Below are 54262 nucleotides of genomic sequence, written 5' to 3'. Positions count from 1 at the left end.
AGACGAGATACAGGGCGTCCGAGGCGTGCTCGCGGAACAAGGCCAGCAGCACGGCCAGGGACAATCCCCAGGCGATCAGCGCGAGACCGCGCCTTCCGGCGATGGCCGCTCCCGTGGCACCCGCGAAACCGAGGAAGGGAAGGACCATCATTGGACAGCTCGCCGGTCGTCTGTCGTCCTGCGGCAAGGACCCGCTGACGCTTTCCCACACTAAGCAGACATCTCCTTTCGGGTGGCTTAAGAGGCGACCTCCCGGTCCGTCCTCGCGCGCAGCCGCCGCCAGGAGCAAGTGTGATCTCCCTTTCGCATCTCGTCATCTTCGTCGCCGTCTATGCGGTCGCCGTGGCCTCGCCCGGACCCGGCATCGCCGCCCTGGTGGCGCGCGTTCTCGCCAGCGGCACGCGCGGCATCGGTGCCTTCGTCGCGGGCTACATCGTCGGCGACCTGATGTGGTTCGCCGTGGCGGTGGGCGGCTTCGCGCTGATCGCGCAGACCCTGGGGCCGCTCCTCGTCGCCCTGAAATATGCCAGCGCGCTCTATCTCGCCTTCCTGGCCTACCGAGCCTGGACCTCCCGCGCCGGCGCGGTCGAAGCGCCTCCCCTGGGCGACAAGGGAGCCCTGCGCCTGTTCACGGCCGGCCTCGCCATCACCCTCGGCAACCCGAAGGTGATCCTGTTCTTCCTCGCCCTGCTGCCCACGGTGATCGACCTCGCGGAGGTCGATGCCCTTGGACTGGCCGAGCTCAGCGTCACCATCGTTCTGGTCCTCGGCTCCATTCTCTCCGGCTACGTCTTCGCGGCCGCAAGGGCTCGGCACGTGATGAGTTCCGCCAGGGCTCGGCAGCTGCTCAACCGTGGAGCCGGTGCGGTCATGGCCGGCGCCGCCGTCGCGATCGCCGCCCGCTGAACCGCCCGCCATCGAGGCCGGGGAGGCCGCCGGGCGATTGACCTCGCGGCTCGGGGCCGTCAAAGCCACCGTCCTGGCAACCGGCGGCCGTAACGACGGGGCCGCCGCGTCGACGATGCCGGGCGCGGCATCCGCCTGCCGCCCTCTCCTCACCGCGATGACGGGCCCTTCATGACCGACCGCCTCGACGAAGCTCGACGCGCCCTGAAGAAGACCTTCGGCTACGACGATTTCCGGCCCGGCCAGGACGAGGTGATCGGTGCCGTTCTCGACGGGACCGACGTGTTCGCGGTGATGCCGACGGGGTCGGGCAAGTCGATGACCTACCAGCTTCCCGCCCTGGTCGAATCCTCGCTCACCGTGGTGGTCTCGCCGCTGATCGCGCTGATGCACGATCAGGTCCAGCAGATGATCGGCTTCGGCGTCGAGGCGGCGACGCTTAACTCGTCGGTGGCCGAGGCGGCCTCCCGCGAGACCTGGCGCAAGATCCGCTCGGGCGACCTGCGCCTGCTCTTCGTCTCGCCCGAGCGACTGATGATGGAGGGGTTGATCGAGGCCCTGCGCGGGGCCGGCGTGCGGCGGCTCGCCGTGGACGAGGCCCATTGCGTCTCGCAATGGGGCCACGACTTCCGGCCCGAATACCGCGATCTCGCCCGCGCCCGCGAAGCGCTCGGCAACGTCCAGACCCTCGCGCTCACCGCCACCGCCGACAAGGCGACGCGGGCCGACATCACCGAACGGCTGTTCCCGGCCGGCCGCGACCTCAAGGCCTTCGTCCATTCCTTCGACCGGCCGAACATCCGCCTGACCTTCGCGCCGAAGGACAATCCGACGCGTCAGATCGAGCGCTTCCTCAAGCATCGGCGCTCGGAGAGCGGGATCATCTACTGCTCGTCGAGGAAGCGCACCGAGCAGCTCGCGGACGTCCTCGCCAAGGACGGTTTCAATGCCCTGCCCTACCATGCCGGCCTCGACCAGGGCACGCGGATGAAGAACCAGGACACGTTCCTGCAGGAGGACGGGGTGGTGATGACCGCCACGGTGGCGTTCGGCATGGGCATCAACAAACCCGACGTGCGCTTCGTCTGCCATGCCGACATGCCCTCCAACGTCGAGGGCTATTACCAGGAGATCGGCCGCGCCGGTCGCGACGGACTGCCGGCCGACACGCTCACCATCTACGGCCTCGACGACATGTCCCTGCGCCGGCGCCAGATCGACGAGAAGGACGTGCCCGACGAGCGCCGCCGGGTCGAGCGGCGCAAGCTCGAGGCGATGATCGCCCTGTGCGAGGGGGCCACCTGCCGGCGCCAGTCGCTGCTCGGTTACTTCGACGAGGCCAGCGAGCCGTGCGGCCGCTGCGATCTCTGCCGGAGCGGCATCTCCCTCATCGATGCCACCGTGCCGGCGCAGAAGCTGCTCTCGGCCATCGTCCGCACGGGCCAGAGGTTCGGCGCCGCCTATGTCTGCGACGTGGTCCACGGCAAGGAATCCGACCAGATCCGCCGCAACGGCCACGCTGCCCTGAAGACCTTCGGCGTCGGCGCCGACAAGCCATTGCCGGCATGGCGGGCGATGCTGCGCCAGCTCTTCGCCGCCGGCGCCGTCACGGAGAACGACGACGGTTTCGGCGGTCTCTCACTCACCGAGAAGGGCGAGGCCATCCTGTTCGGCCGCGAAGCGATCCAGATGCGGCCCGATCCCGAACCGAAACTCGCCGAGCCGCGCGACCGCAAGCGCGGCGGCGCGGCGCGCGAGGACGCGACGCTCGATCTCGATCCGGCGACGGAAGCTTTGTTCCAGCATCTCAGGGGCCTGCGCGCGACCATCGCCCGCACCGAGGGCATCGCGGCCTTCATGGTCTTCCCCGACCGGACCCTGATCGAGATGGCCAAGGCCAAGCCGGTCGACCTCTACGCCCTGCGCACGGTGCACGGCGTCGGCGAGCGCAAGCGCGACGCCTATGGAGACCGCTTCGTCGCGGCCATCGCCGAGTACCTGTCGCAAGGCTAGAGCCGCATCCCGAAAAGTCGGAACCGGGATTCGGGAGAAACGATGCCGTCAGCCGGCGATGCCTGATGCGGTTTCGCACTCGTGCGAAGCCCGCCCGATCGTGTAGGGACCGGATCCGGCGTTCCGCTCGCGGGCACGCCCAAGTCTCTTTGCCCCGCCTCACGGATACCCGCGCCATCGCTTCGGAAACGCCGGCCCCCGACATCCTGCCTCGCCAGATCTTCTACATGCCGGGTTTCGACCCGCGTGAGCCCGAGACCTATTGGGGCCTCTTCCGCCGGGAGAGCCGGCTGACCGCCGTCCGGCGCGGCATGGCGATCAGAGTGAGCGATCCGGCGCGGTCCGCGGACGGCCTGCGCCTCGATTGGCAGGTGGAGGCCGATGGCGCGCCGACGCGCTACACCCTGCTGCGCTGGGACGACATCGTCCGCGCCCGGTTTCCGCGTTCGACCCTGCGGCGTCTGGTCGAGGTGCCGGCTCTCTGGTGGCGGCTCTATCGCAGCGGCTACGTCAAACGCTTCCGCGCCGAGGCGAAGCGCTTCGCCCGCGTCATCGTCGGCGTCCACGCGATCTATGCCGCGCTGGTCGTAATCTCCCTCGTGCTGGCGGCACTTCCCGCCTGGCTCGGGCCGGCGCAATGGCGGCCCTGGAGCCTCGCGGCGATCCCCGTCCTCGCCTTTGCGATCCATCTCGGTCTGATGCGCCTGACGCGCGGCAAGCCGTTCTACGTCGCCCATCTCGTGGACGACACCGCCTTCACCTACGACCATGCCAGCGGCACCGAGACCCGCATGCGCGGCCGCCTCGACGCCTTCGCCGACGAGATCCGCGCTGCCGAGGGCAAGGCCTCCGAGATCGTCGTCATCGGACATTCCTCGTCGAGTTTCCTCGGCATCGAGGCCCTCGACCGGATCCTCGCGCGGGATCCGGATTTCGGTCGGCGCGGAACGCCGGTCTCGTTCGTGAGCATCGGCAGCGTGATCCCGTGGATCACCCTCGATTCGCCCGCCGCCGAGATGCGCGCGGCGCTCTCGCGGGTCGCGGCGGCTCCGCAGATCCGCTGGCTCGACGTCCGCGCGAAATGGGACTGGCTCTCGGTCCACGACCGCGACGTGCTCACCGCCTCGGGCGTGCCGTCGCCGCCGGATCACCGGCCTGTCGAGATCCATGTCCGCATCACCGACCTGATCGAGCGCAAGATCATCGCGCGGCGCAAGTGGAACCTGTTCCGCATGCATTTCCAGCTTCTGATGTCGAGCCTCGACCCGGACGCGTTCGACTACGTCGCCTTCGTCGCCGGCCCGGAGCCTGTCCACAGCATCATCGACCGGTGTCGCGGCACCGGCAGGCTGCCTGTGCGGAAATCGGCCGTGGGACGACTTTCGTCGAAGGCGCATGGCCGGACGCCGCTTTGACGTGTTGCCAGCACGGGCGCTTACACTCTAGAGCCGAGCCAACTTGGTTCACCTCGCGCAGGTCCCGTCCACAGGGGACTGTCCGAGACGCGCCTGAGCGGTCGAGAGGGCTCGCATGTTCCGCAACGATGTTCCGATCACCCCCGAGCTGGTGCGCCAGCACGGCCTGACGCCGGACGAGTACGAGCGCTTCCGTGGCCTCATCGACCGCGACCCGACGCTGACCGAACTCGGCATCGTCTCGGCGATGTGGAACGAGCACTGCTCCTACAAGTCGTCCCGCAAGCATCTGCGCGGGTTGCCGACGAAGGCACCGTGGGTGATCCAGGGGCCGGGCGAGAATGCCGGCATCATCGACATCGGCGACGGTCTGGCCTGCGTCTTCAAGATGGAGAGCCACAACCATCCGAGCTTCATCGAGCCCTATCAGGGCGCGGCGACCGGCGTGGGCGGCATCCTGCGCGACGTCTTCACCATGGGAGCCCGGCCGATCGCGGCGCTGAACGCGCTCCGCTTCGGCTCGCCGGACCATCCGCGCACGCGCCACCTCGTCTCGGGCGTCGTCGCCGGCATCGGCGGTTACGGCAATTCGTTCGGCGTTCCCACGGTGGGCGGCTCCGTCGGCTTCCATCCGCGCTACGACGGCAACATTCTCGTCAACGCCATGGCGGTGGGCCTCGCCCGCACCGACGGCATCTTCTACGCGGCGGCCACGGGCGTCGGAAACCCGATCGTCTATCTCGGCTCGAAGACCGGCCGCGACGGCATCCACGGCGCCAGCATGGCCTCGGCCGAATTCGACGACGCCTCCGAATCGAAGCGCCCCACGGTTCAGGTCGGCGACCCCTTCGCCGAGAAGCTGCTGCTGGAAGCCTGCCTCGAATTGATGAAGACGGGGGCCGTCATCGCGATCCAGGACATGGGCGCCGCCGGCCTCACCTGCTCGGCCGTCGAGATGGGAGCCAAGGGCGATCTCGGGGTGGAACTCCACATCGAGAAGGTGCCGGCCCGCGAAGCCAACATGAGCGCCTACGAGATGATGCTGTCGGAGAGCCAGGAGCGCATGCTCATGGTGCTCAAGCCGGGCATGGAGGCCGAAGCCGAAGCCATCTTCGTGAAGTGGGGCCTCGATTTCGCGATCATCGGGCACACCACCGACACGCTTCGCTTCGTGGTCAAGCATGACGGCGTCGTCATGGCCGACCTGCCGATCAAAGAACTCGGCGACGAGGCTCCGCTCTACGACCGGCCGCACATCGCCAACACGCACCAGCCGGTCATCGCCGCCGCCGACGTGCCTGCCCCCGTCGGCAATGCCGAGGCACTGAAGACCCTCGTCGGGTCGCCCGACCTGTCGTCCAAGCGCTGGGTGTACGAGCAGTACGACCACTTCATCGGCGGCAACACCGTGCAGAAACCCGGCGGAGACGCTGCCATCGTGCGCGTCGAGGACGGCCCCAAGGGCCTCGCCATGACCGCCGACGTGACGCCGCGCTATTGCGAGGCCGACCCGGTCCAGGGCGGTCGGCAGGCCGTGGCGGAAGCCTGGCGCAACATCACGGCGGTGGGCGGACGACCGCTCGCCATCACCGACAACCTGAACTTCGGCAATCCCGAGAAGCCCGAGGTGATGGGCCAGCTCGTCGGCTGCCTCAAGGGCATCGGCGAGGCCTGCCTCGCCCTCGACTTCCCCGTCGTCTCCGGCAACGTCTCGCTCTACAACGAGACCAACGGCGTCGGCATCCTGCCCACCCCCACCATCGGCGGCGTCGGCCTCCTCGATGACGTCACCAAGCACGCCACGATCTCGCTCAAGCGTGAGGGCGATATGCTCGTCCTCGTTGGCGAGACGGAAGGCTGGCTCGGCCAGTCGGTCTACCTGTCGGTGATCTCCGGCCGCGAAGACGGCGCCCCGCCGCCGGTCGACCTCGTGGTCGAGCGTCGCAATGGCGATTTCGTACGCAGCCTCATCGTCTCGGGCCTCGTCGACACCGTGCACGACCTCTCCGATGGCGGCCTCGCCGTTGCCCTGGCCGAGATGGCGATCGCCGGCGATCTCGGCGCGACCCTGCCGGAGGCGCCCGGGCATCTGCCCGCGCATGCCTACCTCTTCGGCGAGGATCAGGCCCGCTACCTGCTCAGCGTCGACCCGGAGAACGTGCCGGACCTGCTCTACAGTGCCAACGCGCAGGGGATTCCCGTCGCCGTCGTCGGCCTCACCGGATCGCGGGATTTGACCCTGCCGGGCGGCGAAATCATATCGGTGGCCGATCTGCGCGCTGCGCACGAGGGCTGGCTGCCGGCCTATATGGCGACCCGGCCGGCCGCGGCCTGAACTTCAAGCGAAAAGGATACGTCCGATGCCGATGGATGCGCGCGAGATCGAGGCCATGATCCGTGAGGCGCTGCCCGACGCCACGATCGAGATCAAGGATCTGGCCGGCGACGGCGACCATTACGCCGCCACGGTCATCTCGTCTGCCTTCAAGGGCAAGACGCGTGTGGCCCAGCACCAGCTCGTCTACGGCGCGCTTCAGGGGCGGATGGGGGGCGTGCTCCACGCTCTTGCGCTCACGACGGGCGTCCCGCAGGATTGAGGCCGATCAACAGGGCGTCCCGATGGACCAGCCGAGCCTCTACGACGACGACATCGTGACCTGGACCGAGCGTCAGGCGGCCGCTCTGCGCGAACTCGCGCGGCGTCCCGACCTGTCGAACATGCTGGATTGGGAGAACGTCGCCGAGGAGATCGAGAGCGTGGGGCGTTCGCAGGTCCAAGCGGTGGAAAGCCTGCTCACGCAGACCTTGGCGCATCTCCTGAAGCGTCTATCGGCACCCGGCATTCCTTCCGCCGAGCATTGGCGAAAGGAGATCGGGGCTTTCCAGATCGCCGCCATGGGCCGTTACGAACGCTCGATGCGACAGCGCATCAATTGGGACAAGGTCTGGAGCTCGTCCCGGGAACTCGCCAAGTTGGGGCTGGCCGCATACGGCGATATGCTGATCCCCAATTTGCCGTCTGAATGCCCTCTGGGACCGGACGATCTGCTGGTGAGCCCATTCGATATTGACGCGGCGCTGTTGAAGATCGCGGAATCGACGATCTTGAAATCGCCGGAAAAACACTGACCTCAGCCTGTAAGGCGCCGTCTTCCTATTCGAGAGGATTTTTCATGACCGACACCAACACCGCCATCAAGGCCGAGATCGAGTCCCAGGACGTGGTCGTGTTCATGAAGGGCACGCCGCAATTCCCCATGTGCGGCTTCTCCGGCCAGGTCGTGCAAATCCTCAATTACCTCGAAGTGCCGTTCAAGGGCGTGAACGTCCTCGACGACATGGCGATCCGCGACGGCATCAAGGCCTTCTCGAACTGGCCGACGATCCCGCAGATCTACGTGAAGGGCGAATTCGTCGGCGGCTGCGACATCACCCGCGAGATGTTCCAGTCGGGCGAATTGCAGCAGTTCCTCTCCGAGAAGGGCGTTCCCGTAAAGGCGGCCGCCGTCGCCTGAACCGGTATCTTCCCACCTTCGACGATCGATCTAGGGCGCGAGAGCGCCCTTTTTCGTGTCCGCATCGACAGAACGTGACGGAATGGCGGATGGCCGGGCGATATCGCCAACGGCCGTGAACCCACGTCGAATACCTTCGCGAATCACTCGCCATTCCTTCGGGCGTTCGCTCCCGAGACGCCGCGTTTCAGGGAGGTCGCGAATGCCCGATGGGGTCTAGGGCCGGGAGCTGGATTGGCGTGAATACTTAGTCGGACCGGCGTCAGAACCCGTGCGGGCGAGGTTCCGTGTGATTTGGCTCTTCTCGTGCCGGCGTGTTCCCATCATTCACCCGCACGCGTAGCCTCTCCCGTGCTCGCGATATTCGTGACTATTGCTAGGACGCAATTCCCTACCTTCAGGACAACGGCGATAACCCGCCTGAGAATTTTGTTGTCGACCGAGGATTAATGTCGGACCGCACTGAAGGCTCGCGGCTGGCGGCTGAGTAAATCTTGAGCAGCCGAAACTGTGCCCATTGCCGGGCAAACCTTTAATCGGGTGCCGTTTCGCACTGCGACAACTTCGTGGCGATGCAAAACCAAATTAAGCGTAAATAATCGGGGCGATCGGGAACTTGTTGCCGCAATCCCCATTATCTGCTTATACGCGCCCAACGACCCCTGCGAAATCCGCACGGCTCAAGGTCCGGTGACCGCAATGCCAGTGTTCGAATCCAAAAGTCTCGATGCCGAGTTCGAGGGCCAGGCTCTGCTCGCGGCGATCCTGTTTCCGACCCAGGAAGCGCAGGACCGCGCGTTGACTCATGGCCGCAACCGCGCCGCGCGCGCCTGCTCCATGGCTCACCCGATGACGATCGAACCGCGCTATCCAAGTTCGCTTCGCGATCCGGAAATCGAAGTGCAAGTCTCCTAACCCGCTTCTTCCCATTCGCGCCGTTGGCTCTACCAAGTCTGGGTCGTGATGAGCCCCTGTTTGGTCACGACGGCCCAGCCGCGTCCGCGCCGTTCGACCGAATCGACCTTGCCGACCCCCGGGATGGTGTCGCCCTGGCCAACCTCCACGAGGCGGTGCCTGCGGTCCTCGATCACCGCCACTCCGTTATAGACTTCCCGCACCGCCCAGCTCTCGATGACCGACGGTGTCGACAGCTTCGCCTTGTCGGCAAGGGATCCGGTTTCCGTCGGCTCGGGAGGAGTGGCCTTGGCGGCCTGCGGAGCCACGACCGGGGCGGCAGCGGCCGGTTGAGCGGCGCGCTTCTCCAATTGTGCCGTCAGAGCGGCGATCTTCGCCGTCTGGTCGCGCTCGGTCTGGTCCTGGCGGTCGGCCACGCTCGTGACCTTCGCCACGATGGCCTGCTCGGACTTCCCGATCCGGTCGTTGAGGGTGGCAGAACGATTCTTACCTTCGCTGCGAACCGCCTCGGTAGCGTCCTGCACCTGGGCCAGGACTTTTCCGAGCTTCTCGATATCGGCCTGAAGACGCGCGACATCCGAATGGCGGGTATCGAGCCGAGATTGGATCTGCGTCAGCGTCTCGGCTGAGCGGTCGGCCTTGGGTGAGGCGAGGCTCATGCCACCGGCGCCCAACGCGAGGCCGATGGCGAGCGCCGCTCCGGTGAGCCCGGCAAGGCGCGGATCGATGGCCGGCAGGCGCTTGCGGGCCGGCAGAACCGGCGCGGCCTTCGGCTTGGCGCCGCTCACCGCCTGCTTCAACAGCGCTTCCGGCGACCGATCGGACGATGCCGCTCCGATGACCTTATCCGCCATGACCCATGCTTCCCGTTTGACCCCGTCACCTTTGATTAAGGACGTTTGTTTACCGAAAGGTTACCGTGATGCCGATCAGGCCGGCATCGACCGATCGCGGCGGACAGGCTACCGAGATCCGACCGGGTGGAGTGGATCGGAGCGACGCGCATGTCGGGCAGGATGCTGTTTCACGGCTTGGCCATCGGCGTGACCTTGAGCGTGACCTTGGGCCTCATGCCTCGCGCGTCCGCGCTCGAACCGGTTCGGCCGGAGCCGCAATCGGCGGCAAAGCCGTGCCCCCGGCACGGCGCGGGCTTCATTCGCATCCCGGGGTCGGACACCTGTCTCCGCGTCGGCGGCCGGGCGACGACGGGCCTCGACATCCGCTCCCGCGAGGACGGCGCGGCCGCCCGGCCCATCGCCGGTGGCCGCCTCGCCGTGGATACCCGCACGGAATCGGATTACGGCCCGGTGCGGACCTATGTCCGGATCGACGCCGGCCGGCGCTGACGCGCTACAGGCTGCGCGACAGCACCAGGGGCTGGCTGCGTCCCGCCGCACCCCTGCCATAGGGCGAAGGCGGCTGCGAGGGACGGCCATACACCGTCGCCGTCCGCGATCGGTTCATGTCTTCGGCCAAGGATTTCACCAAGCTCTCGGATACGGTCCGCGCCGTCGCCAGGACGACCTGACTGGTCTGCACCACGTCGGCGAAACGCCGATGCGCGGCTTTCAGGCCCTCGATCGCCTCCGGGGCGAACCGTGCGAGAGCGATGGCGTTGGCTTTCGCCACCTCCAGGCCCTGCATGTAGGACGCCGCCAGGGCAGTCTTGCGCTCGGTCTGCGACAGGCCCTGACGCAGGCGTCCGGCGCGCACGTGGCCCCCTTCCTCGGTCAGGATCTCCTCCAAGGCCCGCATCGTCTGCAGGATGTGGGCGATCAGGGCGTCCGCGCCGGCCCGGTCGACGATGCGCGCGGGCTTGGTCTCAGTTGCGGGTTGCATTGCCGGCCTCCTGCATCTTCATCATCTCGCGGTAGACCTGATCGGAGATGCCGATCCCGCCGCTCTTCACCACCTGGCCCGCATATTCCTTGGTCAGCATCGAGCGGTAGACCGCGCCGCCGGTGCCGTTGTCGCCGAGCGGCCCGTCGGTGCCTTCGGAGGTGGCGAGGCGGTCGAGTGTCTGCTCCAGGAACATCGCCTCGAAATCGTTGGACGCCTTGCGCGCCTTGATCTCCGCGGGCGTCTTGCCGGTCGCCGAGGTCGCTGCCGCGACCTTGGTCGTCGCGGCCGTCGAGGCGGCCTTGGCCGTCTCCGTCTTCAGGCCGTTGCCGACGGACTTGGCGATATCGCCGACGAGGGCCTTGCCGACACCGATGGCGGCTTTGGCTGCAAGGGGTGCGAACAGCATGATCAAAGCCTCTCGGGCTGGAGGAGGAAGGGACGGTGTCGCATCACATCACCTCGATATCGGCCTGGAGGGCACCGGCGGCCTTGATGGCCTGAAGGATCGAGATCAGGTCGCGCGGGCCGACCCCCAGCGCGTTGAGGCCATCCACCAGCTCGCGCAGGGTCACGCCTTCCTTGACCAGAGCGAGCTTGTTGCCCTCGCCGGTATCGACCTTGACGCCGGTGCGCGGGACCACCGTGGTGACGCCGTTGGACAGCGGCGCCGGCTGGCTCACCTGCGGCTGCTCGGTGATAGTGACGGTGAGGTTGCCCTGGGCGATGGCCACCGTTGAGACCCGCACGTCGCGGCCCATGACGATGATGCCCGAGCGTTCGTCGACGATGACGCGGGCGGTCTGGTCCGGCTCGACCTTCAACTGCTCCACCTCGGTGACGAGACGGATCATGTTGCCGTTGTACTTGGCCGGGATCTGCAGCGTCACGGTGGCCGGGTCGGTGGGCTCGGCGGTGTCGGCGCCCATGAAATCGTTGATGGCCGAGGCGATGCGCTTCGACGTGGTGAAGTCCGGATTGCGCAGCGACAGGCGCAGGGTGCGCATGTCGTTCATCTTGAACGCCATCTCGCGCTCGATCATCGCGCCGTTGGGCACGCGGCCGTTGGTGGGGACGCCGCGGGTGATCTTGGCGGCGTCGCCCTCGGCCGAGAATCCGGCGATGGCGACCGAGCCCTGCGCCAGGGCGTAGACCTCGCCATCGGCACCCAGCAGGGGCGTGACGAGGAGCGTGCCGCCCTGAAGCGACTTGGCGTCACCCAGCGACGAGACGGTGATGTCGATGCGGTTTCCCTGCGTGGCGAAGGGCGGGAGGCTCGCGGTCACCATGACGGCGGCCAGATTCTGCGTGCGCATGGTGGCGCCGCGGGTGTTGACGCCGAGCCGCTCCAGCATCGCCTGCAGCGACTGCTTGGTGAAAGGGATGTTGTTGAGGGTGTCGCCGGTGCCGTTGAGGCCGACGACGATGCCGTAGCCCACGAGCTGGTTCTGGCGCACGCCCTCGATGCTCGCGAGGTCCTTCACCCGCGACAGAGCGAAAGCCTGTCCGTTCAGGGCGGAGACCAGCACCAGCATCGCGGCGAGGCAGCGCGCGAGAGGGCGGAATCGATGGGGCCGGGCGATCGCGGTTGGCATGATGCGCTTTGCTGGTCGGCGGGGCACGTCGTGTGACATGGACATGCCAGATGATCTGCCAGGACCATGCCAAATGCCGGCCTCATCCAACCGGTTGAATTTGAACGATATTTTTTAGAGCGGGGGATCGCCGAGGCCGGAACGCGACCTGCTTTCCCTGCCGACCCGGCAGGTTCTGCCCGGTCGTTTACGGACGGTTAACCACGGGGACCGGATTCTGATCTCCGGAACCGAACTTCGTGCCCATGCGCGGAGGGACGCCCTGACTTTCGGAGACGTCCCATGCGCGTCGATACCCGCCTCGCCTCTCACGCCCTGGTCGGCGCCTCGCCGGCGCTCCGCAAGGCGGAGACGTCCCAGGCCTTCCTGCTCGGCGGCGAGACGGCCGCCGCCACCTCCTCCGCCGCCTCCGCGCCAGCGACGTCGCTCGCCGGTCTCGACGCGATCCTGACGTTGCAGAGCCAGGAAGAGCAGCCGGGAGAGCGCCGCCGTCGCTTCGCCAAGCGCGGACACGACCTGCTCGACGGGCTCGACCGTCTCAAGGCCTCGCTGGTCATGGGCCGGGTCTCGACGCGAGAACTACAGGCCATCGCGAGCCGGCTCTCGGATCGTAGCGGAAGCAGCGGAGACCCGCGCCTCGACGGGCTCATCGCCGATATCGAGCTGCGCGCGGCGGTGGAACTCGCCAAGCTCTCGGCGGGCCAATCCGCCTGAGACCGGCCTCGTCCCGGCTCAGGTTTCCATCATCTCGCGGATGCGCCCTGCCAGGACTTCCACCGCAAACGGCTTGGTGATCATCTGCATGCCCGGATCGAGCTGGCCGTTGCCGAAGATGGCGTTCTCGGCATAGCCGGTGATGAACAGCACCTTGAGCGATGGACGGTACTCCCTCGCCTGATCCGCGAGCTGTCGGCCGTTGAGGCCGGGCAGGCCGACATCGGTCACGAGGAGATCGACGCGCTCCGGGGTGAGCAGGATCTGCAGCCCGGACAGGCCGTCGACCGCGGATATCGCGCGGTAGCCGAGATCCCCGAGCACATCGACGATGAGATCGCGCACCACGGCCTCGTCCTCGACCACCAGGACCGTCTCGCCGTCGCCGGCGCGCGAGACCTCGGCGCCGGATTCCACGGAAGCCGTCTCGGCCTGCGCGTCGGCGGTGCGAGGCAGGTATAGTTTCACCGCCGTGCCGTGCCCGACCTGCGAATCGATCTTGGCATGGCCGTCCGATTGCCGGGCGAATCCGTAGATCATCGACAGGCCGAGACCGGTCCCCTGCCCCAGCGGCTTGGTGGTGAAGAACGGGTCGAAGGCCCGCGCGATCACGTCCGCCGCCATGCCGGTGCCGGTATCCGAGACGGCGATGCAGATATAGGCGCCCGGCTCCACCCCCGGATGCAGCCTCGCATAAGCGCGATCGAGCTCGGTGTTGCAGGTCTCGATGCGGAGCCGGCCGCCGTCGGGCATGGCATCGCGCGCGTTGATCGCGAGGTTGAGGATCGCGTTCTCGAGCTGGTGCGGATCGCACAGGGTGGCGAAGAGCCCTTCGCCCATGACGATGTCGAGGGCGATCGTCTCGCCGATCGTCCGGCGCAGAAGATCCTCGAGGGACGCGATCAGCGCGTTGGCATCGACCGATTTCGGGTCGAGCGGCTGGCGCCGCGCGAAGGCGAGCAGACGGTGCGTCAGGGCGGCGGCCCGGTTGGCCGAGGACATCGCCGCCTTGGCGTAGCGCTCGATATTGTCCATCCGCCCCTGCGACAGGCGGGTCTGCATCAGGTCGAGGGAGCCGACGATACCGGTGAGCAGGTTGTTGAAATCGTGAGCGATGCCGCCGGTGAGCTGGCCCACCGCTTCCATCTTCTGCGCCTGGCGCAAGGCGTCCTCGGCGAGTTCGAGGGCCACCGCCTGTTCGCGCTCGGCCGTGGTGTTGCGGCCGCTGGCATAGACCCGTCCGTCCTCGAAGGCGCCGGTCCAGGCGAACCAGCGATAGCCGCCCTCGGCATGGCGCAGGCGACACTCGAAGGGCTCGGTGAGCGGTTCAACGACGATGGTCGCGAAGGTCGACGAGGTGGCGTCGCGGTCGTCGGGATGAGCGAGGTCCGCGAAGGACAGGCCCATGAGATCCTCGGGCCTCCAGCCGAGGAGCGTGGTCCAGGCGGTGTTGATCGCCGTGATGCGGCTGTCGGCCTCGGCGACCATGAGCAGGTCCTGGGACAGGCGCCAGGCCCGGTCGCGCTCCTGCGTCCGCTCCCGGACCTCCTGGGTCCGGATCTGGACCTGCTGTTCCAGCGTCTCGTTGAGGCGCCTCAATGCATCTTCCGCGAGGGCGCGGTCGGTGACGTCGTGTCCCTCGGCGAAGATGCCGATGACGCTCCCGTCCACCTCCGTGATCGGCTGATAGACGAGGTTGAGGACGCGTTCCTCGAGGCCGCCATCGCGTCCGGACTGGATGGTCACGAGCATGTTGCGGCCGACGAAGGGCCGGCCCGTCGTGTAGACCTCGTCGAGGATTTCGAAGAAGCCCTGTCCCGCGATCTCCGGCAACGCTTCGCGGACGCCCAATCCGATGAGGTCGCGATGGCCGACGAGTTGGAGATAGGCCTCGTTGGTGTACTCGAAGACATGCGACGGCCCGTGCAGGACGCACATGAAGCCGGGCGCATCCTGGAACAGCGTCCGCAGGCGGTCGCGCTCCGCCGTTCTCTGCCGCACTTCCGAGAGCAGGGCGTCGTTGGCCCGCCTCAGGGCTTCGGCTGCCTCCTGCCGCAGGCGCACCGCTTCCGCCAGCACGGCGTTGCGCTCGCGCTCGGCCTCATAGGCCGAGACGCTGGCGAGGCTCGACGAGACCTGTCCGGCGGTGAGCTTGAGGAAGCTGAGATAATCGGCGTCGAAAGGCCGGTGCGGATTGAGGCCGACCATGATCGTGCCGAGCGGCGCGCCGCCGCCCTGCCCGACGAGCGGCAGGATCACCGCCTTTGCCGGCGGCCTCGACCAATCGCCTGCCGGCCATTCGTCCGCCGGATCGAGATCGACGACCGTCTCGCGTCCGGTGCTGCCGAGCCACCATGCGAGGGGGCCGGCGGGATCGATCGTGTCCGGCAGCGCGGCATGGTCAGGGGAGATTCCCGTCGTCGAGGCGAGACGGGCGACGCTGTCCCCGTCGAAGAGGTAGATCGCGCTGAACGGCAGGTCGCGGCGATCCTCGCCGAGGCTGGCCTCCACCGCGCGCAGGACGTCGGACCGGTTCTCGGCACGCGCGAGACTTTCGGCCAGGAGCCGCAGGATACCGAGCCGCCGCTCGCTGATGACCCGGTCCGTCTCCTCGCTGACCGCACAGAACAGGCCGCCCACCGTCCCGTCATCGTCGATGACCGGGCTGTAGGAGAAGGTGTGGTAGGTCTCCTCGGGATAGCCGTTGCGCTCGAGGAGGAGGAGCAGCCCGCGATCCCACGTCGCCTCGCCGTCGTCGTAGACGGTACGGATGCGCGATTCGATGTCGTCCCAGATCTCGGCCCAGAGGATCTTCGTCGGCTTGGCGAGAGAGTCGGGGTGCTTGAGACCCAGCGTCGGACGATAGGCGTCGTTGTAGAAGAAGGCGATGTCCGGCCCCCAGCCGAGCCACATCTCGAACCGCGAGGTCAGTAGGATCCGCAGAGCCACCTTCAGCGCCTCGGGCCAGCCTTCCGGTGGGCCGAGCGGGGTTTGGCTCCAATCCTTGGCCCGCATCAAGGCCGCCATCTCGCTCCCACCGACGAAAACTTCCGAGTTTCCGGTCACGGGTTTCGGCAAGGATCGGCTCTCCGGCACTCTAAAGCCTCGGTTGCTGGGATGCATGTGATGCCGAGCTGTCGATACGGACACGCCCGGCCCGATGCTATAGGTCACGCCGCCGCCGCCGCCTACCGGCCGCGACCATCCGTCCGGCCCTCGGGCGGCAAGGTTTCGCCGGTCGTCGGACCCGCGTCGATCCGGCGGATCGCGTCGGTACGGCGCCGATGTCTCGTAATCCGGAATCGAATAGGTGGAACCGGCCCCGGCATTGCTTGGGAGGCCGGTGGCCCGGGACACGGTTCGCGGCGAGGAAACCTCCATGCATCCGTTGCGTGTTTGTCGCAACGTGGCGCGATCACGCCCTGGGACCGAGATGGATTCACACAGTGCGTTGTGGTGTGCGGCGCCCTCAAGTATAGGCACGCGAAACATCGCCGCGTACCGGCTGTGACGGACTTGCGAAGGGGCGAGGATGGCGACAGTCAAGATCGACGACGGTTATGTGCCGTCCGAGAACGAGCCGTTCATGAACGATCGGCAGCGTGAGTATTTCCGCCGTAAATTGGTGGGGTGGAAGGCCGATATCCTGCGTGAAGCGCAGGATACGCTGGTGGCACTTCAGACCGAGAACGAAAATCATCCCGATCTCGCCGACCGGGCATCGTCGGAAACCGACCGGGCTATCGAGCTGCGGGCCCGTGACCGCCAGCGCAAGCTCACCGGCAAGATCGACGCGGCGCTCGCCCGCCTCGAGGATCGCAGCTACGGATATTGCGAGGAGACCGGCGAGCCGATCTCGCTGAAGCGCCTCGATGCCCGCCCCATCGCCACTCTGTCGCTGGAAGCGCAGGAGCGCCACGAACGGCGCGAGCGTGTGTATCGCGACGAGTAACGCCGGTATCGGAGCGTTATAGAGCGGCCCTGTCCCGCTTCGCTGGAAACGTCAGCGACTGCGAAGAGCGCTCGCAAAGGTTTCGGCCAGGCAGGCTAAGCCGAAGACCCGTTATCAACTTGGCTTGGCATTGCTAAAGCCAAGCTGGAACCTTCGTCCTGATTTCACGATTCCTGATACGACTTTGTGTCGATCAAGGATTGAGCCATGGACAATGGGGTTTTGATTTTCGTACTCGCCATCGCGACGTTCGCCATCGTCATCGCGGTGGCGATGTGGCAGCGCGCCCGGGTGGCCAAGCTGAAGCACGACCCGGAACGCTCGGCCTTCGTCGACAACCACGGCACCGCGCCGCGCCCGAACCGGCCCGGCACCGAGCATTGATCCCCTCGTCCTGAGCCGGCTCAGAACGGCAGCAGAACGTCGACCAGCTGCTGGCCGTAGCGGGGCTGTTGCACGTCGGTGATCTGTCCGCGTCCGCCATAGGCGATGCGGGCCTGGGCGATCTTCGACGAGTCGATGGTGTTGTCCGATTCGATGTCTTCCGGCCGCACCACGCCGGCGACGATGAGTTCGCGCACCTCGAAATTGATGCGGATTTCCTGCTTGCCCTCCACCACGAGGTTTCCGTTGGGCAGGATCTGGTTGACGATGGCGGCGATGTTGGTCGTCACCGTCTCGTTGCGCTGAACCGAGCCGGCACCGTCGCTCGACGAGGTCGATGTCCCGGTGATCAGCTTGTCCGGGCTGATGCCGGCGGCGGCGATGGCGGCGCTGTTCTCGAGGCCGAAGGCGTTGGGCAGACCGAGACCTTCGGCATTGGAGCGCGACCGCTTCGTCTCGTTGTTCAGGTTGGCCTTGTCGGTCACGTTGACCTTCACCGTGACGAGGTCGCCGATACGGGCGGCGCGCTGGTCCTTGAAGAAGGCGCGCGACCCCGTCCGCCACAGGGAGTTCGGCGCGTAGGAGACCGGCTGGATATCCGGCATCGGCAGGCGCACCGGGCGGTAGCCGGGCTGCGAGGTCGGGTCCTCGATGGCCGAGAGCGGCGGGGTGGCACCGATCTGCGACAGGCGATCGACGGTGTTGCAGGCGCCGAGGCCCGAGCAGGCCATCAGGGCGGCGGCGAGCGCCAGGGGCTTGCGGGCGAGGCGGCGTGCCGAACCGTGGCTCAGGATATGGTTTTCCATGGGGACCAGCTTCTCTCGTCGGGATGGCCGAGCCGGATTCAGCGTCCGGTGTCGAACGTCGCGCTGGCCTGACGGCCGACGCTGGCGGGCGAACTCACCGAGACGCGGCCGGGGCCGATCACGGTGGCGGCGAGGATCTTCTTGGAGACGGGGTTGGTGACGGTGATCGCCGCGCCCAGCCGTCCGTTCTCGTTGGCCTGACCCCGCAGGGAGAGGTTGAGGCCAGGCGTGTCGAAGACGATGGTCACCGCCTCGCCGCGCTGGACGAGGTCCGCCGGTGCGATATCGCCGGACCGGAGAATGGCGCCGGCACTCAGGCTGCGCTGGGCGACCTGCCCCATCACGGCGACGGAACTGCCCTGGGCATCGGCCGGCGTCGTCTCGCGGGGACGCCGCTCGGTGGCGATGTCCTCGGCGCTCAAGGTGTCGCCTCGGTTGAGCGAGCGGGACAGGATCTGGACCTCGCGGATTTCCTGGACCTGCCCGGACACGCGCAGGGACGCCTGGCGCTCGCCCAGGGTGATGAGGGCGGCGACCCGCTTGAGGCGGGGATCGTAGGTGAGATCGAGGGCCGTCGCCTGACCGTCGAGATCGACCGGAGCCAGGAGGATCGTGTTCTCGCCATCGAGGCGGATCGCGAGGTTGCGCTGGTCGAGCCCGTAGGAGGTTTCGAGCACCCGCTTGATCGCGGCCTCGATCTCGGTCGGGCCGACGCGCCGGGCCGCGCGCTGCACGGAGACCTGCTGGCGGCCGCCGGTCTCGATCTCGCCGAGCCCAAGGGTCGCCAGGGCCTCGGCGATGCGGCGGGCCTGTATCGTGCCCGAGGCGCCGAGCGTCGGGGCGCGGAACAGCGGCCGTCTGGCGAGGTCGGCCGATGCACCTTCGACGAGGTCGCCCAGCGTCAGGATATCGCCGCGCGCGGTGACGTCGCCGCGCAGGCGCAGGCGCTGGCCGGCTTCCTCGGCGAGGACATGGACCGTCATGAAGCTCAGGGCCGCCAAAGCGAAGCCCACGCGCATGACGATGCCGGGCGTGAGCGTGGCGACGCGCTTCCGTCGAGCGGGGCGGATCTGTCTCAGGGCGTACATGGCAGGACGCTTTCGGAGGCGGGCTGATGCGGGAACGGGGGACGACGATGTCAGGCCGGAGGACGTGTCCGGTCGGTCAGCCGCGGAACATCTGCGAGGTGGTGGAGAGCATCTGGTCGGCGGCGGTGACGACCTTCGAGTTCATCTCGTAGGCGCGCTGCGCGGCGATCAGGGACGAGATCTCGTTGACGGCGTTGACGTTCGCCTCTTCGAGATAGCTCTGCTGCAGGTTGCCGAAGCCCTCCGAGCCGGGCAGGCCGTTGATGGCGGGGCCGGAGGCGGCGGTCTCGATGAACAGGTTGTCGCCGATGGATTCGAGACCGACCTTGTTGACGAAGCGGGCGAGCTGGAACTGGCCGAGGGTCTGCGGCGCGGTCTGGCCGGGAATGGTCGCCTGGACCGAGCCCTGCGCGCTGATCGTGACGCTGGTGGCATTGTTGGGAACCGTCAGGCCCGGATCGACGAGGTAGCCGTCGCGGGTGACGAGCTGCCCCTGTGCGGAGAGATCGAAGGACCCGTCTCGGGAATAGGCGATGCGGCCGTCGGGCATCGTCACCCGGAACAGGCCTTCGCCACGGATGGCGACGTCGTATTCCTTCTCCGTCGAGGTGAGCGTGCCCTGTGACATCGTCCGGGCGGTCGAGGTCGTCTTCACGCCCGAGCCGATGGCGAGGCCGGCGGGAAGCTGGGTGTTCTGGTCCGAGGTCGAGGAACCGGCCCGGCGCATGTTCTGGTAGAGCAGGTCCTGGAAATGGGCCTGCTGGCGCTTGTAGCCGGTGGTACGCAGGTTCGCGATGTTGTTCGAGATGACCTGGACGTTGAGTTCCTGGGCCGCCATGCCGGTGGCGGCTGCGTAGAGGGCGCGCATCGTCGGGGTTCCTTACGCGACGTCGGCGAGGCGGCGGATCGCCGTGCCCCGCAATTCATCCAGGCGCGAGATCACGCCCGAGACCATGGTGTAGGTGCGGTTCACGTCCATCAGCCGGGTCATCTCGATGACGGGCTTGACGTTGGAGCGCTCGAGCGCCCCGGATTCGAGCCGGCCGTTCAAGCCGGCGGCCACCGGAGCCGTTGTCGAGGCGTAGAGGTTGGCGCCCTCGTTGGTCAGCGATTGCGGATTGGCGAAGGTCACCATCCGGACGCGGCCGCGAATGCCGATATTGGTCGAGACCGTGCCGTCCGGCCCGATCGTGAGGCCGGTCTCCTGGGCGTTGATCTGGATCGGGCCGCCTTCGCCCTGGACGGGGTAGCCGTCGCTGTTGACGAGATTGCCCTGCGCGTCGGTCTCGAACGCGCCGTTGCGGGTGTAGCGGTCGCCGTTCGGCGTGCGGACCACGAGGAAGGCCTCGCCGCGCACGGCGACATGGAGCGGATTGCCGGTCTGCTCGATCGGCCCCTGGGCGAGGTCGAGGGCGGTGCCCTGGTCGATGACGTAGGAGACGCGCCGGTCCTGGCGCTGGAACGAGTCGGCGCTCGCCACCGGCATCAGGTATTCCTGGAAGCGGGTGTTGCGGCCCTTGAAGCCCGTGGTGGAGACGTTCGCCATGTTGTTGGCGATCACGTCGAGCTCACGCTGCAGGGCGACCTGACTGGAAACTCCGACAAACAGCGCGTTCTGCATGGATCGACAAGGCCTCGGTCTACGGCGACGTTAAGGATGTCCGCACGGGCCGTGCCATCGTCGAAAAATAGATAATTCCCTTATTAATCAGCGCCTTGTCTGAACCCATGCCTCGTCCGGACAGGATGCCGCCGCATCCTCGCGGCAGAAACCACCCGGCAGGATTTGCCGCCTTAACGACACGTTAACCGTGACCGCAGATATCTGGACGAACGGGGTCGCGGGCCATCACCGCCGCTCGCACCCTGGGACGAGATTCGAAGAGGGCGCTCCATGGCCAAGAAGCCCAAGAAGGCCCCCGCCGCCGAAGGGGAAGGCGCCGAGGGCGAAGCCCCGAAGGGCGGCAAGAAGAAGATCATCATCATCGGCGCGGCCGTGCTGCTGCTGGCCGGCGGCGGTGGCGGATACGTCATGATGAAGAAGAAGGCCGGCGACGGTCACGGCGATCCGGCCGCCGTCGAAATGAAGAAGCCTCTCGTCTTCCTCGACGTCCGCGAGATGACGATCAACCTCACCAACGAACCCGGTCAGGACAAGCCGCGCGTCGCCAAGGTCAAGGTCTCCCTCGAACTGAAGGACGCCAAGGTCGAGGGCGAGGTGAAGCCGCTGATGCCGCGGATCGAGGATACATTCCAGGTCTACATGCGTGAATTGCGCGCCAGCGACCTCGCCGGCTCGGCCGGGCTCTATCGCCTGCGCGAGGAACTGCTGCGGCGCGTCAACGTCGCGATCCATCCGGCACGGGCCGAGGCCGTGCTCTTCAAGGACGTGATCGTCCAGTAACCCCACTATCGGTGTCGAGACGGTCATGGCAGGTCCCGAAGACGAGCTCGAAGAGGACGATTGGGCAACCGCCCTGATCGAGCAGAACGCCGAAGGCGGCGAGACATCGCTGGCCGACGAATGGGGTGCCGCGCTCGCCGAGCAGGGCACGACCACGCATGCCAGCGACGTCGCCGCCGAATGGGCGACGATGATCGAGGACGGGGAGACCGACAATCTCCCCGAACTCGCCGGCAACGACCGCATCCTCAACCAGGACGAGATCGACGGCGTCCTCGGCTTCAGCCTTCGTGAATTGTCGGCCTCGGGCGCCGGCGGTGTCCGCGCCATCGTGGATTCTGGCGTCGTTCAGTACGAACGCCTGCCGATGCTGGAAATCGTCTTCGACCGGATGATCCGGTTGCTGTCGACGAGCCTGCGCAACTTCTTCCAGGACAACGTCGAGGTCACCCTCGACAACATCACCTCGGTCCGTTTCGGCGACTACCTCAACGCCATTCCGCTGCCGACCCTGCTCGGGGTCTTCCGCGCCGATGCCTGGGAGAATTCCGGCCTCGTCACGGTGGAATCGAACCTCGCCTACTCGACCATGGACCTGCTGCTCGGCGGCAAGCGCGGCGGCACCTCGACCCGCCTCGACGGGCGGCCGTTCACGACCATCGAGATGCAGCTGGTGCGGCGCCTCGTGGAGATCATCCTCTCCGATCTCGAACTCTCGTTCCAGCCGCTCTCGCCGGTGCGCTTCGCCATCGACCGGATCGAGACCAACCCGCGCTTCGCCACCATTACCCGGCCGGCCAACGCCGCCATCCTGATCAGCCTCAAGCTCGACATGGACGGGCGCGGCGGCCTGCTCCAGATCCTGTTCCCCTACGCCACGATCGAGCCGATCCGTGAACTGCTGATGCAGAGCTTCATGGGCGAGAAGCTCGGCCGCGACCATACCTGGGAGAGCCATCTCGCCACCGAGATCTGGCAGGCCGACGCGACCATGGAGGCCGTGCTCCACGAGATGATGCTGCCGCTGAAGAAGGTGCTGTCGCTGAAGGTCGGCGACACGCTGATGTTCGACACCAAGCCCACCGACCTGATCTCCGTGCGCTGCGGCGACTGGGCCCTGACGCAGGGGCGCATCGGCCGGGTCGACGACAACATCTCGGTGCAGCTCACGCGTCCGCTGCGGCGCTCGCGCACCACGCTCCAGGCCTTCGAGGCCTCCATGAACAACCGCAACGACGGGTGACCGCGCCATGAGCCTCCTCGTCACCCTCGCCGCCGACATCCTCGTCGCCGTCCTCCTCGTCGCCAGCATCGTCTCGTCGGTGCGCCTGAGCCGGCGCATCACCCGGATGAAGGCCGACGAGGCGGGCCTGCGCCAGACCATCGGCGACCTCGTCGTCGCGAGCTCGACCGCCGAGCGCGCGATCATCGGCCTGCGCGCCACCCTCGACGAGTGCGACCGGACCCTGGCCGACCGCCTCGGCACCGCCGAGCGCTACGCCGCCGACCTCTCCGCCCATGTCCAGGCCGGTGAGACCGTGATCGCCCGCATCTCGGCCATCGTGTCGCATGCGCAGCCGTCGCGGATCGCCGCCGTGCCCCTCGTCGAGATCCGCCCCTCAGAGGTTCGCCCCGGCCCGGCTCACACGGAGGATGCGCCGAAGGCCGGCGCATCGAGCCCCAACGGTGAGCGCCTCGGTGTCGCCGCCGCCGCCGCCCTCGCCATGTCCGAGCGCGCCCTCGGCCGCCTGCGGAGCCGCGCCGCGTGAAGATTCCGGGCCTCCTCGTCCACCTGAAACAGGCAGCCCTCTCTCAGACGGGCCTCGCCCGGACTGGCCATCCTCAGGCAGGCCATCCCCAGACACGCCATGCCCAAAAAGCTCCTGCAAAAGCGGGCTCCGGTCAGGCGCGTCCCTACAAGCTGCGCCTCATCGATGCGGTGACGCTGGCGGCCGTCGGGCTGCTCGTGCTCAAGCTCTCCGCGATCGTGATCGACGACATGCAACCGGAACCCGTCCCGGCTGCGGCGCAACTTCCGGAATTCGCGCGGGCTCTCGCCAAGGCGCGGAGCAACTACGAGATCCCGGACCCCGTGACGACCGGTTCGGTGACGCCGAAGGAGCCCGAGAAGCCCGCGCCCGAGCCGGAGCCCCCCGCTCCCAGGCCGCCGCCGCCCCCGGAGCCGATGCCGGCCAGCGAGCGGGCCATCCTCGAGAAGCTGGCCGCCCGGCGCGACGCCCTCAAGCAGCGGGACGACACCCTGAACCTGCGCGAGCAGATGCTCGGCACCGCCGAGCGCAAGCTCGAAGAGGGCGTGGACGACCTCAAGCGCAACGAGGACAAGACCGACGGGAGCGGCGCGCAGAAGGCCGAGGCGGAGAAGGCCGGCCTGAAGAACATCGTCACCATGTACGAGACGATGAAGCCCAAGGATGCCTCCCGCGTCTTCGACCGCCTCTCCCTCGACGTGCTGGTCCCCATCGTCCTGGCGATGAACCCGCGCAAGATGGCGGAGGTGCTGGCGTTGATGCAGTCGGAGCCGGCGGAGAAACTGACGGTGGCGCTCGCTAACCGGGCCCGCGGCCAGATGCCCGCGCAGCAGCCGGTCGTCCTGGGTCTCGGACCCAACGAATTGCCGGCGATCGACCAGGGCGGCCTCTCCGACAAGCGTCGCTGATCCGCAGCGGCCCGGATGACAAATCGGGCCGAATTGCCAGTGGGACACGGTGCGTGATCCGGCTGCGTGCATTGCGCTCGCCGAGCGGGAGGGCTAGGCGGCACGTCAGACCCCGTTCGAATGCCGGATACCCGCTTGATGCGCTGGAGACACGTGTTGCCCCTGGTCGGTGTGCTCTCGCTCGCCGCCACCTGCCACGCCTGGAATGGTGCCGCGGCGCAGGACGCCGCGCCGGAGCAGGATGCGCCCGCCGCCCCGGATGCCGCGCCGAAGCCGAAACCCAAGCCGAAACCGAAGCCCGCGCCCAAGCCCGCCGCACCCGTCGCCGCCGCGCCGGCCGCTGCCCCCGCCAAGGCGGCCTGGCCCGAGGGCGCCAGCGCCCTGAGCGAGACCTACGGCGATTGGAGCATCAACTGCTCCCGCGAGAATCAGGCGACGATCTGTTCGGTGGTGCAGGCCCAGGGGTCGAAGCGCGAGAACCGTCGTGAATTCGCGATCGAGTTGAAGGCCCCCGCCAACGACCGGACCGATGGGCTGATCCTGATGCCGTTCGGCTTCCAGATCGAGCCTGGCCTGAGCTTTAAGATCGACGAGGCGGTGCTGGGCAAGGGCGCTCCGTATTATGCCTGCAGCTCGGAAGGCTGCCTCGTCCCGGTGAGCCTGCCGACGCTCGCCACCGACGCGATGAAGACCGCCAAGAACCTGTTCATCCTCGCCCTGAAGCAGGACGCCACCGAACCGACGACCATCACCGTGCCGCTCAATGGCTTCGGTGCCGCCCTCGCCCGGGCAAGCGCCTTGTCGAACTGACGTCGAACAGTCAGGCGATGAGACAGACAGGTAGGAACACGCCATCCATGAAGCAGATCTTGCTCGCCTCGCTCCTGTTGGGGAGCCTGACGGCTCCGCTCGCCGCTCAACCTGCGCCGGACGCGCCTCCGCCGCCGGACACCAAGGAAGAGCGGCAGAAGAACACCGCCGCCAAGCTCGCCGGACTTCTCCAGTTCGTCTCGAATTCCTGCCCGGATGCCAAGCCGAATTACGAGACGTTCAAGACGGTGGTGCGGGGCCTCGGGATCGAACCGGACGCTCTGGCGGGCGGCGAACTGATCCTGCGGGTCAAGGCCTACGCCGACGTCTATTCCCAGGACGTCCCGGCCAATTGCGCCAAGGCGCTGACCAATTTTGGCGAGAACGGCAAGACCCTTCCCGGCCTCGTCGTGAAGAAGTGAGGGACGAGGGCTCCCGTCGGCCCTGAACCGGACCATGGCCGCAAGGCCATGGCGCTCACGGACGGGCGACGCTTTAGGGTTTCGACGTCGCGTTGATGGACGCATCCGGGCAGTCCGGCAGAACCGCCTTGCCGATGGCGTTGTTCGGATCGCAGGCGGGCACCGCCGGGGCCCCGCCATTCTCGGCCCTCTCGGTCCGAAGCAGCTCGAAATTCCACACGCCGACCCAGATCACGGCGAGGATCGCGGCGAGACCCAGGATCACCAACGGCATCAGGCGGCGCATCAGCGGGACTCCGTCTGCTGCACGGGAGAGATGTGCGCCGTGTCGCCGTGGCGCACGAACGCGAACAGGATTCCGACCGCGAGTATGGCCGCGACGGCGATGAGGACGGGGAAATAACGGTGCATCGGGCTTCCTAGCAGACGGGGGCGGGCTCGCAACGGATACGGTGCCGCTGGTTCGGCATCGCGACGGTTCGGCGGGACCAATTCCGGTATCGCCCCTCGACGGTCCATCGTCTGTCTTCCATGACCGGTTCCCACTTTTCGGGGTGACGATCTACGACCCCGCCACCAGGGCGACGCCTCCGATCATCAGCAGGCCACCGAAAATCCGCCAGATCGTCGCCGGGTGACGCTCGAAGCCGATCCAGCCGAAATGATCGAGCAGGATCGAGGTGACGACACCGGCGGTCACGAGCATCCCGAGGAATGGGGCCGCCCCGATCTCGCGGGCCACCAGCAGTTGCGCCAGGACGATGCCACCGCCGAGCACGCCGCCGAACCAGGCCCACCACGGCACCCCCAGCGCCTGGGCCGCCGTCGGCAGGGTGAGCTTGCCCGATGCGAGCCCCACCACGAGAATGCAGGTCGCCGTGCCCGCCGCCACGACGAGGCCGGCGCTCAGGGACCAGCCGAGGCTCTTCGCCAAAGCTCCGTTCTGTCCTGCCTGCACGGCGTTCGCGACGCCTGCGAGGAGGACGATGCCGTAGAGATACCACATCGACGCCCGGTCCCGTTGAATGGAACATTCATCTAGGGCGGCGACCGATCGCGGTGGTGCGACATCTGTGCGGTCGTCGTCTTATCGGGATGATCTGCATGCGGTGAAGCGTCTAACCCATACCCTCAGCCCCGAGGGGACTTCCCGACTTCGCCCCGTCCGGCTCGCGCCAGGCGGGGCTTTTGCTGTCCGGGCCCGCAACGATGCCGCATGGATACTTGATGACGCTCTTGCGTTGCATCAGCAACCGACAGGAGTATCCATGAAGACGTTGACGCTTACCCTTTGCGCAGCCGCACTGTCCTCCCTCGCCCTCGCGCAGATGACGACGGACGCCGATGCGCGCTCGCGCCATTCGAAGCGCGGACTCGGCACTCCCAGCATGTCGAACAATACCGGCGGCCGTCTCCGTCGCGGCGATTCGGCGGCGGGCGGAAATTCCAGCCAGCCGTCGCGCTCGTCCGGGGCAGGAAGCGCCGGGGGCGGCAGCGGCGGCAATGGCGGGTTGTAGATCGCAACCTCGGCCGGGAAGATTTCGTCTCCATGCATGCGGGTTGATTTCGCATCGCTCGCCGGGGCTGTGAACAAGCCGGGCGTCGATGTGGCATTTGTGGGATACCACATGCTAGGATGGTGTTATTCCTCCCAAGGAATGTCCTTCTGAAGACTCGCCTCGCCCGGTGAAAAACCGGTGCGGGGTTTTTTGTTCGGGTCCGGAGCAGCGATCCGGCGACACGCTCCCAATGCACTCTGACATCCGCCGGAATGGCCGCGAATTCTCGCGCGATCGCGCCGAAGACCGATTTTGAGACAGATCACTGGTGGGACGTTAGGCGCCCGTTAGCCTCGAAGGTGGAGAGTCGCGGATGGTGTAGCGTTCCGCGTCGGCCCCTTTCGGGCGCCCCGCGCAATCCGGTGTGGCGTAACCTGCGATGGGAATGGAGGCCGGAATCGCGACACGACGGCGCCGGCTCATGGCCGGTTTCGTCGCGACGTCGATCCTGGCAGGCGGTTTCGCCTGGGCGGATCGGGCCGAGGCGGCACGGATTCTCGCGATCAAGGGCAACCAGCTCGGGCGCTACGGCCGGATCGCCCTGACCTTCGATTCCGCAGTTCCGGTGAAGGCCAGGATTTCCGGCCTCGTCCTGCTCGTGACCTTTGGCGAGCGCAGCAATCCGGTGCCCGAGAAGATCACGGCGGACATGCCGGATTTCGTCTCGATGGTTCGCCGCGATCCCGATGGAACGGGCCTGCGCATCGCCCTGCAGAGGCCCTATCGCCTCAATGTCCAGACGGCCGGCGAGCACGTCTTCATCGATCTCCTGCCGGAGGATTGGCAGGGCCTTCCCCCTCCCCTGCCGCCCGAGATCGTGGCCGAACTCGTCCGCCGGACGCAGGTGGCGGAAGCGGCCATGCGCGCCGCCGCTCCGGTCGTCGAGCCGAAGCGGCTGCCCCTCGAACTCTCGCGCCTCCCGACCCTGACGCGGCTCAGCCTCAAGCTCGCACCGGAGACCGTCGCGCGTTTCAACGAGGCGGGACTGTCGACGCGGCTGACGATACCCGGTGCCTGGCGCATCGACGACATCGCGGCGCGCGGCCGGACCAAGCCGGTCATCGAGTCCCTGGCCGTCGAGAGCGATGCCGAGGGCGCGCATCTCACGGTGACGCCGGCCGCCGGCTACGAGATCCGCGCCGCGCGGGACGATGACGGCGTCACGCTCGATCTCGTCCGCAAGTCCTCACCCACGGATGCCAAGGCGGCCTCCATGGACCTGAAGGCCCAGGCGGCCGACATGCCTGTAAGGCCGGCCGGGGCGCCGGTCGGCGCGATGCCGCCGAAAGCCGCCGGTGCCGCTCCGGTCGCGCCGCAGAAGGTCGTCGTCCTGAGGCCGGCGGGACCCGGCCTCGCCTTCCCGTTCCAGCGCCAGCCTGCCGCGGCCTTGTTCGAGCGCGCCGGCCTCGCCACCCTGGTCTTCGAGACGCCCGACCCGGTCATCGTCCCGGCCGGCGATCCCGTGTTCGATTCCGTCAACGTGCCCCGGCGCCAGGGCGCTTTCGTCATCCTCAACTTCAAGGTCCCGAGCGACCGGCTTCTCGACCTCGTTCCCATGGGCGATGCCGATGCGCCCACCGGCTGGGAACTCGTCGCCGGCCAGAACCTGTCAGCCAGCGAGCCTCTCTCCGCCATCCGCAGCCCGGAAGCGAGCGGACGCATCGGCATCGGAATCCCCTTGCCGAATCCCGGCGGATCGACCTGGATCGAGCGCAATGGCGAGCGGATCGGCATCGTGACCGGCTACGGTCCGAAGCCGGCGGGAATCCCCAAGCGACAGGTCTTCGTCGATTTCGAGCTGCTGCCCAGCCGTCAGGGCGTCGCGGTTCTGGCCAAGGCCGACGATCTGCTGGTGCGCCCGGACATGGACGGCGTCTCCGTCGGCCGCGAGGGCGGCATGTCCGTCTCCGGCGTCGCCAAGCCCGCCGAGCCGGCACTGACCGCGGTGAGCGATCTCGCGATCGAGCGCCGGCCCTGGGACGCCGCGAGAAGCGGCGATATCGGCGAGAACCTGCGCGAGCAGCTGAACGCCGTGGTCGAGGCGCCCCGGCCGGCACGGGGACCGCTCCGCCTGAATCTGGCGAGAAGCATGCTCGCCAACGGGCTCGGCGTGGAAGCCCTGGGCGCGCTTCAGGTGGCGGCGAGCGAGGACCCGGTCATGGCCGGACAGCGCGAACTCGCGATCCTCACGGCCGTCGCGAATACCGAGATGGGCCGCTACGCCGATGCGCGGAAGGCCCTCGACAGCGAGTTCCTGCGGACCGACCCGGAAGCCCGTCTGTGGAAGGGCTATCTCGATGCCAAGGCTGGGCGCTGGCCCGCCGCCGATACCGCGTTCCGCGACACGGCGAGCGTCATCGAGCGTTATCCCGACGATCTCCAGGCGCTGTTGCGCACGGCGGCGGCGGAAGCCGCGATCGAGAACGGAGACTGGGCGGCGGCCGGCAAGCAGATCGTCGCGGCGCTGCCGCGCGCGGCGGTCCGCTCCGTGACCGACCGCTTGGCGCTGCTGCGCGCCCGCATCGACGAGGTGACGGGCCAGACCAGCGCCGCCCTCGATGCCTATCAGCGCCTGTCCGACACCGCCGAGCGCCCGATCGCCTCAGCGGCGACCCTGCGCGCCACGGTGCTCGCCCACGCGCTCGGCAAGATGCCGGTGGCCGACGCGATCGAGCGGCTCGAGACGCTTCTCCTCACCTGGCACGGCGACGAGGTCGAGCAGAGGACGGTCGCCGCGCTCGCCAAGCTGAACATGGAAGCGGGGCGCTGGCGGCAGGCTTTCGTGGCCTCGCGCAAGGCGGATGCCCTGGCGCCGGAATCGCCGATCAGCCGCGAACTTCACGACAGCGCCCAGGAACTCTTCGACGATCTCTATCTCAGCGAGAAGGGCGCCACGATGTCCGGCGTCGAGGCGCTGGCGCTCTATTTCGATTTCAAGGACTTCGCCCCGATCGGTCGCCGCGGCGACGAGATCGTGCGCCGGCTCGCCGACAAGCTCGTGGAACTCGACCTGCTCGATTCGGCCGGTGAATTGCTGCAGCACCAGGTGGATAAGCGGCTCACCGGCCCCGCTCGCGCCGGCGTCGCCGCGCGGCTGGCGACCATCCGGATGATGGACGAGAAACCGCTTCAGGCGCTGCAGGTCATCGACGCCACCTACCAGCCCGAACTCCCCGAGGATCTGCGCCGCGCCCGCGCCCTGATCCGGGCCCGCGCCCTCTCGGACCTGTCGCGCACCGATCTGGCACTGGAGACGATCGAGGCGGAGACGGGCGCCGATTCCGACCGCCTGCGCGCAGACATCCTCTGGACCGGCCGCCGCTGGCGCGAGGCCGGCGAGGCGCACGAGGCCATGGTCGGCGAGGCGTGGCGGATGCGCAAACCCCTCGACGATGCGATGCGGTCCGACGTCGTCCGCGCCGCCATCGCCTACGGCCTGGCCGGCGAAACCCTCGGGCTCGAACGCCTGAGGGCGAAGTTCGCCGAGCCGATGGCGGAGAGCGTGGATGCCCGCACCTTCGCCCTCCTCACCCAGCCGAACGCGGTGCGAAGCCAGGCCTTCCGCGAGATCGCCCAAAAGGCCACCAAGGCGGAGACGCTGCAGGCCTTCCTGAAGGAATACCGCAAGCGCTACCCGGACGCCTCGGTGCCGCAACCGGTGCGGCAGGAGGGTCCGCAGGCCGAGGCGAAGGGCAACGAGACGTCACCCTCGCCCAGGGGCTGATGCCTCAGCGCCGGAACGCGACCGGACCGTTCATGCCCGGCCAGTCGGAATAGCCGGTGGCACCGCCGCCATACCAATAGGCCTTGGGCGCTTCGGCGAGCGGCGCGCCTTCGCGGAGGCGATCGACGAGGTCGGGATTGGCGATGTAGGGCCGGCCGAAGCTGAACAGGTCCGCCCTACCCTCGGCGAGGTCCTTCTCGGCGAGTTCGAGCGTGTACTGGTTGTTGCCGATATAGGCGCCCTTGAACCGCTTGCGGATCTGGCCGAAATCGACCTCGTCCGGCACGTCGCGGGTCTGCTGCGTCACCCCCTCGATCGTGTGGACGTAGAGCAGGTCGAAGCCGTTCAGGGCGTCGACATAGGCCCCGAAGGTCGCCTTCGGATCGCTGTCGAGGGCGGTCTTGCCCGGCTCCGTGGTCGCGGGCGAGAGGCGGATGCCGACGCGCCCGCCGCCGCCCCAGACCTCGGTCACCGCCTTTACCACGGCGAGGGGGAAGCGCAGGCGATTCTCGATCGAGCCGCCATACTGGTCGGTGCGGTGGTTGGTGGAATCGCGCACGAATTGTTCGAGCAGATAATTGTTGGCCGAATGGATCTCGACGCCGTCGAACCCTGCGCGCTTGGCGTTCTCGGCGGCCCGGCGGTAATCCTCGACGATGCCCGGGATCTCGTCGGTCTCCAGGGCGCGCGGCGTCTCATGCGGCTTCATACCGGATTTGGTGAAGGCCATGCCCTCCGGCTTCAGGGCCGAGGGTGCCACCGGCGACTGGCCGTTCGGCTGAACGTCGGGATGCGAGATACGGCCGGTATGCCAGAGCTGGAGGAAGATGCGACCGTCGCTGGCATGGACCGCGGCGGTGACGGCCTTCCAGCTTTCCACCTGCGCGTCGGTCCAGATGCCGGGCGTCAGCGCATAGCCGACGGCCTGGGGCGAGATGTTCGTCGCCTCGGTGATGATGAGGCCGGCATTGGCGCGCTGCGCGTAGTAATCGACCGCGAAATCCGGCGGGACGCCCGCGTCCGACGAGCGGCTCCGAGTCAGCGGGGCCATCACGACGCGGTTCTTGAGGGTGAGGTCGCCGAGGGTGAAGGGTTCGAGGATCGGGCTCATGAGGCGGCAATGTCCTTTGGAGAAAGCGTCATCGGACGGCGATGCCGCCCCCCGATGCTCACCTCGCCCGTCAGGCCCGACCCCTCCCGACGCCGCGTCCCGTGGGACGCGAGCACGACGGAAGAAGGCCCGGCGGGGCGGGAGAGGTGCGATGAGCGGGAAATTCCGCTCCGCATCGCCTTGTTCCCCGGCCGGACCGAGCCCTCGCGACGCAGCGACGCGCTCAATATCCGCGCGCGGCGATGGATTCCGACCAGTTCACCGCACGGCGGGCCATGCTGATATGCTGGCGCTCGTACATCCGGCCCTCGACCTTGATCGCGCCGCGCTTGGCGTTCTCGGGCTTGTCGAACGCATCGATGACCAGGGTGGCGCGGCGCACCTCCTCCTCGGTGGGAGCGAAGGAGGTGTTGGCCGGCTCGAGCTGGTTGGGGTGGATCAGGGTCTTGCCGTCGAAGCCGAGGTCGCGCGCCTGCCGGCACTCGGTGCGGCAGCCCTCGACATCGCCGATGTCGTTCCACACGCCGTCGAGGATGGTGAGGCCCTCGGCACGGGCGGCGGCCAGGGTGAACATCATCCAGGGCAGCATCGGCACGCGGCCGGGCACGAGCTGGGCCCAGGTGTCCTTGGCGAGATCGTTGGTCCCGAGGACGAAGCAGGTGAGCCGGGTGCGCCGGTCGCGCCGGGCCTTGGCGATCTCCTGGATGTTGAGGATCGCGGCCGGCGTCTCGATCATCGCCCAGACGTCGATGCTCTCCGGCGCGTCGAGGGCTTCGAGATGGTTGGCGATGCTCTCCAGCACCGCCGGCGAGGACACTTTCGGCATCAGGATGGCGTCGGGACAGGCCTGGATCGCCGCCTTCAGATCGGCCTCGCCCCAGGGGGTCTGCGGAGCGTTGACGCGGATCACCAGCTCCCGGCTGCCATACCCGCCACCTTTCACCGCGGCACAGACCTGATCTCGCGCGAGTTCCTTCTCATCCGGCCCGACCGCATCTTCGAGGTCGAGGATGAGAGCATCGGCCTGCAGCGTCTTCGCCTTGTCGAGGGCCCTCTGGTTCGAGCCGGGCATGTAGAGAACGCTGCGGCGCAGGCGGAGATCGGACATTGACGCATTCCAGTGATGATGCGGTGAAGCTTAGTGCAACGACGCCGCCGGGACAGCCCTCTGGATTTAAAATGCGTGTCGACAGCGTGCAAATGACAGGCTCTGACGCCGGCCTCGCCGCCTCGGCGCCCATCACGTCTTCCAGACGCAAACGCCTTGCCGAAGGCTTTGCAGACGATCTCGCCGCGCGGACGGACGACCGGCCCGAGGGGCGATATCCCCTGCTTGGCGTCGTCGACGCGATCGCCCGCCCACGCCTGCGGAGAACGACGCAAGCCTGCGGCCTGCTCCCGGCCGGCATCGGTGAGCCGTGATGGACGGTCCCGCCCGGCCCTACACGCCGACCCAGGACGGAATCCGGCTCGCCGTGCGCCTGACGCCGCGCGCGAGCCGGACCGGTCTCGACGGCATCGTCGCGAGCGCCGATGGACGGGTTTCCGTGCAGATGCGGGTCGCGGCGCCGCCGGTTGAGGGTGCCGCCAACACGGCGCTGATCGCGGCGCTCGCCGCCGCTCTCGGCATGCGAAGATCCGATCTTCGCATCGTCACCGGCGAGACGGCGCGCCAGAAGATCGTGGCTCTCAGCGGCGATCCCGCCCTCATCGCCGCGCGCCTCGAAGCCTGGATCGCCGGCGCGCCCGCACGGCGTTGAGAGACGCTCAGAACAGGCGGCTTCCATCCGGCACGGGATGGTCCGGCCGGAACAGGACGACGGCGCCGTTGGCGTCGGCGAAGCCGAGAACCAGCACCTCGGACAGGAGCTTGCCGATCTGGCGCGGCGGAAAGTTCACCACCGCCGCGACCTGACGGCCGACCAGATCCTCGGGCCGGTAATGCCCGGTGATCTGGGCGCTCGACCGCTTGGTGCCGATCGTCGGCCCGAAATCGACGGTGAGTTTGATGGCGGGTTTCCGCGCCTCGGGGAACGGCTCGGCGGAGACCACCGTGCCAATCCTGATATCGACCGCCAGGAAGTCGTCGAAGCCGATGGCCGCCGCCGCCGGGGCCGCCGAATCGTGATTCACGTCCATCGATGGCCTCTTCCCTGAATGGGGTTCAGGCCGTCCGCAGGGTGCGCCGCTTCTTGTCTGCGGACGACCATTGCATCAGGCCGACCATCACCAGGATCGTGCCGAGATAGACGATCACCTGCAGTCCCGTTGGGCTGTCGGTGTAGCCGACGAGGGCGTGCAGCACCCGTCCGGGCAGGCTGCCTTCGGGCAGGATGTTCGCGGTGTTCCAGACCGGCCGGTCGAGCACGGTGACGAGGCCGGCATTGGCGAGGAACCTCGCCGCCTGCGCCGCGAGCCCGGCGGCGAGGAAGATGATGAGCGCGCTCGTCACCGAGAAGACGTAGCGGGTCGGGATCGCGGCGAGGCCGAAATAGCTCACGGCCGACAACAGGATTCCGGCGCCGACGCCAGCCAGCGCCCCGATCTGCAGGTCCGAGCCCGACGTGCCCGAGGCGACAAGGCCGTAGAGGAACAGCACGAGCTCCGCGCCCTCGCGCAGGATCGCCGCGCCGACGACGAAGGCGAGTGCGGCGGCGGTGCTCTCGCCCCGGCGCACTGACTCACCGGCGGCCTTCAGTTCCCCGGCGAGCTCGCGCCCGTGGCGGCTCATCCAGGTGTTGTGCCAGATCAGCATGAGGACGGCGACGCCGAGCACGGCGGCGTTGAGGATATCCTGGCCGGCGCCTTCGAACGCGTCGGAGATCCGTTCGGCGAAGAGGGCCACGAGGCAGGCACCGGCGAGACCGCCGAGTACGCCGAGACCGATCCAGCGGCCGCGCCCGGCGATGCCGCGGGTGGCCGCCAGCACGATGCCGATGATCAGGCCGGCTTCGATAACCTCGCGAAAGGCGATGACGAACGCTCCGATCATGCGGAGATCTCCTTCGATGTCGCGGCTGGGCGGGATGAGCGCCCTACCAGATCCAGAACAGAAGCACCCAACCGGAGACGGACAGGGCGGCGGCGGCGGCGATGCAGGCGGTGGCGCCGATCCGACGCAGGCCCGCGGCCGACAGCCCCGCCACCTGCCAGGCCAGCCACGCGCTCCACAGGCTCGCGCCGATCAGCAGGCCCGCCCGCAGTTCCGCCACGTATGGCATGGCGAGCCCCTCGCCGCGCAGGAAGGTGACGGTGAGGGCGGAGAGGCCGAGAAAGACGCCGCATCCCGCGATCGGGATCAGCGTCTGCGTCAGGTGGTGGAAGCGCGGCCACGACCAGGTCCCGAGACCCCGCGTGGCGAGCGCCACCAGGGCGGACAGGCCAAGGCCGAGGACGATCGTCGCGGCGGCGATATAAGCCAGCAGCAGACCGCCATCGAGCAGGGTCATGACGTCGTTGTGCTCGGGATAATTGGTTAGCACGAACCACGGCAACGTGGTCTCGAGCGGCCAGACCATGCCGTGTTCGATCAGCCAGGTCGCGAGCCATTGCTTGGCGTCGATGAACCAGGGGCTCGACGACCATTGGAACGCGCCGGCCGCGAGGCCCATCATCCCGAACAGGATCAGGATCGTCTGTTCGAGGCTGGGCTCGGTGCCGGCCACGTGGACGATCTCGTAGGCCGGCGAGCGCCGGGCGAGGCGCACCGCGCCGCGATAGCCGCTGCAGCGCCCGCACATGTGGCAGGCGCCGGCCCCGCGCATGGTCTTCACCGGCACCAACGGGGCGCAGTTGAACGAGACGCCTTGCGGCCTCTCGGAGGCGGCCCAGGCCGGGCGGTCGACCTGGAAGCTCACCGGGGCGAGCTTGGCCAGCACCGCGAAGACGCCGTTGACGGGGCAGAGATAGCGGCACCAGACCCGCTTGTTGCGGCCGTAGACGAGGCCGACCGCGATGGCCGCCACGGTGGAGCCGCCGAGCACGGCCAGTACCGGCTTCGGGTAGCCGTAGACGCTGACCATCTGGCCGTAGACGGTGGTTCCGGCGAAGGCGATGAAGGGCCAGCCGCCCCAGGTGATCCAGCGCGGGACCGCGCGGCCGAGGCTCCACCGGCTGGCGAATTCGGTGAGCGTGCCTTCGGGGCAGAGCACCCCGCACCAGGCCCGTCCGACGAGGACCATGCTCACGAGAACGAAGGGCCACCAGATGCCCCAGAACGCGAATTGCGCCAGGACCGTCAGGTTGTTCCAGAGATGGGCCGTGCGATCCGGCAGAGGCAGGAAGGCGGGCACCGCCACGAGGACGAGATAGACCGCGACCACCGCCCATTGCACGCTGCGGATCACGCCGCCGTGGCGCTGCAGCCAATGGCCGAGTTCCGCGAGGCGCTGGTCGATCCAGGCATCGCGGTGGTCTGTGGAAGCGCTCGCCGCCATCGGCCTACTTCGCGACCAGCTTGGCTTTGGCGTCCGGGTGGAAATCGTCGAACACGTCGTAGGTGCCGGGATCGAGGGTGCGGAACACGATGCCCGAGGTCGAGCCGGCGGCGAGCGCCTTCTCGCGCTTCAGTTCCATGCTCTCGAACTCCACCGGCGAGGTGCCGGTATTGCTGATCTCGAGCTTGAAGCGGGTATTGGCCGGAACCTCGATGATCGCGGGGAGGATCACGCCATCCTTCATCTCGACCTTGATCACCGGCATGTCGTCGGCCCGTGCCGGGGCGATGCCCGCGAGCACAACGGCGCAGACGGCAACGGCGAGGCTGCGGAGGACGTGTCCCATGTGATGCGTCGCGTCGGTCAATACGCGCCCTTCTTGCCGGTCCCGGCGAAGGTGAAGTCCTGGATCACGTCGAACGGCTTGAACCATTCGGCGACGCCCGTCTCCTTGTCGACGTGGCGGCCGAAATGCTGGTTCTTGCCGGGGGGCGCCACGATCAGCTTGAGCCGGTAGCGGCCGGGGCCGCTGAGCTTGACGTTGTCGCCGTAATGCGGGCCGTCATTGGCGACCATCGGCATCAGCGAGCCGCTCACCTTCGGGCCGGTGGCGGCATCGCCCTCCAGCTTCGTCAGTTCGAAACTCACGTCGAGGGAGGGCAGCCAGTCGCCTTCGGCGAAGCCGTTGCGATTGTCCTTGGCCGCGCGGATATCGGCCTCGAGATGGATGTCGGATTGCGCGGCGGCGCGCATCATGTCCGGCGGGTCCATCTCGATCGGCTGCAGATAGACCGCGGCCACTTCCAGACCGTCCCGCGTCACGTGAGGACCGATCGGCGTCTCCTTCGCCGAGGCGACGCCGGAGCCGAGCGCCACGATGGCCAGAAGGCTGGCGGAAAGCAGGGCGGAGTGTTTGGTCTTGCTCATTGTATCCAGCGCGTAAACCAGCGCCCCGCCGATGCAAAGATGCTTCTTGGTCACATCGATAAATCAGAATACTTCCAATGTATTAGGTGCGCGACCAGGACGACCGGCCGAAAGCCTGAGATCGGCCCCGTTCCCGCGCCAAATTCCTGTGCCGGGCGTCCTCGGCCGACGCGATGCGGCGCCGACCGCGACCGGATCGTGGCGGCGTTAACGGAGCCGCGACGAATTCGTGATGTCTTGGGCGTGCAATGGCACCTGAGGTTGGCCGGAGACCCTCGCGCACATGGCGACAGCCCTCGGTTCCCTCGTCCAGCAGCTCGACCTCACGATGGGCGACGTCCCGACGCAGCGCCGTTCGTCGATCCTTCGCAACCTGACCGCCCTGTTCGCCGACTACGCGCCCCGCCTCGGCACCGATCACGTCCATGCCTTCGATACGGTGATGCTGCATCTGGCGCGCACCATGGACGAGGCCGACAGGATCGACCTGTCGCGCCGCATCGCCTCGATCGCGAACGCTCCCCCCGGCGTCATCCGCGACCTCGCCTTCGATCCCGCCTCGGCCGTGGCGGCCCCCGCGCTCGAACGGGCCGCGTCGCTCGGCGACGACGATCTGGCTACGATCGCGCGCGACTGCGGGCAACCTCACCTCATGGCGCTGACGCGTCGAAACAGGCTAATCGAACGCGTGACCGACATCATCGTCGAGCGCGGCAATGCCGAGGTCTCGCGCTCGGTGGCACGCAACCCCGGTGCCCTCTTCTCCCTCGACGGCTATACGCGCCTCGTCGGCCGGAGCCTGTCCGACCCCGAACTCGCGGCGAGTCTCCGGGGGCGCGACGACATGCCGAGCATTCTGAGACGCGCCGATGCGTCCACGAAGGCCGTCGATCCCTTGAGCGATCCGACGCCGGAACGGGCCGTCTTCGCGGCCGAAGTGTTCGTCGGCGGCCAGTCGCGGCGCGGCGAGATCACCGAGGCCATCCTCGTCGGCTGGCTCGATTCGGGTCGCGAGACCGAAGCGCTGGTGGGGCTCGCCCGCCTCGCCGGCGTTCCCAGCCATGTGGCGATCGAGGCCTACGAGGCGCCGTCCTACGAGCCGTTGCTCTATCTCGTCCGCTCGGTCAGATTCGGCTGGAAGATCCTGAAGCTGTTCATGGCATCGCAATCGGAGCGGGAGACGCCCCCCGAAGTGATGCGAGGCATGATGGAAGCCTTCCAGGCCCTGCCCGTCACGACGGCGCAACGGGTCGTGCGCATGAATGCAGCGCGTAACCGGATCGACGCCCATCATGATTGATGGCACCGAAACGGCACGACCGAGCCTATGACGACATAGACATGCGACAGCTGCAGAAAGACATCGCGACGAACTTCGAGAACGCCCGCAAGAAGGTGGAAGCCTACGCTTCGGCCAACGAAGACCTGCCGAGCGAGTTACGGCGCTGGATGGAATACGCGACCCGCTTCATCGAGCCGGACTATACGATCCGCGACTTCCAGCGCGCGGTCCTGGAACGGACCGACGTTCTCGTCGGTCTCATGGCCAAGTCGCCCCGGCCGAGCGCCCAATCCATCGAGACGGCGAAGACGCATCTGTCGACCGCGTTCGACGAACTGGAAAACGCCATCCTGAAGCACGGCATCCTCACGCCGGGCGGCGAGAAGGTCGGCTTGGGCATCGCCGGCAAGCCTATCTGAAAGGCTCGCCTATCTGAGAGCCTCGCCGAGCTCGGAGACTTGCCCGCCTCGTTGCCGCGTCGTCAGTTGGAGCCCGAATCGACGGCCATCGCCTTGGTTTCGGGCAGGACGGACGCGGCCGGCGCAGCCGAACGCAGGCGGCTCCGCAGGGACGAGGCCGACCGCAGGACGGCGAGGACCATGGTCGCGAAGCGGATGTGGCGAGGCAGCTGACGCGGTCCGAGCGGGCGATAGACCAGCCGGGGGCTCACCCGCTCGATCTCGGCGACGGCGAGACCGACGAGGGGTTGCTTGGCGATCCGCGCCGCCTCCGCGGCCGGAATCGACAGCTTGCGGAACCAGGTCTGCGTCGTCGCGAGGCCGCCCGTGGCGTGGAGCCGGCGCAGGCGACGCCGCCACAGATAGCGGTAGAGCGCGCGCGGCACCGATTCCATCCGGGCATCGCACAGGCTGTCGGGCACCTCGCAGCGCGCCCGGATCGTGTCGGCGACGCCACCGGGTGCCCGTCCGACCAACCGCCCGGAGACGGTGACGACGACATCCTTGGCGTGCCGGACCCGGAGCCCGTGCTGGAGCAGGGCAGCCACGAAGGCGCCGTCCTCGCCGAGCGCGATCATCGGCATGCCGCCGACCAGCCGGTAGGCGGAGAGGCGGACGGCGAGCGTGGCTCCGATCGTCGTGCGATGGCAGGGCCAGGGATCGTGCGGATCGTGGTCGATCCGTGCTTCCATCTCGGTGAGGAGATCGCTGTAGGCGTCTTCGAGCTTGCCCCGCGCGCGGAGCGATTTGGGCAATGCCGCCCATTCGGCCTCGTCGATCTGGATGCGCCCCGCGACGGCATCGGCGCCGGCATCCAGGGCCGCGAGGTTCCGCGCCACCCAATCCGTGGGCACCCGGCTGTCGGCATCCGAGGTCAGGATCGTTCCGGCCGTGCCGTCCGGGCCGATCCACTCGGCCGCGGCTTCCATGGCGGCGCGGCGCGCCCAGCCGGCATGCGCGCCGTCGAACGTCACCGACCGGACGCGAACCGGAATCGAAATGGTCTGGACGAGGTCGGTGACGAGACGATCGGTGCCGTCGGTGCAGTTGTTCAGGAACAGGTAGAGGCCGAGGCTGCCGGTCCGCACCCCGTCCTGCGCATCGATGGCGCGCAGGCACGCCTCGATCCGCTCGGCCTCGTTGCGGACCGGGATCGCGATGATGGTGTCGGGAACCGATGCGGGAAAGCGGGGCGAGGTATCGATCGCGGGGGCGACGTCGGAGAGAGTCGAATAGGGCACGCAGGACTCCGATGGGGCGGTGCGGGTGAGCCCGCTACCGTTTCCCGGCAGGTGAGACGGCGGAACTGTAGCGATCGAAGCTGAACGGCAGCCGTCCGGCTCAGGACCGCGACGATCAGGCGGCGCGTGCGAGCCTTTCGGCCGGCACGCTCTCGAAGGTCCGCCGGGCCAGGCCCGGATAGGCCAGGGCCTGGCTTGCGCCGCGCGCGGCCAGCAGCGTCAGGAAGGAGAGCCAGAGGCCCATATTTCCGAAGCCGGCGGCCTGAGCGATGCCGATCGTCACGGCATAGATGCCGGTCGCCGCGATCATCAGGTTGCGCATCGCCCGCGTCCAGGTCGAACCGATATAGATCCCGTCATAGGCGAAGGGCACCGAGGCCACGAGGGGCGCGAGCGCGGCCGGAACCAGATAGGCGCGGGCCGTCTCGCGCACGTCGGGGCTCGTCGTGACCGTGTCGATGAAGGTGTGGCCGAAGGCGAGGAACAGCGTCGCCACCGCCATGCCGAAGGCGACGCACCAGACGAGGCTGAGGCGGGCGGCCCGGCGGAACCCGGCCTCGTCCCGCGCGCCGACGGCCTGCCCGCACAGGGTCTCGGCCGCCGTTGCGAAGCCGTCGAGGAAGAACCCGCCGATCAGGAAGAGATTCCACAGAACGGCATTCGCTGCGAGGACCACGTCGCCCGACCGCGCGCCGAGCGCGGAGAACAGGGCGATGGCCCCGACCAGGAGCAGCGTCCGGATCATCACGTCGGCATTGACGCTGAGCATCCGCGCCAGCGCGAGGGGATCGGACACGACGCGGAGGGGCACGGCGAACGGGTGGGAGCCGAGCCGGGCCAGAAGGACGAGCCCGAGACCGGTCCCGGCGGCCTCTGCGATCAGGGTGGCGATACCCGCTCCGGCGACGCTCAGATCCGCGTAGAGGACGAGGATCAGGGTCAGGACGATGTTGGCGAGGTTGATCGCGACCTGCAGCAGCAGGCCGAGATCGGTGCGCCCGCGCCCGAGCACCGAGCCGAGGATGGCGTAGTTCGCCAGCGTGAACGGAGCCGCGAAGATGCGAATGTGGAAGTAGGTGGCCAGTCCCGCGATCACCGCCGGGCTCGCCCCGCTGAGGGAGAAGGCCCCGGCCGCGATCGGCCCCTGCGCCGCCACGATGACGAGACCGACGAGAAGGCCGGCCGCGAGGGAGCGCGCCAGGATCCGGTCGATCTCGGCGGCGTCGCGTGCGCCCACCGCCTGGGCCGTGAGACCCGCGGTCGCCATGCGGAGCGAGCCGAACGACCAGAAGATCGCGTCGAAGATCACCGCGCCCAGCGCCATGGCGCCGAGGAGCGCGGCATCGCCGAGCCGTCCGATCACCGCCGCTCCGACGAAGCCGAGAAGCGGGGTCGTGACGTTGGCGAGCGTCATCGGCAGCGCCAGCGCGAGGATGCTCCGGCTGGTGGCGGGCGTCGGCGTGTGCGCGGCGTGGGGGTCGGCGGTCGCGGTCAGTGGCATCCGCACCCGCTGCCGCAGCTTCCCCCGCCCTTCGGAGGCTCACTTTTGGCCGGGTTCGCGGCGGGACGGCGGGCGGCATCGCGAGCGAGGCCGCGCTCGTCGAGTTCGGACAGGTATTTCGCCCAGCGGTTCCGGTATTCCCGGCCGAGATCGTAGAGATAGCCCCAGCCGAACAGCCCGGTATCGTGCATGTCGTCGAAGGTCAGCTTCACCGCGTAATTGCCCACCGGCTCCACCGACAGGATCGCCACGTCGCGCTTGCCGCCGATGACCTTGCGTTCGGAAGGCGAATGCCCCTGCACCTCGGCCGAAGGGCTCGACACGCGCAGATATTCCGCCGGCAGGGCGAACCGGCCGCCATCCTCGAAGGCGACGTTGAGCGTCCGCTTGTCGCCGGACAGGCGGATCTCGGTCGGCCAGCGCTCGGGTGCTGCGACCTGCTGACCGGTGGAGACGGGATCGGCGTGATGCTGGCTCATGCGGGAAATCTCATGCCTGAAATCGCTTTGGATGCAATATATGTGTAGAGCGCATGGGGCATGCGCCGCCATGCGCTTGCCCACGGGCTTCCCACGCCTCATATGCCAGGGATGCTAGGTTCGTCGCGCGACCACGCTCCCGAAATGTCCCCAGGCCCGAGTCACGAGTCCCCCATGGGTGTTGCCTATGTCGAACCCGTCGCATCGAAGGCGCAGGCTCCCCTGATAGACCCGTTCCAGCGGGCGATCACCTACCTTCGGATCTCGGTGACCGATCGCTGCGACCTGCGCTGCGTCTATTGCATGTCCGACGACATGACGTTCCTGCCCAAGCGCGATCTGCTTACCCTGGAAGAGCTGGATCGGCTCTGCGGCGTGTTCATCGACCGGGGCGTGCGCAAGCTCAGGATCACCGGCGGCGAGCCGCTGGTTCGTCGCGACATCATGCATCTCTTCCGGCGGCTGTCGCGCCATCTCGGCACCGGCGCTCTGGAAGAGCTGACGATGACGACGAACGGCACGCAGCTCGGGCGCTTCGCCTCCGAACTCGCCGAACTCGGCGTCCGCCGCGTGAACGTGTCTCTCGATACCCTCGACCCAGACAAGTTCCGCGCCGTGACCCGGCGGGGCGACCTCAAGGTCGTGCTCGACGGCATCGAGAAGGCCCGCAAGGCCGGGATCAAGGTCAAGATCAACGCCGTGGCGCTGAAGGGCGTCAACGAGGACGAGATCGCCGACATGATCGCCTGGGCTCATGGCGACGGCATGGACATGACCCTGATCGAGGTCATGCCGCTCGGCGAGGTCGAGGGCGACCGCACCGACCAGTTCCTGCCCCTCTCCGTCGCCCGCGCGCGCCTCGAACAGCGCTACACCATGATCCCGCTGCCGGACCGCACCGGTGGCCCTGCCCGTTACGTCCGCATCGCCGAGACCGGGGGCCGGCTCGGCTTCATCACGCCGCTGACCCATAATTTCTGCGAGAGCTGCAACCGGGTCCGCCTGACCTGCACCGGCAAGCTCTACATGTGCCTCGGCCAGGAAGATGCCGCCGACCTGCGCGAGGCCCTGCGCGCCTCGCCGGACGATTCCCTCGTGACGCAGGCGGTGGTCGATGCCATCGCCCGCAAGCCCAAGGGCCACGACTTCGTCATCGAGCGTGCCCGCCCGGCCGCCGTGCCGCGCCACATGAGCGTGACCGGCGGCTGAAGCCGCCTCGGGTTTGACCCCTCTCGCCATCGAATCTAGACCCGCCGCCATCGTAGTGACGGATGGAGACGGATGATGGCGAAGGTCGCGTTCCTGGGCCTCGGCGTGATGGGCGGCCCGATGGCGGGTCACCTCGCCAAAAAAGGCCATGACGTAACCGTCTACAACCGGACGACGGCCAAGGCGGAGGCCTGGGTCAAGGCCCATGGCGGCGCCTTCGCTGCGACCCCCCGCGAAGCGGCGGCGGGACAGGAGATCGTCTTCGCCTGCGTCGGCAACGACGACGATCTGCGCGGCGTGACGCTCGGTGATGACGGCGCCTTCGCCGGCATGGAGAAGGGCGCGATCTTCGTCGACCACACCACGGCCTCGGCCGAGGTCGCCCGCGAGCTTTCGCAAGCCGCGTCCGAGCTCGGCCTCGGCTTCATCGACGCTCCCGTCTCCGGCGGTCAGGCCGGCGCCGAGAATGCCGCGCTGACGGTGATGTGCGGTGGCGATGCGGCGACCTATGCCAAGGTCGAACCGGCGATCCTCAGCTTCGCTAAGGCCTCGCGGCTGATGGGTCCGGCCGGGTCGGGCCAGCTCACCAAGATGGTCAACCAGATCTGCATCGCCGGCATCGTCCAGGGTCTGTCGGAGGCGATCCACTTCGCCAAGCGCGCCGAACTCGATGTGGACGCGGTGCTCGACGTGATCTCGAAGGGCGCGGCCGGCTCCTGGCAGATGGAGAATCGCGGCCGGACCATGAATGCCGAAAAATTCGATTTCGGCTTCGCGGTCGACTGGATGCGCAAGGATCTCGGCATCCTGCTCCTGGAAGCCCGGCGCAACGGTGCCAAGCTCCCGGTGACCGCCCTCGTCGACCAGTTCTATGCCGACGTGCAGGCCATGGGCGGCAACCGCTGGGACACGTCGAGCCTCATCGCCCGTCTGGAAAAATGAGACGCGTCGCCAGGGCGAAGGCTGCGTCGGGATCCGTCCATACCCAGTCCTCGCCCATCTGGTGGCGGAACCAGGTGAACTGGCGCTTGGCGTAGCGCCGCGTATCGCCCTGGCCGCGCTGGATCGCCTCGGCGAGGGGGATCGTCCCGTCGAGATGGGCGATGAGCGCCGGCACGCCATGCGCCCGCATGATCGGCAGCAGCGGATCGAGGCGGCGCTCCCGCAGCGCCGCGACCTCGTCGAGGGCGCCCTCCTCGATCATTGCCGTGAACCGCCGGTCGATCCGGGCGCGCAGGGATTCGCGCTCGGGGGCGAGGAACAGCTTGATCAGGCGCTTGCCCGCGAGCGGCCCGGCGATGCGTTCGCCATGGAATGCCGAGATCGGCCGCCCCGTTGCGGAAAAGACCTCGAGCGCCCTCATGATCCGGGCGCGGTCGGTCGGGCGCAGCATCGCGGCGCCGGCGGGATCGATCTCGGCGAGGTCGGCATGGAGCAGGTCGGTCGTGCGCTGCTCGGCCCGTGCGCGCGATGCGGCTCGAATCTCGTCGGGGACCGGCGGCAGCTCGGACAACCCCTCCTCCAGAGCGCGGAAATACAGCCCTGTGCCGCCGACGAAGATCGGCACCCGTCCGTGCAGGTCGGCGAGCAGGGTCGCGGCATCGCGGGCGAAATGCCCGGCGGAATAGTTCACCGCGCCGTCTACGTGGCCGTAGAGGCGGTGGGGCGCCAGGGCTTCTTCCGCGAGGCTCGGCCGGGCCGAGAGCCGTCGCAGATCGGCATAGACCTGCATCGAATCGGTGTTGACCACCACGCCGTCGATCAGGCGCGCGAGCGCCGTCGCGAGGCCGGACTTGCCCGAGGCGGTCGGCCCTGCGATGAGGATCGCCGCCGGGGGCGCCTGTCCGTATGTTCCGTCCGTGACCGGCGGCAAGGCGTGGAAACTCCCGGATGACCCTCGTCGCGACCCTGATAGCAAACGAGAGCCGGCCCGCCATCACCGATGCGGTCCTGGCCGAAGCGCGTTCCGTGCTGCGGACGGAGCATCAGCCGCGCATCCTCCATGGAGAGGTGGCGGCCGAGATCCTGTTCGCGGGCTCCACCGAGGAAATTCCGGCGCTGGCGCGACGCCTGCGGGCCGCGTTCGCCGCCGAGCCGTTCGACGTCGCCGTGCAGGCCGCCGGCGCCCATCGCCGCAAGCGGCTGTTCCTGGCCGACATGGATTCGACCATGATCGAGCAGGAATGCATCGACGAACTCGCCGATACGATCGGCCTGAAAGATCGGGTCGCCGCGATCACCGAGCGGGCCATGCGCGGCGAGATCGCTTTCGAGCCGGCCCTGCGCGAGCGCGTCTCGCTGCTGCGCGATCTGCCGGTCGGTATCGTCGACGACCTGATCCGGGATCGGATCACCCTCACCCCGGGCGGGCGCACCCTGGTGCGCACGCTGAGGTCCAACGGCGCCCATACCTGTCTGGTCTCGGGCGGCTTCACGTTGTTCACCGGCCCGATCTCGGCGAAGATCGGCTTCGACGAGGCCCATGCCACGACGCTCGGCGTAAAGGACGGACGTCTCACCGGGGACGTGATCGAGCCCATCGTCGGCAAGGAGACGAAGCGGGCGACGCTGGTCGCCCTGCGCTCGCGCTTCGGCCTCGACCGCGGCGACACGATGGCGGTGGGAGATGGGGCGAACGATCTCGACATGCTCGCCGAGGCCGGCCTCGGCGTTGCGTTTCGGGCCAAGCCCAAGGTCGCGGCGGCGGCGCATGTCCGCATCGACCACGGTGACCTCACCGCGCTTCTCTATCTGCAGGGCTACGGGGCCAGCGAGTTCGTCGGCTGATACCGGCCGATCAACGGATGATTCGCGCCAGCGCTATGACGGCCCCGAGGATGATCAGGGTCTGAAAGCCGATCGTTCCGAACATCCATTTAACGATATCGGCCTTGGATGCCTCGATCTTGGCCTCCAGGCGCGCTTCCGCCTCGCGAAGATCGGATCGTGTCGACAGTCTCAACGCTTCGATATCCGATCGCGTGGAGAGTTTAAGCGCTTCGATGTCGACTTTCACCGATCCGATATCGGCCTTCGTCGCGATGTCACCCTGGAACACTTCGGTGAACGCGTCGGCGAGACCTTCAGCCTGCTCGGTCGAGAGCTTCGCTTTCTCGCGAAGCGAACGGGCGAATTTCAGGGTATCGAAAGCGACGGCGCTCATCGGTCGATGGGTCTCTGGCAGTTGCAGGAACGGTACGCGCCAGCACCCCCGTCCCGCAAGCCGTCCGTCCGTTGCCGTCTTGAGGTTCGGGCCGCTCCGTCAGTGGAAGCGGCCCGCGCCGGCACGGGCGATGACCCTATTCCAGCCCGATCGCCACGAACCGCACATCACCCGAGGCGCTGGCCACCAGGAGGAGGACCGACTTCCGACCGTCCTTCTTGAGCTGGTCGACCCGCTTCGTCACGTCGGCGGGAGACGCGACCGCTTCCTGGCCGACCTCCACGATGACCTCACCGGCCTTGATCTGCTTGTCGGCGGCCGTCGAATTGGGATCGACGCGGGTCACGACAACGCCTTTGACGCTGTCCTTGAGGCTGTAGCGGCGGCGCAGGTCGTCAGTAATCCCCGACAGGTTGAGACCGAGAGCCTGCCGGATGGCCGGTTCGGCTTCGGGCTGCTTGACGTTGGCGAGCTGCGGCTTCTCGGGATCGTCCAGGCGACCGAGGGTGACCGACTTCGTCGTCTCGGCGCCCTTCCTGACGACGATGACCTCGACGACCTTGCCGACCGGCGTCGAGGCGACGATGCGCGGGAGATCGCTCGACGACTTCACCGCCATCCCGTTGAACTTCGTGATGACGTCGCCGACTTCGAGACCGGACGCCTTGGCGGGGCCCTTCTCGTCGACGCCCGCGATCAGGGCACCCTTGGCGCCGCCCTTGAGGCCCAGCGCATCGGCGGTGGCATCGTCGACGTTCTGAATACGCACGCCGAGCCAGCCACGGCGGACCTCTCCGAACTCTCGAAGCTGGTCGATGACCTGCGATGCGGTCGCGGAGGGAACGGCGAAGCCGATGCCGACCGAACCGCCGGTGGGCGACAGGATCGCCGTGTTGATGCCGATGACCTCGCCATCCATGTTGAACAGCGGACCGCCGGAATTGCCCTTGTTGATGGCCGCGTCGGTCTGGATGTAATTGTCGTACGGACCGGATTCGATGTTGCGTCCGCGCGCGGACACGATGCCGGCCGAGACCGAGCCGCCGAGGCCGAACGGGTTGCCGATGGCGATGACCCAGTCGCCGGGACGCATCTTCTCGGAATCGCCGAAGGGGACCGCCTTCAGAGGCTTGTCCGCATCGGGCTTCACCCGCAGGACCGCGAGATCGATCTTTGCGTCCTTGCCGATGATCTCCGCCTTCAGCTTCGTGCCGTTGTGCAGGATCACCTGGATGTCGTTGGCGTCGCCGATGACGTGGTTGTTGGTCACCACGATGCCGGAAGCGTCGATGATGAAACCGGAACCGAGCGAGTTGGACTTGCGCGATTGCGGGCGCGGGGAGTCGCCGTCGCCGCGCTGTCCCTTCTTGTTGAAGAACTCCTCGAACAGATCCTCGAACGGCGTGCCCTGGGGCAGCTGAGGCATCGTCCGGCCGGGCGCCTTGGCTTCCACCGTCGTAGAGGCCGAGATGTTGACCACGGCATCCGTGACCTTGTCCGCGAGGTCGGCCAGGGATTCCGGTCCCTTGGCCAGGACCGGGGTCGCGAGGCCGGTGAAGGCCACCGCCGTGGCGAGCGACAGGGCGGCGAAGGCCGAGCGCGCGGAATGGCGGGATGCTCGGGGACGTCGCGCCGTGACGGCGCTCGCGACGGAAATCATGGTCGACCTCTTGCTGGAACGAGGCATTAGATCGTCCGCCGTGGCGGACGATCAAGGGCCGGTCGCGCGATGGACGGTCGCGTCAGGGAACCGTGCCGGTCGTCATACCCGTATTCGCCGAACCGGACGCCCGCGGCGCGGTGGCCGGAGCACGACCCTGCGGATCGTTGAAGTAGCGGAAGAAATCCGAGTTCGGGTTGATCACGAGGCGCGTATCGGGGCCTTTCAGACCCGTCTCATACGCCTGCATCGACCGATAGAAGGCGAAGAAATCCGGGTCCTTGCCGAAAGCCTCGACGAGGATGCGGTTCTTGTCGCCGTCGCCCTGGCCTCGCAGGGTCTCGGCGGTCTGGTTGGCCTCGGACAGGACGACCGTCACGTCACGGTCGGCCTTCGCCTTGATCGTCGCCGAGATCTGGTCACCGTTCGCGCGGATATCGGCGGCCTCGCGGTTCCGCTCGGTGATCATCCGCTTGTAGACGGCGCTGGAGTTCTGGGCGGGAAGATCGACGCGGGTCATGCGCAGATCGACGATCTCGACGCCGAGTTCCTTCGCCTGGGTGTTCACGTCGCCCTGGATGACGTTCATCAGGTGCGAACGCTCGGTCCGCACGATGGCGTCGCGGGTCGAGCGGGCGAGCACGTTGCGCAGGGCCGAGTTGGTGAAGCTCGCCAGAAGCGTGTTGGCGCGCAGGACGTTGTTGGCCGACTGGTAGAAGCGCAGCGGATCGACGATGCGGTAGCGTGCGAAGGCATCGACTTCGAGGTTCTGACGGTCGGCAGTCAGGAGCGTCTGGACCGGCAGGTCGAGGTCGAGCACGCGCTTGTCGAACAGAACGACGTTCTCGATGAACGGAACCTTGAAGTAGAGGCCGGGCTTCTCGGTGCCTGTCTGGTTGAGCACGGTGCGGACACGGCCGAACTGGATCACCAGCGCCTGCTGCATTTGCCCGACGGTGAAGACCGAGGCGTAGATCGCGACGGCGAGGATCGCCACCAGGATGAGGCCGCCGGTACGGAGAGCGGAACCGTTCATCGGGCGGCTCCCGTGCTGTTGGTGCGGCTACCGAATTCGGACAGCGGCAGCACGGGGACGACACCCGCGCCGTTCGAGCCGCCGGCGACGCCGGTGCCGTTCTGGTCGATGATGACCTTGTTGACCGAGCCCAGGACCCGCTCCATCGTTTCGAGGAAGATACGCTCGCGGCTGACCGCCGGTGCGAGCTTGTAGGATTCGTAGACCTGCTGGAACCGCGCGGCCTGACCGGTCGCGTCCGCCGTCGCCTGGGTCTTGTAGGCCTCGGCGGCCTGGACGATCTGCGACGCCTTACCGCGAGCCTGCGGAACCTCGCGGCTCGCATAGGTCCGAGCTTCGTTCTGCGCGCGCTCAGCGTCCTGCTGGGCGGCGTTGACGTCGATGAAGGCAGGACGGACATCCGGCGGCGGGTTCACCGCGACGAGCTGGACCACCTCGATCCGGACGCCAGCGCCGTATTCGTCGAGCGCCTTCTGGGTGATCTCCTTGACCTCCTGGGCCACGCTCGACTGCTCGTTGGTGAGGATCGCCTGGATGTTGCGGCGGCCGATTACCTCGCGCATGGCGCTCTCGGAGATTGCCTTGATCGTTCCTTCGGGATTTTCGAGGTTGAAGACGAAGTCCGACGCCTTCAGCGGATTGATCCGCCACTGCACCTCGAAATCGAGATCGACGATGTTCTCGTCTCCCGTGAGCATCAGGCTCTCTTCGGGCAAGTCGCGCGAGCGGGACTGGGATCCTACGCCGGCGCGATAGCCGATCTGGATGCTGTTCACCTGCCCGACGTTCGGCTTCGTGACGGCGCCGACCGGATAGGGGAAGTTGTAATGCGGGCCCTGACCGGTGGTGTTGGTGTAGCGGCCGAAGATGGTCTCGATGCCGACCTGCTGCGGCGCGACGGTGTAGATGCCGGTCGCGAGCCAGATCAACACGACGATGCCGCCGGCGATCGCCACGCCCTTGCCGCCGCCCATGGAGCCGCCGGGCATGATGCCGCGCAGGCGGTCCTGGCCGCGACGGAGGATTTCTTCGAGGTCCGGAGGCGTCTTGCCGCCGCCGCCGCCGCCACCGCCGCTACCCCACGGGCCGCCCCCGCCTCCATTGCCGCCGCCGCCACGGCCCCAGGGCCCTCCCCCGTTGCCGCCACCGCCGCCGCTTTGATTGCTCCAAGGCATGCTCGCCGATATCTCCCGCTGAGGCAGTGTCGTTCGGGGCCGGACCGTCGCGCTCGCGCCGAAGCCGATCCGTCCCATGGTACTGAGTGTCGCCACTCGGTCCTGTCAAGGCTGGCAAGTGGGCATCGTGGAGAGGAAAGGCAACAGCGCCGGGCGCTCATGCACGATGCGTCGCGGCGTAGAGTTACCGCACCCGTTCCAGATCAACGAATGCGAAGGCGCATTCATCCCTCTCGCCGGGCGGTTGCGCGACGCGCGCGACCTCACGGAAGTCGCGCCTGTCGAAGGCCGGGAACACCGTGTCGCCGTCCGGGCTGGTCTCGACCTCGGTGAAGTGGATGCGGTCGGCCTGCGGCAGCGCCAGGGCATAGATCTCGCCGCCGCCGGCGACCATCAGTTCCTCGGCGTCGCCGGCCGCCGCGAGGGCGCCCGCCCAATCGTGGACCATGGTCACGGCGGGGATCGTGAGCGAGCGATCGCGGGTGAGAACGACGATGCGCCGGCCGGGCAGAGGCCGGCCGATGGAATCGTAGGTCTTGCGGCCCATCAGGACCGGTTTTCCCATGGTCAGCGCCTTGAACCGGCGCAGGTCGCTGCCGAGGCGCCAGATCAGGCCGTTATCGCGGCCGATGACGCCGTTGCGGGCGACTGCGGCGATGAGGCTGATGCGGGGGCGGTGGGATGCAGCGGCCATCAGACGGCCACCGGCGCGCGGATGGCGGGATGCGGCACGTAATTCTCGATGGCGATGTCCTCAAAACGGAAATCGAAGAGCGAGCGGATGTCGCGGTTCAGCGCGAGGCGCGGCAGGTGGCGCTGCTCGCGGGTGAGCTGAAGCCGCGCCTGATCGAGGTGGTTCACGTAGAGATGGGCGTCGCCCAGCGTATGGACGAAGTCGCCCGGAATCAGGCCCGTCACCTGGGCGATCATCGCGGTGAGCAGCGCGTAGGAGGCGATGTTGAACGGCACGCCGAGGAAGACATCGGCCGAACGCTGGTAGAGCTGGCACGAGAGCCGGCCCTCGGCGACGTAGAACTGGAACAGGCAATGGCAGGGCGCCAACGCCATCCTGTCGAGATCGGCCGGGTTCCAGGCCGAGACGATGAGGCGGCGCGAATCCGGGTTGCGCCGGATCTCGTCCACGAGCCAGGCGATCTGGTCCACCGCGCCGCCATCGGGCTTCGCCCAGGAGCGCCATTGCCGGCCATAGACCGGGCCGAGATCGCCGTTGGCGTCGGCCCATTCGTCCCAGATCGTCACCCCGTTGGCCTGGAGCGCGCGAACGTTGGTGTCGCCGGTGAGGAACCACAGCAATTCATGGATGATCGAGCGCAGATGCAGCTGCTTCGTCGTGACGAGCGGAAACCCCTGCGCGAGATCGAAGCGCATCTGGTGGCCGAAGACCGAGAGCGTTCCCGTTCCGGTCCGGTCGTCCTTGCGCACGCCCTCGGAGAGGATGCGTTCGAGTAGCTGATGATAGGCCTGCATCGGGGTCCCGTGTTCCGCCCCTCGCGATACCGCGAACCGGGCCGCGAGGCGAGCCGTCAGGCCGGTCCCGGCCACAGCAGATAGATGACGACGGCGAGGTTGCTCCAGACGTGGAGCAGGATGCAGGGCCACAGCCGCCCGGTCCGCCAGCGCAGCCAACCGAGCATCAGGGCCAGCGGAATCAGCGAGACCGCGCGGGCGACGCTGCCGACCTGGAGGTGCAGCAGCGCGAACAGCGCCGAGGTGCTGAGGATGGCACCCCACGGCCTGAGGAAGCGCGATGCGCGCTCGAACATCGCGCCGCGCATCAGCAATTCCTCCGCCACCGGCGCCAGCACGATGGTGAAGGCGAGCCACGCCAGCGCGCCCGTCCTGCTAAGCAGCGGCGACAGGCCGACATTGCGGCCGAAGGCCATGTGGAAGACATCCGCCGTCCCGATCACCCACAGGATGTGCAGGACCGGCCAGAGCAGGATGATGGTGAAGAGCCGCTTGGAGGCGAGGCCGGGGGCGTCCACGGGTGTGAGCGCCAGGGTTCGGCGCCAGTCCGATCCCGCGTTCCGGACCGACATGACGAGGACGATGGCGACGATCAGGCCTTGGCGCAGGATGTCGCTTGCGACCTCGCGCAGCACGAGTTGCTGCGGATACAGCCGTGGGCGGCGCGCCTCGCTGGCGAGCGGATCGATCCCCTGCAGGATATCCGCGCCGACCCGCACGATCAGCATGGCGACGATCGCCGCGACGATCATGATCAGCAGCGTCGTCAGAACGAGGCCGAGGGCATCGCGCAGGGCGATCGCCGCGAGCCCGATCGACGAGCGCCGCGGCCGCGCGCCGCCGCTCGCGGGCAGCATTTGCACGCTTGCCCGACCGACGGGCATCTCGGCGCCAGGATCGGGCTTCAAAAGCGACGCCTCTCCCTCTATATTCGCTTCGTTCGGTCGAGAGGCCGAGCCGGGCGCCCGACGATCTTCGGCGAAAGCCGATCGACCCTGGCGTTTTCACCAGAATCCTGGGTTCTTGGATACGGTGTCAATTCACCGCCCCTCGCGGAGCCCGCGGCGGGAACGGCGCGATTGAAACCGGCGTTCGACCGGATCATACCGGTTGAACGGGGTAGGAAAAGGCGGCCGATCCCGGCAGGCCTTCACGTCAATTCACCGACCCGGTGCGCCACCCGCGCGATATTCCGGCAGGTACCGGGCAAAGCGACAACCGATGGCAGACGATCTGATCCGTTACGACCTTCTGGTTCAGGATGCCCTGCGCGGCGTCGTGCGCAAGGTTCTGACCGACGCGGCCCGAGACGGCCTCGCCGGAGAGCACCATTTCTACGTGTCGTTCCGGACGGAAGCGCCCGGCGTGCGGATGTCGCAGCGCCTGCGGGAGAAATATCCGCAGGACATGACCATCGTGCTCCAGCATCAGTTCTGGGATCTCGGGGTCACCGAGCATTCGTTCGAGGTCGGCCTGTCCTTCTCCGGCGTGCCAGAGCGGCTGCTCGTGCCGTTCGACGCGCTGAGCGGATTCTTCGATCCCTCGGTCCAATTCGGCCTCAAGTTCGATCTGAACGAGACGGTGGAAGAGGAAGCGCAGGACGATGCGCCGCAGGCACCGGGCGCCAAGAATGCGCCGCGCGGTGCGGCCTCGGAGCCGAGTGAGATCATGCCGAAGGGCAAGGCCGTCGCGGCCATCGGCGCCAGCGTTCCCAAGCTCCTGCCGGCCCAGGGGGCGAGCCAGAACCTCGACAAGACCGAGGATGGCGCCGACGGCAAACCCGCACGCCCGGCGGCCAAGAAGACCGAGGGCGGCGAGGCCAGCGCCGAAGTCGTCAGCCTCGACGCGTTCCGCAAGAAGAGCTGAACGCCTTTCCCGGACGCTCGAAGCGCAGAGGAAAGCGATCCTAGACCCGGAGCGGTACGGCGTCGCCGCCGGGGTCCGGACGCTTCGCGGCTCCGCCGGCCAGGCGCGGGATTCGGTTCCGCGTCGCGTCATCCATCGCGAAATGCGATGTCAGGACCGCCGCTCCACCTGCATCCGTAAACCGTGCTCGGGCCGCAGCGTCACGCGCTGCAGCGGCGTCACCGGGGCGTGACCCGGCGCCAGGGTGAAACGCGCGCGGCGGGCGATATGCGCCAGCACGATCACCGCCTCCTGCAGCGAGAAACTCTGGCCGATGCAGACGCGCGGTCCCGCTCCGAACGGCAGATAGGAGAAGCGCTGAACCAAGGCCCTGTTCTCGGGCAGGAAGCGCTCGGGCATGAACGCCTCCGGCTCGTCCCAGAGGGTGCGGTGGCGGTGGAGCACGTAGGGCGCCACCATGATCAGCGAGCCTTTCGGGATCTTGATCCGGCC

Annotated in this window: 60 protein-coding genes (2 of these 60 cut by a window edge); 28 read left to right on the top strand and 32 right to left on the bottom strand. The window is 67.8% G+C overall.

Annotation, left to right across the window (positions count from 1 at the left end):
* Window positions 1–151 carry the 5' portion of a DUF5993 family protein gene (locus tag A3OK_RS24435; RefSeq protein WP_019907041.1) on the bottom strand. Its footprint begins 5 nt before the window's first position, so only the first 151 of its 156 coding nucleotides appear in the window; it begins with the start codon at window positions 149–151; its stop codon lies off the left edge, out of view.
* 140 nt (window positions 152–291) lie between these two features.
* Here A3OK_RS24435 and A3OK_RS0121905 point away from each other — a divergent pair, with 140 nt between their 5' ends.
* The 8 genes from A3OK_RS0121905 (at window position 292) to A3OK_RS0121870 (ending at window position 8764) form a co-directional block, all read left to right on the top strand.
* On the top strand, window positions 292–906 hold the full coding sequence (locus A3OK_RS0121905; RefSeq protein WP_019907040.1) for a LysE family translocator: 615 nt from the start codon (window positions 292–294) through the stop codon (window positions 904–906).
* A 171-nt stretch (window positions 907–1077) separates the two neighbouring features.
* A complete protein-coding gene (gene recQ / locus A3OK_RS0121900) occupies window positions 1078–2919 on the top strand; it encodes a DNA helicase RecQ (protein ID WP_019907039.1) in 1842 nt (613 codons plus the stop codon).
* A 227-nt stretch (window positions 2920–3146) separates the two neighbouring features.
* Window positions 3147–4334, top strand: a complete 1188-nt coding sequence (locus tag A3OK_RS0121895) for a hypothetical protein (protein WP_051093061.1) — start codon at window positions 3147–3149, stop codon at window positions 4332–4334.
* Window positions 4335–4449: 115 nt separating this feature from the next.
* On the top strand, window positions 4450–6669 hold the full coding sequence (gene purL, locus A3OK_RS0121890; protein ID WP_019907037.1) for a phosphoribosylformylglycinamidine synthase subunit PurL: 2220 nt from the start codon (window positions 4450–4452) through the stop codon (window positions 6667–6669).
* Between the two features lie 25 nt (window positions 6670–6694).
* Window positions 6695–6931, top strand: coding sequence for a BolA family transcriptional regulator (locus A3OK_RS0121885; RefSeq protein WP_019907036.1), 237 nt, complete (start codon window positions 6695–6697; stop codon window positions 6929–6931).
* Between the two features lie 22 nt (window positions 6932–6953).
* Window positions 6954–7463: a DUF29 domain-containing protein gene (locus A3OK_RS0121880; protein ID WP_019907035.1), complete on the top strand. Its 510-nt coding sequence runs from the start codon at window positions 6954–6956 to the stop codon at window positions 7461–7463.
* A 44-nt stretch (window positions 7464–7507) separates the two neighbouring features.
* On the top strand, window positions 7508–7849 hold the full coding sequence (gene grxD / locus A3OK_RS0121875) for a Grx4 family monothiol glutaredoxin (protein ID WP_019907034.1): 342 nt from the start codon (window positions 7508–7510) through the stop codon (window positions 7847–7849).
* 699 nt (window positions 7850–8548) lie between these two features.
* Complete coding sequence (locus A3OK_RS0121870) at window positions 8549–8764, top strand: hypothetical protein (RefSeq protein ID WP_019907033.1); 216 nt, start codon at window positions 8549–8551, stop codon at window positions 8762–8764.
* 29 nt (window positions 8765–8793) lie between these two features.
* Here the strand turns inward: A3OK_RS0121870 and A3OK_RS0121865 are convergent, their stop codons facing one another.
* Window positions 8794–9618, bottom strand: coding sequence for a hypothetical protein (locus A3OK_RS0121865; RefSeq protein WP_019907032.1), 825 nt, complete (start codon window positions 9616–9618; stop codon window positions 8794–8796).
* Window positions 9619–9768: 150 nt separating this feature from the next.
* On the opposite strand from A3OK_RS0121865, the gene A3OK_RS0121860 reads away from it, so the two are divergent.
* The gene (locus A3OK_RS0121860; RefSeq protein WP_245259397.1) at window positions 9769–10110 is read left to right on the top strand and encodes a porin; all 342 of its coding nucleotides are present in this window, start codon (window positions 9769–9771) and stop codon (window positions 10108–10110) included.
* Window positions 10111–10114: 4 nt separating this feature from the next.
* On the opposite strand, the gene A3OK_RS0121855 is transcribed toward A3OK_RS0121860, so the two are convergent.
* The 3 genes from A3OK_RS0121855 to A3OK_RS0121845 are packed head-to-tail and all read right to left on the bottom strand — an operon-like array spanning window position 10115 to window position 12138.
* A complete protein-coding gene (locus A3OK_RS0121855; RefSeq protein ID WP_019907030.1) occupies window positions 10115–10603 on the bottom strand; it encodes a hypothetical protein in 489 nt (162 codons plus the stop codon).
* Window positions 10587–11012: a rod-binding protein gene (locus A3OK_RS0121850; protein WP_155912089.1), complete on the bottom strand. Its 426-nt coding sequence runs from the start codon at window positions 11010–11012 to the stop codon at window positions 10587–10589. Before A3OK_RS0121850 ends, A3OK_RS0121855 begins: the two co-directional genes overlap by 17 nt.
* Window positions 11013–11055: 43 nt before the next feature.
* A complete protein-coding gene (locus A3OK_RS0121845) occupies window positions 11056–12138 on the bottom strand; it encodes a flagellar basal body P-ring protein FlgI (RefSeq protein ID WP_155912200.1) in 1083 nt (360 codons plus the stop codon).
* 342 nt (window positions 12139–12480) lie between these two features.
* Here A3OK_RS0121845 and A3OK_RS0121840 point away from each other — a divergent pair, with 342 nt between their 5' ends.
* On the top strand, window positions 12481–12912 hold the full coding sequence (locus A3OK_RS0121840) for a flagellar assembly protein FliX (protein ID WP_019907027.1): 432 nt from the start codon (window positions 12481–12483) through the stop codon (window positions 12910–12912).
* An 18-nt stretch (window positions 12913–12930) separates the two neighbouring features.
* On the opposite strand, the gene A3OK_RS0121835 is transcribed toward A3OK_RS0121840, so the two are convergent.
* On the bottom strand, window positions 12931–15990 hold the full coding sequence (locus A3OK_RS0121835; protein ID WP_026597534.1) for a PAS domain-containing protein: 3060 nt from the start codon (window positions 15988–15990) through the stop codon (window positions 12931–12933).
* A 454-nt stretch (window positions 15991–16444) separates the two neighbouring features.
* Between A3OK_RS0121835 and dksA the strand changes: the two genes are divergently transcribed.
* Window positions 16445–16864, top strand: a complete 420-nt coding sequence (dksA, locus tag A3OK_RS0121830; RefSeq protein ID WP_019907025.1) for an RNA polymerase-binding protein DksA — start codon at window positions 16445–16447, stop codon at window positions 16862–16864.
* A gap of 207 nt (window positions 16865–17071) precedes the next feature.
* A complete protein-coding gene (locus A3OK_RS24430) occupies window positions 17072–17248 on the top strand; it encodes a hypothetical protein (RefSeq protein WP_019907024.1) in 177 nt (58 codons plus the stop codon).
* 20 nt (window positions 17249–17268) lie between these two features.
* Here the strand turns inward: A3OK_RS24430 and flgH are convergent, their stop codons facing one another.
* The 4 genes from flgH to flgF form a co-directional block, all read right to left on the bottom strand.
* Window positions 17269–18054, bottom strand: coding sequence for a flagellar basal body L-ring protein FlgH (gene flgH, locus A3OK_RS0121820; RefSeq protein WP_019907023.1), 786 nt, complete (start codon window positions 18052–18054; stop codon window positions 17269–17271).
* A gap of 38 nt (window positions 18055–18092) precedes the next feature.
* Window positions 18093–19142 (bottom strand): flagellar basal body P-ring formation chaperone FlgA, encoded by a 1050-nt coding sequence (gene flgA, locus A3OK_RS0121815; RefSeq protein WP_019907022.1) that lies wholly within the window; start codon window positions 19140–19142, stop codon window positions 18093–18095.
* Between the two features lie 76 nt (window positions 19143–19218).
* Window positions 19219–20010 (bottom strand): flagellar basal-body rod protein FlgG, encoded by a 792-nt coding sequence (flgG, locus tag A3OK_RS0121810; RefSeq protein WP_019907021.1) that lies wholly within the window; start codon window positions 20008–20010, stop codon window positions 19219–19221.
* Between the two features lie 12 nt (window positions 20011–20022).
* Entirely contained in the window at window positions 20023–20763 is a 741-nt protein-coding gene (flgF, locus tag A3OK_RS0121805) for a flagellar basal-body rod protein FlgF (RefSeq protein WP_019907020.1), read from the bottom strand.
* 273 nt (window positions 20764–21036) lie between these two features.
* Here flgF and fliL point away from each other — a divergent pair, with 273 nt between their 5' ends.
* The 6 genes from fliL (at window position 21037) to A3OK_RS0121775 (ending at window position 25455) form a co-directional block, all read left to right on the top strand.
* Complete coding sequence (fliL, locus tag A3OK_RS0121800) at window positions 21037–21546, top strand: flagellar basal body-associated protein FliL (protein ID WP_019907019.1); 510 nt, start codon at window positions 21037–21039, stop codon at window positions 21544–21546.
* Window positions 21547–21571: 25 nt separating this feature from the next.
* Complete coding sequence (fliM, locus tag A3OK_RS0121795) at window positions 21572–22789, top strand: flagellar motor switch protein FliM (protein WP_019907018.1); 1218 nt, start codon at window positions 21572–21574, stop codon at window positions 22787–22789.
* A 7-nt stretch (window positions 22790–22796) separates the two neighbouring features.
* Window positions 22797–23315 carry a DUF6468 domain-containing protein gene (locus tag A3OK_RS0121790; RefSeq protein WP_019907017.1) on the top strand — a complete coding sequence of 173 codons (519 nt, stop codon included), beginning with the start codon at window positions 22797–22799 and terminating at the stop codon, window positions 23313–23315.
* Window positions 23316–23467: 152 nt separating this feature from the next.
* On the top strand, window positions 23468–24223 hold the full coding sequence (locus tag A3OK_RS0121785; RefSeq protein ID WP_245259460.1) for a hypothetical protein: 756 nt from the start codon (window positions 23468–23470) through the stop codon (window positions 24221–24223).
* Window positions 24224–24361: 138 nt separating this feature from the next.
* On the top strand, window positions 24362–25033 hold the full coding sequence (locus A3OK_RS0121780; RefSeq protein WP_019907015.1) for an invasion associated locus B family protein: 672 nt from the start codon (window positions 24362–24364) through the stop codon (window positions 25031–25033).
* Window positions 25034–25080: 47 nt separating this feature from the next.
* A complete protein-coding gene (locus A3OK_RS0121775; RefSeq protein WP_019907014.1) occupies window positions 25081–25455 on the top strand; it encodes a hypothetical protein in 375 nt (124 codons plus the stop codon).
* Window positions 25456–25528: 73 nt separating this feature from the next.
* Here A3OK_RS0121775 and A3OK_RS0121770 read toward each other — a convergent pair whose 3' ends face one another.
* The 3 genes from A3OK_RS0121770 to A3OK_RS0121760 all read right to left on the bottom strand — a co-directional run bounded on the left by A3OK_RS0121770 (window position 25529) and on the right by A3OK_RS0121760 (window position 26461).
* Entirely contained in the window at window positions 25529–25741 is a 213-nt protein-coding gene (locus tag A3OK_RS0121770; protein ID WP_019907013.1) for a hypothetical protein, read from the bottom strand.
* A complete protein-coding gene (locus A3OK_RS24775) occupies window positions 25741–25866 on the bottom strand; it encodes a hypothetical protein (RefSeq protein ID WP_019907012.1) in 126 nt (41 codons plus the stop codon). The genes A3OK_RS0121770 and A3OK_RS24775 overlap by 1 nt, the downstream gene beginning before the upstream one ends.
* Before the next feature lie 151 nt (window positions 25867–26017).
* Window positions 26018–26461, bottom strand: coding sequence for a DMT family transporter (locus A3OK_RS0121760; protein WP_019907011.1), 444 nt, complete (start codon window positions 26459–26461; stop codon window positions 26018–26020).
* A 262-nt stretch (window positions 26462–26723) separates the two neighbouring features.
* Between A3OK_RS0121760 and A3OK_RS0121755 the strand changes: the two genes are divergently transcribed.
* Window positions 26724–26972: a hypothetical protein gene (locus tag A3OK_RS0121755; protein ID WP_019907010.1), complete on the top strand. Its 249-nt coding sequence runs from the start codon at window positions 26724–26726 to the stop codon at window positions 26970–26972.
* Window positions 26973–27435: 463 nt separating this feature from the next.
* Window positions 27436–30738: a tetratricopeptide repeat protein gene (locus A3OK_RS0121750; protein ID WP_155912088.1), complete on the top strand. Its 3303-nt coding sequence runs from the start codon at window positions 27436–27438 to the stop codon at window positions 30736–30738.
* Between the two features lie 4 nt (window positions 30739–30742).
* Here A3OK_RS0121750 and A3OK_RS0121745 read toward each other — a convergent pair whose 3' ends face one another.
* Together A3OK_RS0121745 and A3OK_RS0121740 are read right to left on the bottom strand one after the other, a co-directional pair.
* Window positions 30743–31849 (bottom strand): alkene reductase, encoded by a 1107-nt coding sequence (locus A3OK_RS0121745; RefSeq protein WP_019907008.1) that lies wholly within the window; start codon window positions 31847–31849, stop codon window positions 30743–30745.
* 223 nt (window positions 31850–32072) lie between these two features.
* Complete coding sequence (locus A3OK_RS0121740) at window positions 32073–32957, bottom strand: CoA ester lyase (RefSeq protein ID WP_019907007.1); 885 nt, start codon at window positions 32955–32957, stop codon at window positions 32073–32075.
* Window positions 32958–33028: 71 nt separating this feature from the next.
* On the opposite strand from A3OK_RS0121740, the gene A3OK_RS0121735 reads away from it, so the two are divergent.
* Together A3OK_RS0121735 and A3OK_RS0121730 are read left to right on the top strand one after the other, a co-directional pair.
* Window positions 33029–33271, top strand: coding sequence for a hypothetical protein (locus A3OK_RS0121735; RefSeq protein WP_155912087.1), 243 nt, complete (start codon window positions 33029–33031; stop codon window positions 33269–33271).
* Window positions 33271–33609, top strand: a complete 339-nt coding sequence (locus A3OK_RS0121730) for a DUF167 family protein (RefSeq protein WP_019907005.1) — start codon at window positions 33271–33273, stop codon at window positions 33607–33609. The genes A3OK_RS0121735 and A3OK_RS0121730 overlap by 1 nt, the downstream gene beginning before the upstream one ends.
* A 7-nt stretch (window positions 33610–33616) precedes the next feature.
* On the opposite strand, the gene A3OK_RS0121725 is transcribed toward A3OK_RS0121730, so the two are convergent.
* The 5 genes from A3OK_RS0121725 to A3OK_RS0121705 are packed head-to-tail and all read right to left on the bottom strand — an operon-like array spanning window position 33617 to window position 37212.
* Window positions 33617–33988: a tRNA-binding protein gene (locus A3OK_RS0121725; protein WP_019907004.1), complete on the bottom strand. Its 372-nt coding sequence runs from the start codon at window positions 33986–33988 to the stop codon at window positions 33617–33619.
* A gap of 25 nt (window positions 33989–34013) precedes the next feature.
* Window positions 34014–34841 (bottom strand): FTR1 family protein, encoded by an 828-nt coding sequence (locus A3OK_RS0121720; RefSeq protein ID WP_019907003.1) that lies wholly within the window; start codon window positions 34839–34841, stop codon window positions 34014–34016.
* A gap of 43 nt (window positions 34842–34884) precedes the next feature.
* Window positions 34885–36285 (bottom strand): 4Fe-4S binding protein, encoded by a 1401-nt coding sequence (locus A3OK_RS0121715; protein ID WP_019907002.1) that lies wholly within the window; start codon window positions 36283–36285, stop codon window positions 34885–34887.
* 4 nt (window positions 36286–36289) lie between these two features.
* Window positions 36290–36631 carry a cupredoxin domain-containing protein gene (locus tag A3OK_RS0121710; protein ID WP_019907001.1) on the bottom strand — a complete coding sequence of 114 codons (342 nt, stop codon included), beginning with the start codon at window positions 36629–36631 and terminating at the stop codon, window positions 36290–36292.
* Between the two features lie 17 nt (window positions 36632–36648).
* Complete coding sequence (locus A3OK_RS0121705; RefSeq protein WP_026597531.1) at window positions 36649–37212, bottom strand: iron transporter; 564 nt, start codon at window positions 37210–37212, stop codon at window positions 36649–36651.
* A gap of 283 nt (window positions 37213–37495) precedes the next feature.
* On the opposite strand from A3OK_RS0121705, the gene A3OK_RS0121700 reads away from it, so the two are divergent.
* Both A3OK_RS0121700 and A3OK_RS0121695 read left to right on the top strand, forming a co-directional pair.
* Complete coding sequence (locus A3OK_RS0121700; protein WP_019906999.1) at window positions 37496–38512, top strand: DUF2336 domain-containing protein; 1017 nt, start codon at window positions 37496–37498, stop codon at window positions 38510–38512.
* Between the two features lie 41 nt (window positions 38513–38553).
* Window positions 38554–38913, top strand: coding sequence for a hypothetical protein (locus A3OK_RS0121695; protein ID WP_019906998.1), 360 nt, complete (start codon window positions 38554–38556; stop codon window positions 38911–38913).
* Window positions 38914–38975: 62 nt separating this feature from the next.
* Here A3OK_RS0121695 and A3OK_RS0121690 read toward each other — a convergent pair whose 3' ends face one another.
* The 3 genes from A3OK_RS0121690 to A3OK_RS0121680 all read right to left on the bottom strand — a co-directional run bounded on the left by A3OK_RS0121690 (window position 38976) and on the right by A3OK_RS0121680 (window position 42173).
* Window positions 38976–40157 carry a glycosyltransferase gene (locus A3OK_RS0121690; protein ID WP_051093059.1) on the bottom strand — a complete coding sequence of 394 codons (1182 nt, stop codon included), beginning with the start codon at window positions 40155–40157 and terminating at the stop codon, window positions 38976–38978.
* A gap of 151 nt (window positions 40158–40308) precedes the next feature.
* Complete coding sequence (locus A3OK_RS0121685; RefSeq protein WP_019906996.1) at window positions 40309–41694, bottom strand: MATE family efflux transporter; 1386 nt, start codon at window positions 41692–41694, stop codon at window positions 40309–40311.
* The gene (locus tag A3OK_RS0121680) at window positions 41685–42173 is read right to left on the bottom strand and encodes a DUF971 domain-containing protein (RefSeq protein ID WP_019906995.1); all 489 of its coding nucleotides are present in this window, start codon (window positions 42171–42173) and stop codon (window positions 41685–41687) included. Before A3OK_RS0121680 ends, A3OK_RS0121685 begins: the two co-directional genes overlap by 10 nt.
* A gap of 174 nt (window positions 42174–42347) precedes the next feature.
* On the opposite strand from A3OK_RS0121680, the gene moaA reads away from it, so the two are divergent.
* Complete coding sequence (gene moaA, locus A3OK_RS0121675; protein ID WP_019906994.1) at window positions 42348–43382, top strand: GTP 3',8-cyclase MoaA; 1035 nt, start codon at window positions 42348–42350, stop codon at window positions 43380–43382.
* A gap of 75 nt (window positions 43383–43457) precedes the next feature.
* Complete coding sequence (locus A3OK_RS0121670; RefSeq protein WP_026597529.1) at window positions 43458–44324, top strand: NAD(P)-dependent oxidoreductase; 867 nt, start codon at window positions 43458–43460, stop codon at window positions 44322–44324.
* Here the strand turns inward: A3OK_RS0121670 and miaA are convergent.
* Window positions 44302–45255 (bottom strand): tRNA (adenosine(37)-N6)-dimethylallyltransferase MiaA, encoded by a 954-nt coding sequence (gene miaA, locus A3OK_RS0121665; protein ID WP_019906992.1) that lies wholly within the window; start codon window positions 45253–45255, stop codon window positions 44302–44304. The genes A3OK_RS0121670 and miaA overlap by 23 nt on opposite strands.
* A gap of 17 nt (window positions 45256–45272) precedes the next feature.
* Here miaA and serB point away from each other — a divergent pair, with 17 nt between their 5' ends.
* Window positions 45273–46169, top strand: coding sequence for a phosphoserine phosphatase SerB (gene serB, locus A3OK_RS0121660; RefSeq protein ID WP_019906991.1), 897 nt, complete (start codon window positions 45273–45275; stop codon window positions 46167–46169).
* Between the two features lie 10 nt (window positions 46170–46179).
* On the opposite strand, the gene A3OK_RS0121655 is transcribed toward serB, so the two are convergent.
* The 7 genes from A3OK_RS0121655 to A3OK_RS0121625 all read right to left on the bottom strand — a co-directional run bounded on the left by A3OK_RS0121655 (window position 46180) and on the right by A3OK_RS0121625 (window position 52761).
* Entirely contained in the window at window positions 46180–46545 is a 366-nt protein-coding gene (locus A3OK_RS0121655; protein WP_019906990.1) for a hypothetical protein, read from the bottom strand.
* Window positions 46546–46681: 136 nt separating this feature from the next.
* Window positions 46682–48205, bottom strand: coding sequence for a Do family serine endopeptidase (locus tag A3OK_RS0121650; protein WP_019906989.1), 1524 nt, complete (start codon window positions 48203–48205; stop codon window positions 46682–46684).
* An 82-nt stretch (window positions 48206–48287) separates the two neighbouring features.
* A complete protein-coding gene (locus A3OK_RS0121645) occupies window positions 48288–49241 on the bottom strand; it encodes a protease modulator HflC (RefSeq protein WP_019906988.1) in 954 nt (317 codons plus the stop codon).
* Complete coding sequence (hflK, locus tag A3OK_RS0121640; protein WP_026597528.1) at window positions 49238–50416, bottom strand: FtsH protease activity modulator HflK; 1179 nt, start codon at window positions 50414–50416, stop codon at window positions 49238–49240. Before hflK ends, A3OK_RS0121645 begins: the two co-directional genes overlap by 4 nt.
* Window positions 50417–50600: 184 nt before the next feature.
* Window positions 50601–51110: a dihydrofolate reductase gene (locus tag A3OK_RS0121635; RefSeq protein ID WP_019906986.1), complete on the bottom strand. Its 510-nt coding sequence runs from the start codon at window positions 51108–51110 to the stop codon at window positions 50601–50603.
* Window positions 51110–51904 carry a thymidylate synthase gene (locus tag A3OK_RS0121630; RefSeq protein ID WP_026597527.1) on the bottom strand — a complete coding sequence of 265 codons (795 nt, stop codon included), beginning with the start codon at window positions 51902–51904 and terminating at the stop codon, window positions 51110–51112. The genes A3OK_RS0121635 and A3OK_RS0121630 overlap by 1 nt, the downstream gene beginning before the upstream one ends.
* A gap of 56 nt (window positions 51905–51960) precedes the next feature.
* Window positions 51961–52761, bottom strand: coding sequence for a CPBP family intramembrane glutamic endopeptidase (locus tag A3OK_RS0121625; RefSeq protein WP_019906984.1), 801 nt, complete (start codon window positions 52759–52761; stop codon window positions 51961–51963).
* A 364-nt stretch (window positions 52762–53125) separates the two neighbouring features.
* Between A3OK_RS0121625 and A3OK_RS0121620 the strand changes: the two genes are divergently transcribed.
* Window positions 53126–53770 carry an SspB family protein gene (locus A3OK_RS0121620; RefSeq protein ID WP_019906983.1) on the top strand — a complete coding sequence of 215 codons (645 nt, stop codon included), beginning with the start codon at window positions 53126–53128 and terminating at the stop codon, window positions 53768–53770.
* 150 nt (window positions 53771–53920) lie between these two features.
* Here A3OK_RS0121620 and A3OK_RS0121615 read toward each other — a convergent pair whose 3' ends face one another.
* Window positions 53921–54262 carry the 3' portion of a cytochrome P450 gene (locus A3OK_RS0121615; RefSeq protein ID WP_019906982.1) on the bottom strand. The gene runs 1053 nt beyond the window's last position, so the window shows 342 of its 1395 coding nt (coding positions 1054–1395); its start codon lies off the right edge, out of view; its stop codon occupies window positions 53921–53923.

This window comes from Methylobacterium sp. 77, from assembly GCF_000372825.1.
GTDB lineage: Bacteria > Pseudomonadota > Alphaproteobacteria > Rhizobiales > Beijerinckiaceae > Methylobacterium.
The sequence above is the reverse complement of the archived record's forward strand: the minus strand, read 5'-3'. Positions and strand labels throughout refer to the sequence as shown.

Bases quoted from the DNA above. Each gene is read 5' to 3' on its own strand.
- hflK (WP_026597528.1), bottom strand. From the start codon at position 50,416: ATGCCTTGGAGCAATCAAAGCGGCGGCGGTGGCGGCAACGGGGGAGGG.
- A3OK_RS0121760 (WP_019907011.1), bottom strand. From the start codon at position 26,461: ATGTGGTATCTCTACGGCATCGTCCTCCTCGCAGGCGTCGCGAACGCC.
- A3OK_RS24430 (WP_019907024.1), top strand. From the start codon at position 17,072: ATGGACAATGGGGTTTTGATTTTCGTACTCGCCATCGCGACGTTCGCC.
- A3OK_RS0121870 (WP_019907033.1), top strand. From the start codon at position 8,549: ATGCCAGTGTTCGAATCCAAAAGTCTCGATGCCGAGTTCGAGGGCCAG.
- A3OK_RS0121635 (WP_019906986.1), bottom strand. From the start codon at position 51,110: ATGGCCGCTGCATCCCACCGCCCCCGCATCAGCCTCATCGCCGCAGTC.
- A3OK_RS0121845 (WP_155912200.1), bottom strand. From the start codon at position 12,138: ATGCTGGTGCTGGTCTCCGCCCTGAACGGACAGGCTTTCGCTCTGTCG.
- dksA (WP_019907025.1), top strand. From the start codon at position 16,445: ATGGCGACAGTCAAGATCGACGACGGTTATGTGCCGTCCGAGAACGAG.
- A3OK_RS0121775 (WP_019907014.1), top strand. From the start codon at position 25,081: ATGAAGCAGATCTTGCTCGCCTCGCTCCTGTTGGGGAGCCTGACGGCT.
- A3OK_RS0121850 (WP_155912089.1), bottom strand. From the start codon at position 11,012: ATGCTGTTCGCACCCCTTGCAGCCAAAGCCGCCATCGGTGTCGGCAAG.
- A3OK_RS0121740 (WP_019907007.1), bottom strand. From the start codon at position 32,957: ATGTCCGATCTCCGCCTGCGCCGCAGCGTTCTCTACATGCCCGGCTCG.
- A3OK_RS0121745 (WP_019907008.1), bottom strand. From the start codon at position 31,849: ATGAGCCCGATCCTCGAACCCTTCACCCTCGGCGACCTCACCCTCAAG.
- A3OK_RS0121780 (WP_019907015.1), top strand. From the start codon at position 24,362: ATGCGCTGGAGACACGTGTTGCCCCTGGTCGGTGTGCTCTCGCTCGCC.
- recQ (WP_019907039.1), top strand. From the start codon at position 1,078: ATGACCGACCGCCTCGACGAAGCTCGACGCGCCCTGAAGAAGACCTTC.
- A3OK_RS0121735 (WP_155912087.1), top strand. From the start codon at position 33,029: ATGCGTGTCGACAGCGTGCAAATGACAGGCTCTGACGCCGGCCTCGCC.
- purL (WP_019907037.1), top strand. From the start codon at position 4,450: ATGTTCCGCAACGATGTTCCGATCACCCCCGAGCTGGTGCGCCAGCAC.
- A3OK_RS0121650 (WP_019906989.1), bottom strand. From the start codon at position 48,205: ATGATTTCCGTCGCGAGCGCCGTCACGGCGCGACGTCCCCGAGCATCC.
- A3OK_RS0121725 (WP_019907004.1), bottom strand. From the start codon at position 33,988: ATGGACGTGAATCACGATTCGGCGGCCCCGGCGGCGGCGGCCATCGGC.
- serB (WP_019906991.1), top strand. From the start codon at position 45,273: ATGACCCTCGTCGCGACCCTGATAGCAAACGAGAGCCGGCCCGCCATC.
- flgG (WP_019907021.1), bottom strand. From the start codon at position 20,010: ATGCGCGCCCTCTACGCAGCCGCCACCGGCATGGCGGCCCAGGAACTC.
- A3OK_RS0121685 (WP_019906996.1), bottom strand. From the start codon at position 41,694: ATGCCACTGACCGCGACCGCCGACCCCCACGCCGCGCACACGCCGACG.
- A3OK_RS24775 (WP_019907012.1), bottom strand. From the start codon at position 25,866: ATGCACCGTTATTTCCCCGTCCTCATCGCCGTCGCGGCCATACTCGCG.
- A3OK_RS0121855 (WP_019907030.1), bottom strand. From the start codon at position 10,603: ATGCAACCCGCAACTGAGACCAAGCCCGCGCGCATCGTCGACCGGGCC.
- A3OK_RS0121720 (WP_019907003.1), bottom strand. From the start codon at position 34,841: ATGATCGGAGCGTTCGTCATCGCCTTTCGCGAGGTTATCGAAGCCGGC.
- A3OK_RS0121700 (WP_019906999.1), top strand. From the start codon at position 37,496: ATGGCGACAGCCCTCGGTTCCCTCGTCCAGCAGCTCGACCTCACGATG.
- A3OK_RS0121670 (WP_026597529.1), top strand. From the start codon at position 43,458: ATGGCGAAGGTCGCGTTCCTGGGCCTCGGCGTGATGGGCGGCCCGATG.
- A3OK_RS0121625 (WP_019906984.1), bottom strand. From the start codon at position 52,761: ATGCTGCCCGCGAGCGGCGGCGCGCGGCCGCGGCGCTCGTCGATCGGG.
- A3OK_RS0121755 (WP_019907010.1), top strand. From the start codon at position 26,724: ATGAAGACGTTGACGCTTACCCTTTGCGCAGCCGCACTGTCCTCCCTC.
- A3OK_RS0121715 (WP_019907002.1), bottom strand. From the start codon at position 36,285: ATGGCGGCGAGCGCTTCCACAGACCACCGCGATGCCTGGATCGACCAG.
- moaA (WP_019906994.1), top strand. From the start codon at position 42,348: ATGGGTGTTGCCTATGTCGAACCCGTCGCATCGAAGGCGCAGGCTCCC.
- A3OK_RS0121695 (WP_019906998.1), top strand. From the start codon at position 38,554: ATGCGACAGCTGCAGAAAGACATCGCGACGAACTTCGAGAACGCCCGC.
- A3OK_RS0121705 (WP_026597531.1), bottom strand. From the start codon at position 37,212: ATGAGCAAGACCAAACACTCCGCCCTGCTTTCCGCCAGCCTTCTGGCC.
- flgH (WP_019907023.1), bottom strand. From the start codon at position 18,054: ATGGAAAACCATATCCTGAGCCACGGTTCGGCACGCCGCCTCGCCCGC.
- A3OK_RS0121885 (WP_019907036.1), top strand. From the start codon at position 6,695: ATGCCGATGGATGCGCGCGAGATCGAGGCCATGATCCGTGAGGCGCTG.
- flgA (WP_019907022.1), bottom strand. From the start codon at position 19,142: ATGTACGCCCTGAGACAGATCCGCCCCGCTCGACGGAAGCGCGTCGCC.
- A3OK_RS0121860 (WP_245259397.1), top strand. From the start codon at position 9,769: ATGTCGGGCAGGATGCTGTTTCACGGCTTGGCCATCGGCGTGACCTTG.
- A3OK_RS0121620 (WP_019906983.1), top strand. From the start codon at position 53,126: ATGGCAGACGATCTGATCCGTTACGACCTTCTGGTTCAGGATGCCCTG.
- A3OK_RS0121680 (WP_019906995.1), bottom strand. From the start codon at position 42,173: ATGAGCCAGCATCACGCCGATCCCGTCTCCACCGGTCAGCAGGTCGCA.
- grxD (WP_019907034.1), top strand. From the start codon at position 7,508: ATGACCGACACCAACACCGCCATCAAGGCCGAGATCGAGTCCCAGGAC.
- A3OK_RS0121655 (WP_019906990.1), bottom strand. From the start codon at position 46,545: ATGAGCGCCGTCGCTTTCGATACCCTGAAATTCGCCCGTTCGCTTCGC.
- A3OK_RS0121865 (WP_019907032.1), bottom strand. From the start codon at position 9,618: ATGGCGGATAAGGTCATCGGAGCGGCATCGTCCGATCGGTCGCCGGAA.
- A3OK_RS0121770 (WP_019907013.1), bottom strand. From the start codon at position 25,741: ATGCGCCGCCTGATGCCGTTGGTGATCCTGGGTCTCGCCGCGATCCTC.
- A3OK_RS0121710 (WP_019907001.1), bottom strand. From the start codon at position 36,631: ATGGGACACGTCCTCCGCAGCCTCGCCGTTGCCGTCTGCGCCGTTGTG.
- A3OK_RS0121790 (WP_019907017.1), top strand. From the start codon at position 22,797: ATGAGCCTCCTCGTCACCCTCGCCGCCGACATCCTCGTCGCCGTCCTC.
- fliM (WP_019907018.1), top strand. From the start codon at position 21,572: ATGGCAGGTCCCGAAGACGAGCTCGAAGAGGACGATTGGGCAACCGCC.
- A3OK_RS0121895 (WP_051093061.1), top strand. From the start codon at position 3,147: ATGCCGGGTTTCGACCCGCGTGAGCCCGAGACCTATTGGGGCCTCTTC.
- A3OK_RS0121750 (WP_155912088.1), top strand. From the start codon at position 27,436: ATGGCCGGTTTCGTCGCGACGTCGATCCTGGCAGGCGGTTTCGCCTGG.
- A3OK_RS0121840 (WP_019907027.1), top strand. From the start codon at position 12,481: ATGCGCGTCGATACCCGCCTCGCCTCTCACGCCCTGGTCGGCGCCTCG.
- A3OK_RS0121880 (WP_019907035.1), top strand. From the start codon at position 6,954: ATGGACCAGCCGAGCCTCTACGACGACGACATCGTGACCTGGACCGAG.
- fliL (WP_019907019.1), top strand. From the start codon at position 21,037: ATGGCCAAGAAGCCCAAGAAGGCCCCCGCCGCCGAAGGGGAAGGCGCC.
- A3OK_RS0121630 (WP_026597527.1), bottom strand. From the start codon at position 51,904: ATGCAGGCCTATCATCAGCTACTCGAACGCATCCTCTCCGAGGGCGTG.
- A3OK_RS0121730 (WP_019907005.1), top strand. From the start codon at position 33,271: ATGGACGGTCCCGCCCGGCCCTACACGCCGACCCAGGACGGAATCCGG.
- flgF (WP_019907020.1), bottom strand. From the start codon at position 20,763: ATGCAGAACGCGCTGTTTGTCGGAGTTTCCAGTCAGGTCGCCCTGCAG.
- A3OK_RS0121645 (WP_019906988.1), bottom strand. From the start codon at position 49,241: ATGAACGGTTCCGCTCTCCGTACCGGCGGCCTCATCCTGGTGGCGATC.